The organism is Paraburkholderia sp. RL17-381-BIF-C (assembly GCF_046026435.1).
Classification (GTDB): Bacteria; Pseudomonadota; Gammaproteobacteria; order Burkholderiales; family Burkholderiaceae; genus Paraburkholderia.
In genome coordinates this window covers 1-46,004 of record NZ_JARESX010000056.1, presented here as the reverse complement: position 1 = coordinate 46,004, position 46,004 = coordinate 1, and the positions used below count along the sequence as shown (strand labels likewise).

The 46,004-nt window shown below is 63.1% G+C and carries 43 protein-coding genes, 1 tRNA gene, 1 pseudogene and 1 riboswitch; of the genes and pseudogenes, 25 read left to right on the top strand and 20 right to left on the bottom strand.

The window, feature by feature from the left end; genetic code table 11:
* From P0D70_RS27170 to aspT (P0D70_RS27145), 6 genes are all read right to left on the bottom strand, one after another.
* The coding region (locus P0D70_RS27170; protein ID WP_408186730.1) for a hypothetical protein at positions 1-366 on the bottom strand (366 nt) is incomplete at its 3' end.
* Between the two features lie 682 nt (positions 367-1,048).
* The gene (locus tag P0D70_RS27165; RefSeq protein WP_408186729.1) at positions 1,049-1,240 is read right to left on the bottom strand and encodes a hypothetical protein; all 192 of its coding nucleotides are present in this window, start codon (positions 1,238-1,240) and stop codon (positions 1,049-1,051) included.
* A gap of 537 nt (positions 1,241-1,777) precedes the next feature.
* Positions 1,778-3,001, bottom strand: a complete 1,224-nt coding sequence (locus P0D70_RS27160; RefSeq protein ID WP_408186732.1) for a pyridoxal-phosphate-dependent aminotransferase family protein — start codon at positions 2,999-3,001, stop codon at positions 1,778-1,780.
* Positions 3,002-3,153: 152 nt separating this feature from the next.
* Positions 3,154-4,818, bottom strand: a complete 1,665-nt coding sequence (locus P0D70_RS27155; RefSeq protein WP_408186728.1) for a bifunctional aspartate transaminase/aspartate 4-decarboxylase — start codon at positions 4,816-4,818, stop codon at positions 3,154-3,156.
* Positions 4,819-4,909: 91 nt separating this feature from the next.
* On the bottom strand, positions 4,910-6,592 hold the full coding sequence (gene aspT, locus P0D70_RS27150; RefSeq protein WP_091796629.1) for an aspartate-alanine antiporter: 1,683 nt from the start codon (positions 6,590-6,592) through the stop codon (positions 4,910-4,912).
* 141 nt (positions 6,593-6,733) lie between these two features.
* Positions 6,734-8,416, bottom strand: coding sequence for an aspartate-alanine antiporter (gene aspT, locus P0D70_RS27145; protein ID WP_408186727.1), 1,683 nt, complete (start codon positions 8,414-8,416; stop codon positions 6,734-6,736).
* Between the two features lie 442 nt (positions 8,417-8,858).
* On the opposite strand from aspT (P0D70_RS27145), the gene P0D70_RS27140 reads away from it, so the two are divergent.
* The gene (locus tag P0D70_RS27140; protein ID WP_091796631.1) at positions 8,859-9,857 is read left to right on the top strand and encodes a 2-hydroxyacid dehydrogenase; all 999 of its coding nucleotides are present in this window, start codon (positions 8,859-8,861) and stop codon (positions 9,855-9,857) included.
* Between the two features lie 53 nt (positions 9,858-9,910).
* Here P0D70_RS27140 and P0D70_RS27135 read toward each other — a convergent pair whose 3' ends face one another.
* Positions 9,911-10,528 (bottom strand): plasmid fertility inhibition factor family protein, encoded by a 618-nt coding sequence (locus P0D70_RS27135; RefSeq protein ID WP_408186726.1) that lies wholly within the window; start codon positions 10,526-10,528, stop codon positions 9,911-9,913.
* A gap of 87 nt (positions 10,529-10,615) precedes the next feature.
* On the opposite strand from P0D70_RS27135, the gene P0D70_RS27130 reads away from it, so the two are divergent.
* From P0D70_RS27130 to P0D70_RS27120, 3 genes and pseudogenes are all read left to right on the top strand, one after another.
* Positions 10,616-11,440, top strand: coding sequence for a crotonase/enoyl-CoA hydratase family protein (locus tag P0D70_RS27130; protein ID WP_408186725.1), 825 nt, complete (start codon positions 10,616-10,618; stop codon positions 11,438-11,440).
* Positions 11,441-11,632: 192 nt separating this feature from the next.
* Positions 11,633-12,799, top strand: a complete 1,167-nt coding sequence (locus P0D70_RS27125; protein ID WP_091800783.1) for an MFS transporter — start codon at positions 11,633-11,635, stop codon at positions 12,797-12,799.
* A 152-nt stretch (positions 12,800-12,951) separates the two neighbouring features.
* Positions 12,952-14,111 (top strand): annotated as a pseudogene (locus P0D70_RS27120) (MFS transporter).
* Between the two features lie 124 nt (positions 14,112-14,235).
* Here P0D70_RS27120 and fahA read toward each other — a convergent pair.
* The 3 genes from fahA to P0D70_RS27105 are packed head-to-tail and all read right to left on the bottom strand — an operon-like array spanning position 14,236 to position 18,288.
* A complete protein-coding gene (gene fahA, locus P0D70_RS27115) occupies positions 14,236-15,546 on the bottom strand; it encodes a fumarylacetoacetase (RefSeq protein ID WP_408186724.1) in 1,311 nt (436 codons plus the stop codon).
* The gene (hmgA, locus tag P0D70_RS27110; protein ID WP_408186723.1) at positions 15,543-16,889 is read right to left on the bottom strand and encodes a homogentisate 1,2-dioxygenase; all 1,347 of its coding nucleotides are present in this window, start codon (positions 16,887-16,889) and stop codon (positions 15,543-15,545) included. The genes fahA and hmgA overlap by 4 nt, the downstream gene beginning before the upstream one ends.
* Positions 16,890-16,923: 34 nt before the next feature.
* Positions 16,924-18,288 (bottom strand): MFS transporter, encoded by a 1,365-nt coding sequence (locus P0D70_RS27105; RefSeq protein WP_408186722.1) that lies wholly within the window; start codon positions 18,286-18,288, stop codon positions 16,924-16,926.
* A 343-nt stretch (positions 18,289-18,631) separates the two neighbouring features.
* On the opposite strand from P0D70_RS27105, the gene P0D70_RS27100 reads away from it, so the two are divergent.
* A complete protein-coding gene (locus P0D70_RS27100; protein WP_091800785.1) occupies positions 18,632-19,465 on the top strand; it encodes an EAL domain-containing protein in 834 nt (277 codons plus the stop codon).
* Between the two features lie 165 nt (positions 19,466-19,630).
* On the opposite strand, the gene P0D70_RS27095 is transcribed toward P0D70_RS27100, so the two are convergent.
* A complete protein-coding gene (locus P0D70_RS27095) occupies positions 19,631-20,416 on the bottom strand; it encodes an IclR family transcriptional regulator (protein ID WP_408186721.1) in 786 nt (261 codons plus the stop codon).
* A 104-nt stretch (positions 20,417-20,520) separates the two neighbouring features.
* Here P0D70_RS27095 and P0D70_RS27090 point away from each other — a divergent pair, with 104 nt between their 5' ends.
* Positions 20,521-21,711, top strand: coding sequence for an acyl-CoA dehydrogenase (locus P0D70_RS27090; protein ID WP_408186720.1), 1,191 nt, complete (start codon positions 20,521-20,523; stop codon positions 21,709-21,711).
* 137 nt (positions 21,712-21,848) lie between these two features.
* Here P0D70_RS27090 and P0D70_RS27085 read toward each other — a convergent pair whose 3' ends face one another.
* Positions 21,849-22,487: a peroxiredoxin gene (locus tag P0D70_RS27085; RefSeq protein WP_091796640.1), complete on the bottom strand. Its 639-nt coding sequence runs from the start codon at positions 22,485-22,487 to the stop codon at positions 21,849-21,851.
* 341 nt (positions 22,488-22,828) lie between these two features.
* Here P0D70_RS27085 and P0D70_RS27080 point away from each other — a divergent pair, with 341 nt between their 5' ends.
* The 3 genes from P0D70_RS27080 to P0D70_RS27070 all read left to right on the top strand — a co-directional run bounded on the left by P0D70_RS27080 (position 22,829) and on the right by P0D70_RS27070 (position 24,227).
* Entirely contained in the window at positions 22,829-23,131 is a 303-nt protein-coding gene (locus tag P0D70_RS27080; RefSeq protein ID WP_091796641.1) for an ElaB/YgaM/YqjD family protein, read from the top strand.
* A 131-nt stretch (positions 23,132-23,262) separates the two neighbouring features.
* Complete coding sequence (locus tag P0D70_RS27075; protein ID WP_011486908.1) at positions 23,263-23,649, top strand: phage holin family protein; 387 nt, start codon at positions 23,263-23,265, stop codon at positions 23,647-23,649.
* 98 nt (positions 23,650-23,747) lie between these two features.
* Positions 23,748-24,227, top strand: coding sequence for a DUF3318 domain-containing protein (locus P0D70_RS27070; RefSeq protein ID WP_091796642.1), 480 nt, complete (start codon positions 23,748-23,750; stop codon positions 24,225-24,227).
* 32 nt (positions 24,228-24,259) lie between these two features.
* Here the strand turns inward: P0D70_RS27070 and P0D70_RS27065 are convergent, their stop codons facing one another.
* The 7 genes from P0D70_RS27065 to glyA all read right to left on the bottom strand — a co-directional run bounded on the left by P0D70_RS27065 (position 24,260) and on the right by glyA (position 29,085).
* On the bottom strand, positions 24,260-24,712 hold the full coding sequence (locus P0D70_RS27065; RefSeq protein ID WP_408186719.1) for a type IV pilin protein: 453 nt from the start codon (positions 24,710-24,712) through the stop codon (positions 24,260-24,262).
* 11 nt (positions 24,713-24,723) lie between these two features.
* Positions 24,724-25,338, bottom strand: a complete 615-nt coding sequence (locus P0D70_RS27060; RefSeq protein ID WP_408186718.1) for a pilus assembly PilX family protein — start codon at positions 25,336-25,338, stop codon at positions 24,724-24,726.
* Entirely contained in the window at positions 25,335-26,144 is an 810-nt protein-coding gene (locus P0D70_RS27055) for a PilW family protein (RefSeq protein WP_408186717.1), read from the bottom strand. Before P0D70_RS27055 ends, P0D70_RS27060 begins: the two co-directional genes overlap by 4 nt.
* Positions 26,141-26,587, bottom strand: a complete 447-nt coding sequence (locus P0D70_RS27050) for a type IV pilus modification PilV family protein (protein ID WP_408186716.1) — start codon at positions 26,585-26,587, stop codon at positions 26,141-26,143. The genes P0D70_RS27055 and P0D70_RS27050 overlap by 4 nt, the downstream gene beginning before the upstream one ends.
* A complete protein-coding gene (locus P0D70_RS27045; protein ID WP_408186715.1) occupies positions 26,584-27,144 on the bottom strand; it encodes a GspH/FimT family pseudopilin in 561 nt (186 codons plus the stop codon). The genes P0D70_RS27050 and P0D70_RS27045 overlap by 4 nt, the downstream gene beginning before the upstream one ends.
* Positions 27,145-27,348: 204 nt before the next feature.
* Positions 27,349-27,831 (bottom strand): transcriptional regulator NrdR, encoded by a 483-nt coding sequence (gene nrdR, locus P0D70_RS27040; RefSeq protein WP_091796645.1) that lies wholly within the window; start codon positions 27,829-27,831, stop codon positions 27,349-27,351.
* 6 nt (positions 27,832-27,837) lie between these two features.
* Positions 27,838-29,085: a serine hydroxymethyltransferase gene (glyA, locus tag P0D70_RS27035; protein ID WP_408186714.1), complete on the bottom strand. Its 1,248-nt coding sequence runs from the start codon at positions 29,083-29,085 to the stop codon at positions 27,838-27,840.
* A gap of 166 nt (positions 29,086-29,251) precedes the next feature.
* Positions 29,252-29,360: riboswitch (ZMP/ZTP riboswitch) on the bottom strand.
* Positions 29,361-29,601: 241 nt separating this feature from the next.
* On the opposite strand from glyA, the gene ydfG reads away from it, so the two are divergent.
* The 14 genes from ydfG (at position 29,602) to P0D70_RS26965 (ending at position 41,775) form a co-directional block, all read left to right on the top strand.
* Positions 29,602-30,348, top strand: a complete 747-nt coding sequence (gene ydfG / locus P0D70_RS27030; protein WP_408186713.1) for a bifunctional NADP-dependent 3-hydroxy acid dehydrogenase/3-hydroxypropionate dehydrogenase YdfG — start codon at positions 29,602-29,604, stop codon at positions 30,346-30,348.
* A 58-nt stretch (positions 30,349-30,406) separates the two neighbouring features.
* Positions 30,407-30,886 (top strand): tol-pal system-associated acyl-CoA thioesterase, encoded by a 480-nt coding sequence (gene ybgC, locus P0D70_RS27025; protein WP_408186712.1) that lies wholly within the window; start codon positions 30,407-30,409, stop codon positions 30,884-30,886.
* A gap of 155 nt (positions 30,887-31,041) precedes the next feature.
* Entirely contained in the window at positions 31,042-31,719 is a 678-nt protein-coding gene (gene tolQ, locus P0D70_RS27020; protein WP_007179119.1) for a protein TolQ, read from the top strand.
* 10 nt (positions 31,720-31,729) lie between these two features.
* Positions 31,730-32,176, top strand: coding sequence for a protein TolR (tolR, locus tag P0D70_RS27015; RefSeq protein ID WP_007179120.1), 447 nt, complete (start codon positions 31,730-31,732; stop codon positions 32,174-32,176).
* On the top strand, positions 32,173-33,201 hold the full coding sequence (gene tolA / locus P0D70_RS27010; protein ID WP_408186711.1) for a cell envelope integrity protein TolA: 1,029 nt from the start codon (positions 32,173-32,175) through the stop codon (positions 33,199-33,201). The genes tolR and tolA overlap by 4 nt, the downstream gene beginning before the upstream one ends.
* Before the next feature lie 139 nt (positions 33,202-33,340).
* On the top strand, positions 33,341-34,633 hold the full coding sequence (tolB, locus tag P0D70_RS27005) for a Tol-Pal system beta propeller repeat protein TolB (RefSeq protein WP_091796650.1): 1,293 nt from the start codon (positions 33,341-33,343) through the stop codon (positions 34,631-34,633).
* 32 nt (positions 34,634-34,665) lie between these two features.
* Positions 34,666-35,175: a peptidoglycan-associated lipoprotein Pal gene (gene pal / locus P0D70_RS27000; RefSeq protein ID WP_408186710.1), complete on the top strand. Its 510-nt coding sequence runs from the start codon at positions 34,666-34,668 to the stop codon at positions 35,173-35,175.
* A 19-nt stretch (positions 35,176-35,194) separates the two neighbouring features.
* A complete protein-coding gene (gene ybgF, locus P0D70_RS26995; RefSeq protein WP_408186731.1) occupies positions 35,195-35,944 on the top strand; it encodes a tol-pal system protein YbgF in 750 nt (249 codons plus the stop codon).
* Between the two features lie 164 nt (positions 35,945-36,108).
* Positions 36,109-36,184: transfer RNA gene (locus P0D70_RS26990), tRNA-Lys, on the top strand.
* Between the two features lie 355 nt (positions 36,185-36,539).
* Positions 36,540-37,703 carry an HPP family protein gene (locus P0D70_RS26985; RefSeq protein ID WP_408186709.1) on the top strand — a complete coding sequence of 388 codons (1,164 nt, stop codon included), beginning with the start codon at positions 36,540-36,542 and terminating at the stop codon, positions 37,701-37,703.
* Positions 37,704-37,788: 85 nt separating this feature from the next.
* On the top strand, positions 37,789-38,202 hold the full coding sequence (locus P0D70_RS26980) for a MarR family winged helix-turn-helix transcriptional regulator (protein ID WP_091796653.1): 414 nt from the start codon (positions 37,789-37,791) through the stop codon (positions 38,200-38,202).
* Between the two features lie 48 nt (positions 38,203-38,250).
* Complete coding sequence (locus P0D70_RS26975) at positions 38,251-40,041, top strand: chloride channel protein (protein ID WP_408186708.1); 1,791 nt, start codon at positions 38,251-38,253, stop codon at positions 40,039-40,041.
* Positions 40,042-40,353: 312 nt separating this feature from the next.
* A complete protein-coding gene (locus P0D70_RS26970; RefSeq protein ID WP_408186707.1) occupies positions 40,354-40,728 on the top strand; it encodes a hypothetical protein in 375 nt (124 codons plus the stop codon).
* Positions 40,729-40,962: 234 nt separating this feature from the next.
* Entirely contained in the window at positions 40,963-41,775 is an 813-nt protein-coding gene (locus P0D70_RS26965; RefSeq protein ID WP_091796656.1) for a mechanosensitive ion channel family protein, read from the top strand.
* A gap of 161 nt (positions 41,776-41,936) precedes the next feature.
* Here the strand turns inward: P0D70_RS26965 and P0D70_RS26960 are convergent, their stop codons facing one another.
* Positions 41,937-42,608, bottom strand: a complete 672-nt coding sequence (locus P0D70_RS26960) for a DedA family protein (RefSeq protein ID WP_091796657.1) — start codon at positions 42,606-42,608, stop codon at positions 41,937-41,939.
* A gap of 206 nt (positions 42,609-42,814) precedes the next feature.
* Between P0D70_RS26960 and mutL the strand changes: the two genes are divergently transcribed.
* Positions 42,815-44,875 (top strand): DNA mismatch repair endonuclease MutL, encoded by a 2,061-nt coding sequence (gene mutL / locus P0D70_RS26955; RefSeq protein ID WP_408186706.1) that lies wholly within the window; start codon positions 42,815-42,817, stop codon positions 44,873-44,875.
* A 34-nt stretch (positions 44,876-44,909) separates the two neighbouring features.
* Positions 44,910-45,857, top strand: a complete 948-nt coding sequence (gene miaA / locus P0D70_RS26950) for a tRNA (adenosine(37)-N6)-dimethylallyltransferase MiaA (RefSeq protein WP_091796659.1) — start codon at positions 44,910-44,912, stop codon at positions 45,855-45,857.
* Positions 45,858-46,004 lie beyond the last annotated feature (147 nt).

Below are 46,004 nucleotides of genomic sequence, written 5' to 3'. Positions count from 1 at the left end.
GGTTTCGGATGCCCTCCGCGTCGCTTTTGCAAGAACTTTCGCTGCATGGCGCGCTGTGATCCGGCTTTGCACCACTCCACTCGCGTCCAGCGCAATGACCTGATATAGCTCACGGTCAGTCTCGACTTCGTATTGGTAGTCCTCAACGATGTCGAGCAACAGTTCAAGCAACCGTCGCTGGCGATGTCTCTCCTCCCTTGTCACAGCCGGACTCCTAACTATCGAGGCCACAAGCGTCGCCAATTTGTCTAATTGGCTTAATTGCCGTTCGATCAATCCGAATGCGGACAGCGCCAGTTTCTCGTATTGAACCGCGTCAACGGGCGGCCGCGTTGTGGTCCGTGAACGTTTGACAGATTTACTCATGGCGCGATCTCCCTAAACTTGTCTGGATCGCTCACCTCGCGCTTGTACGGTGGTGAGCGGGCACATTGACGGGATTCGCAGACCGGCACACAGAACCAAGAACCGGCGAGCCGTAGGGCTCCCCCGCCAAGGCCCGCCCATTGTGATCAGGCGTGCAAAGGCAGCCGCGCACTTGCTAGTGCAAGCATGCGAGTTCTGCGTGAGGCAGGCTGCGAAACCTGTTGTCGTGAAGTACACGACAAAACGAGTTTAAACATATCGCGTTGCGAGCGATCACCCGAACGAGCTAAAACGCGTACGCGGCAACCAATTCCGAAATTGCCCAATGATCTGCCAGAGTAAAGGACTACGACGCAGAAGAAACTTCCGCAAAAACCGCAGCGAATGATTCGCAAAGCGTGCGCCCAATCCGATTAGCGAGATGCATGATCAATTCATGCGTGACGACATTTTTGGGCGGCGAGATGTGTCCAGTTGCCTTCAAAAATCAGCGACCATTCATGGACCGACGTTGCTCTGCTGAAGAGCGAGTCACGTTTGGTGCGGGGAGCACATTGAGCCTTACCGTCCGCGCGATCTTCGCGGGTCGAAGCCAGCGGCCTGCGGCGTACATAAATTGACATGGGCCAACCCCGTTGTGCTGGAATGAGAGGCGCGTTTGGCGCGCGGGGCGCTTTGAAACTTATGGGCCGAGCGCCACCGCCGAGACGAAGCCGACGGCCCGGTCGCGCACAAATTGATGATGGGCCGCCACGATCTTGGTGGGATGCAAGAGGCGTTTGGCGCGCGGATCGCCTTGAACTGACAGGCCGAGCGGCACCGCCGAGGCAAAGCCGACGGCCCGACCGCGCACAAATTGATGATGGGCCGCCACGGTCCTGGTGGAATGCAAGAGGCGTTTGGCGCGCGGGGCGCATTGAACTCACAGGCCGAGCGCCAACGCCGAGGCAAAGCCGACGGCCCCCACCGCGCACAAATTGATTATGCGCCGCCGCGGTCCTGCTGGAATGCAAGGGGCGTTTGGCGCGCGGATCGCATTGAACTCACAGGCATAGCGGCATCGCCGAGGCGAAGCCAACGGCCCCAGCGGGCCCAACTAAAACCACTGGTTTTGAAAAGCCCTTCCGGCGAGCGCGGAGCGCGAGGCGGGAAGTATGACGCCCTTGTCACTGCGGCCGAATGTGCGAGGACACAGATTCCAGATGCGCCACTACCGTGACTGTGCGGGGGACCCGCTTATGATCTGGCGGTTCAAAGCGGCTTTCTTTGCCTACTTTCTTTGCCGCGGCAAAGAAAGTAGGTGCCGCCCCGCACAGGGGCAACGCTAATAGACCACAAACAAATCAAGGAAAGGCCAACACCAAAAACCACCACCAACAAACAACCTCCGCCGAGCAGGCAAAAAACCCGATCACCTCCCCCCCGACAACCCTCTCTCCAAAGCCGCAACCCCCGCCGGCAAATCCACCTTAACCCCAAGATCAACCATAGTCCGCCCCAGCGCATGCACAGTCCGAAAAAGATTATGTTCCCGACACTGCTCCCCCATCTGCCCAACGCGAACAATGGGCAACCCAAACGACCCCGAAATCTCCACCTGATGCATCCGCGAAATATGCGCACAAACATCCGCAGGACTAAACCGATCAGGCACCTCGATCCCCACAACCGAATTCAACCGACAAGCCTCCGGCGCATACAACCGAAGCCCCATCGCCACCACCCCATCCTGCAACGCCAGCGAACACCTCAAATGCCGCGCAAACCGCTTCTCGAGCGTCTCGGCACACACCAACCGCAAAGCCTCATGCAAAGCCAGAACCCCAGAAACAGGCGCCGTATAGTGATACCCAGCGTTATGCCAAAAATTCTCAGCAAGCCTCGCATCCAGACACCAATGCGCGTTCGGCGCCGTGCGCCCCTTAACCCTCTCCCACGCCGCATCTGAAAACGCAATCAACGACACGCCCGGAATCGACGACAACCCCTTCTGCCCACCCGTAATCACCGCATCGATCCCCCAGGCATCCATTTCCAACGGCATCGTGCTCAACGTGCAAACCGCATCGACGATCACCAGCGCGCCGGCCGCTTTCGCCAACGCGGCAATTTCCTTCAGCCGATAATTCCACACCGTATTGGACGTCTCGCCCTGCACCACCGTCACGATCTCAGGCCGCTCGCGCCGGATCGCCTCGGCAATCTCTTCGAGGCTCGCCACCGTCCGGTCGGCAACATCGAGCGTGCTCACCCGCGCGCCGACGCGCCGGCCCATCTCCGCCATCCGTTCGCTGAAAAAACCGTTCTTGATGGACAGCACCCGCGTGCCTTCCCACGCCAGGTTCGAAATCGCCATCTCCATCGCGGCCGAGCCGGGTCCGGCCACACCCAGCACCCATTTCGAATTCGTCTGGAACACATAGCGCGCCATCGACTTCACCTGCCCAATCACCTTCACCATCGTTGCGCCCAGGTGATTGATCACGATCGCATTGGCCTTCGCCACGGCCGCGGGAATCGGCACGGGGCCGGCGCCCATCATCAGAAGCGGCTCTTCGGGAAGAATGGCGTCGAGCGACTCGACAACCGGACAGGGCACAGCAAAAGAGGCGGATGTGAATGATGAAGTCGGCATGATGATCGGTACGTGAATGTCAGGGCGCGAAAGAGCAAACGGCCCCGCCAGCATGGACGCTGGCGAGGCCGCCGGTTCGATCATTCACCGATCCGCGCAGTTGCGCAAGTTTTTTGACTATGCCTGACCCCACGACACCGTCGACAAAGCCGTCATTTCACCGTGGTCTTGTCGAGTTTCTTGCCGGTCGCCGCGTTGAAACGCTCGACATACTCCTCGATCAGCTTGCGCAACGCGCGCCCGATCTGCCGGTAGTCGGCTTCGTTCAGGTTCGCCAACGACACGCGCCCCGACGGATGCTGCGTGCCGAAGCCAAGCCCCGGCAGCAGCACGACCCGCGCCTCGCGCGCGAGGCGGAACAGCATTTCGGATGGCTGCGTGTTCTTCAGCAGCCAATCGACGAACTCACGCCCGAACATCCGCTCGCCGAGGAATTCGACGTCGAGAATCGTGTAGTAGTCGACCTGATTCGGATCGTCGTCCTCGAAGGAAATGCCGACCTCTTCGTAAAGCGCCTGCTTGCGCTTGCGAATCAAACGCTTCAACGCGTTCTTGTAGGCGTCCGGCGTGTCCATCAACGAGAACAGCGAAAACAGCACCATCTGCACCTGCTGCGGCGTCGACAGACCCGCGGTGTGATTCAGCGCGACCGTGCGGCTGTCGGCCACCAGCCGGTCGATGAACTTGAGCTTGTCCGGCTCCGTCGTGATCGATTCGTAGCGCTCGTGCAACTGCTTCTTCGTGTCTTTCGGCAACTCGGCGATCAGCTTGTCGAGCACGTTGTCGCGATGCGTCGCGATCGTGCCGAGGCGCCAGCCGGTCGCGCCGAAATATTTCGAGTACGAATACACGAGAATGGTGTTCTTCGGCGCGAGCGCGAACAGCGACACGAAGTCGTCGGCAAAGGTGCCGTACACGTCGTCGGTCAGCAGGATCAGATCGGGCCGTTCCTTGACGATCTCGGCAATGTATTGAAGGCTTTCGTCATTGATCTTCACCGAAGGCGGATTGCTCGGGTTCACGAGAAAGAACGCCTTCACCTTCGGATCGCGCAGCTTGTCGAGTTCCTTCTTCGAATACTGCCAGCCATTGGCCACGTCGGCTTCGAGATTGACGACGTTCAACCGGTAGTCGTTCAAGCGCGGAATCTCGATGTACGGCGTGAAGATCGGCATGCCGAGCGCGATCGTGTCGCCCGCCTTGATCAGGTGATTCTCGCGCAGCGTGTTGAAGATATACGTCATCGCGGCCGTACCGCCTTCCACCGCGAATATGTCGAATTCGCCGACAAAAGGATGGTCGCCGATCATCTCCTTGCGCAGATACTGCCCGACGATCAGTTCGGACAGCTTCAGCATGCGGTCCGGCACCGGGTAGTTGGAAGCGAGAATGCCCTCGCACATTTCGTAGAGAAAGTCGCCGGCGGAGTAACCCAGCTGATCGCGCACGTACGACACCGCACCGCGCAGAAAGTCGATGCCGGCCACGCCCTTGTTCTCGCGCAGGAATAAATCGAAGCGTTCCTCGAGGCCGTCGTGCCGCGGAAAGCCGCCCACGCCCTCAGGCATGTAGGCAAACGAGCGCTCCGATTCGCGCATCGCAAAGAGACCGAGTTGCCAGAAGCCGTGGCGCGGAATCGTCGCGAGAAAATTCGGGTTGCCGCGCCCGGCGTTGAGCATCGACGCATTGGCGGGTCGTTCCACGGCGCTGCCGCCGGCGGCCTTGATCAGTTCGTCCTTCAACTCGAACGGGCTGAGTGCCGACATGCCCGGTTGCGCCATATCCGCACGTTTCTTGTCGCCCTTCTCTTTTGCCATGATGCGTTCTCCAATGAGCCTGGTGAAAGATGCCGGCGCGGCGAACGATCGCCCGGTTAGCGCCGGCGTAACAGAGATCGATAGACGTGCGCTACACGAGCCCGACCACGAGCGGGCCGAGCAGTGTCAACGCGACGTTCGCGATCGCGTACGTGATCGCGAACGGCACGGTCGGCACGGAGCTTTCCGCCTTGTCGAGCACGCCGCCGAAGGCGGGATTCGCACTGCGCGAGCCGGTCAGCGCCCCCGCGAGAATGGCCGCGTTGTTGTACTTCAGCACGTAGCGGCCGAACAGCATGGTGAGCAACAACGGAAACAACGTGACGAACACGCCGAGCAGGAAGATCGTCAAGCCGCTCTGTTTGACGGTGACTACCGCCTGCAGGCCGGAGTTCAAACCGACCACCGCCACGAAGGCCGCGAGGCCGAAGTCCTTCAGCAGTTGCGAGGCCGCCGTCGGCATCACGCCATACATCGGATACTTGCCGCGCATCCAGCCGAACAGCAACCCGGCCAGCAGGCAGCCGCCGCCCGAGCCGAGCGTGAGCGGAATGCCGGCGACATCGACGACGATCAGCCCGATCAGCAGACCGAGCACGAGGCCGACGCCCATGTAGATGAAGTCGGTCTTGTTGGTGTACGGCAGCTCGTAGCCGGCCGCTTCGACGGCGCGCTTGGTGTCTTTCGGCGAACCGTAGAAAGTGATGACGTCGCCGTGCTCCAGGATGGTTTCCGGCAGTACCGGCAGTGGCTGACCGGCACGCGAAATACTCTGGATGTAGACGCCGTGCCGCATATCGCGATCCACCACTTGCCGCGCGGCGGCGATCGTCGTGTGGTTCATGCCCTTGCGCGTGAACACGCCTTCGCGTGTCTGCATGACGACGCCGACATCTTCGACGGCGGCAACCTCGCCGCCGGCCGCGCCGAATTCGACCACGGCCTCGCGGCGCCCCACCACGAGCACCACGTCGTTGGGTTTCAGCACCAGATCGGGCGCCGGGTCGAGCGGCTGGCCGTCACGCTTGATCCGCTCGATCGTCAACAGGTCTCGATGCTGCGTCTCGACGGCTTTCACCGTTTTCCCTGCGCTGACATCGATCGTGTACGCGCGGCCGACCATCTCGGGCAGCGCGGAGAGTTGCCCCGGCCCGGTGGCCGTCGCACCCGCGGTCAGTTCGCGTTCCACTTCGAGCGAGGCATCGCGCAAACTTTGGCCCATGAATTTGGGCAGGATATTCACGCACACGATGATCGCGCCCAACGAGCCGAACACATAGGTCACCGCGTAGGCGATCGCCACGTCCGATTGCAGCGACTTGACCTGATCGGCGGGCAGGCCGAGACGCGCAATCGCGTCGCCCGCCGTGCCGATAATCGCCGATTGCGTCAGCGCGCCGCCCGCGAGTCCGGCGGCGAGCCCCTTGTTCAGGTGGAACAGCTTCGCGCACACCACCACGGTGATCAGCGCGGTGACTGCCAGAAACACGGCCATGGCAATCTCACGCAGCGTCTTGCGGTTCAGCGAGTTGAAGAAGCCCGGGCCGGAGTCGTAGCCGACCGCGTAGATGAAGACGGCGAACATGACCGACTTCACGCCGTTGTCGATCGTCACGCCCGCCTGACTGATCACCACCGCAGCCAGCAGCGAGCCGCCCACGCCGCCCAGCTGAAACTTGCCGAAGTTGATCTGTCCGATGAAGTACCCGGCCGCGAGCGACAGAAACAGCGCCATCTCCGGTGATTTCTGAAAAATATGATGTAGCCAGTCCATCGTGCCCTCGCTGGATAGTTTGCGATACTGAGTACTGGTTGCTGCCCGCGCAGGCGAGGCGCAATCGTGTCGCGCCGCGCGTGCCGTCTGCTGCATCGGCCAAACGTGGCATGGCTTGCCACGCCCGGCACATCTGGCCGCCTAGTGGAATTTCCCGGCGAGGCCGACGACCACCGGCCCCATGAGCGGCAACAGAATGTTCGAGAGTGCATACGTGATCGTGTAGCCGATCACCGGAGTGGAGTTGCCGGTAACGCCCACCAGTGCGCTGATCGCAGGCGTGCTGCATTGCTGGCCTGCAATCGCGCCGAGCAGCATGGGCGCCTCCAGCTTGAGAAACATGCGGCCGATCCAGAGCGACAGCAGACCGGGCACGAGCACCATCAGAATCCCGGCCACCGGCAATGCGAGTCCGTACTCGCGCACCAGCTTGATGGCGTCCGGTCCCGCCGACAAACCCACCGCGGCGATGAAAGTGGCGAGGCCGAAGTCCTTGAGGATTTGCGCCGCCGCCGAAGGCAGCGAGCCGATCACCGGATAACGCGAACGGATCCAGCCGAACAGCAGCCCCGACAGCAGACAGCCACCGCCCGTGCCGAGCGCGATCGACACGCCGCCGACCCGCCCGCCGAGATGACCGATCGCCATGCCGACCAGCACGCCGAGCCCCAGATAAACGAAGTCGGTCTTCTGCGTGGCCGCGACCACGTAGCCCAGACGCTTCGCGCCGCGCAGGACATCCGCCTTGCCGCCCACCAGCGTGAGCACGTCGCCGCGATTGAGTTCGGTGCCGGGCAGCGCGGGCACTGTGGTCTCGAGTCGCGTGACCGCCGCGATGTAGACGCCGCGGCCGTTTTCGGGCGCCGCCTGCTCGCGCACCTGCGCGACCGTCAGGCCGTGCAGGTCGCGGCGTGTCAGCACGACGTCGAGCTTCTCGGCCATCACCTGGCCGAAGTCCGCGCCGTCCACTTCGGCACCGAGACCTGCGGCGGCCGCCACGATCGCTTCGCGCCGCCCGCCCACCAGAATGACGTCGCCTCGCGCAAGCGTGAGTTGCGGTTCGGCGGGCACCTCCGCGCCATTGCGCCGGACCCGCTCGACCGTCAGGTTGAAGCCGTACTGCTGTTCGAATGCCCGGATCGTCGTGCCGGCCGCCGCGCCGACTTCGAACGCGCGGCCCACGAGCGCCGGCGCGGCAGCGCGCTGACCCTCGCCATACGCGCCGTCGCCACCGAGCTTGCGCCACACGCGCTCGGCTTCGTCGCGCAGATTGACGCGCAACAGCAGCGGCGCGAACTGGCTCGTGAAGAGCACGATGGTGATCAGGCCGAACAGGTAGCTCACGCTGTACGCCGTCACGATGTTGGCCTGCAAGCGCAGCGTTTCGGAATCGCTGAAGCCGAGCTTGGAAATCGCCTCGGACGCCGTGCCGATCACGGCCGACTCCGTCGCCGCGCCGGCCAGTAGACCGGCCGCCGTGCCGGCGTCGAGCCGCATGACGACCACGGCGATCATGATCAGCGCCAGCACGGAAACGATCTCGACCACCGACAGCAGACCGTAGCGCCAGCCGCGCCCGACATTGGCGAAGAACTGCGGTCCGCCGGTGAAGCCCAGCGCGAAGATGAACAACGCGAACGCGATGTTCTTCAGATCGGGAGCGAGGCGTGCGCCTGTCTGGCCCAATAGCAACGCGACGATCAACGTGCCGCACACGCCGCCCAGCTGAATGGGTCCGATGCGGAACGAGCCAATGAAATATCCGATTGCAAGGCTTGCGAACAGCGCGATCTCGGGTTGAGATCTCAGCAATTCACCGATCATGTTGGCTCGCCGATTTTTGGGTTGATTGGCAGGATGCCGAAAGATTCATTCCCCAAATACCAATGAATTCATTTTCACCCAGTATGTCGCGCCACATTACTCAACCGGCATAGCGACTGAGTGAAAACACAATTTATGGCAATTGAATGACGCGAATCGCGTCTAAGGGGAGATGCCGCATTGCAACGGCGTCCGTGGCGGTGGAACGGATTTTCGATAGCTCGACAGTCACTCTTTCCTCGCGAAGTAGCCCAACGCCGTGAAAAAGACTTAGTCTGCTGATGGCCAATTATTACAGCATGAGTGAACATGCTTTCTTAAGACTGCTTTTTTAATAAATATTGTAGTTCGGCGAAGCTGTCAATATTATTTTCAACTCCTGGCCAATTCATCTTCGCAAAAAATGATCTTTAGCATTGGCACGCCATCTTCGGAGTCCGACATGCGCATGATTCTTTTCAGCAGCCGCCAGTACGACAGCGACACGTTCAGCGAAGCCAATGCGTCACACTGCTATGAGCTGCATTTCCAGGAATCGCACCTCGACAGCGAGACCGCCGTCCTCGCCCAAGGCTATGAAGTGGTGTGCCCGTTCGTCAACGACAGCGTCGATGCGGCGGTACTGGAGCGGCTCCATGCCGGCGGCACGCGCATGATCGCGCTGCGCTCGGCGGGCTTCAATCACGTCGATCTGGCCGCGGCCGAACGCCTCGGCATCACCGTCGCGCGGGTGCCCGCCTACTCGCCGCACGCCGTGGCCGAGCATGCGGTCGGCTTGATCCTGGCGCTGAACCGGCGTTTGCCGCGCGCCGCCGCACGCACGCGCGAAGGCGACTTTTCACTGCATGGACTGCTCGGCTTCGATCTTCACGGCAAGACCGTGGGCGTGATCGGCACCGGCATGATCGGTCGTGTGTTCGGCCGCATCATGGCGGGCTTCGGCATGCAGGTGCTGGCGCACGATCCCGGCACGCCCGCCGACGACCTGCTCGCGCTCGGCGCCCGCTATGTGCCGCTCGACACGCTGCTCGCCGAGTCCGACGTCGTCAGCCTGCATTGCCCGCTGGTGACGGGCACGTACCACCTGATCGACGCCGCCGCGCTCGCGAAGATGAAGCGCGGCGCGATGCTGATCAACACGGGCCGCGGCGGTCTCGTCGAAAGCAATGCATTGATCGGCGCGTTGAAGGACGGCCAGCTCGGCCACCTCGGGCTCGACGTCTATGAAGAAGAAGGCGGCCTGTTCTTCGAGGACCACTCGAACCTGCCCTTGCAGGATGATGTGCTGGCGCGCCTGCTGATGTTCCCGAACGTGATCGTCACCGCGCACCAGGCGTTCTTCACCCGCGAGGCGATGAGCGAGATCGCCCAGACCACGCTCGCGAACGTCGCGGCGTGGCAAGCCGGCACGCCGCGCAACGTGGTGCGCGCGGCGGTTTAGATTCCACTGCTGGTGTTTTGCGGTGTCGCCTGGATCGCCATGCGCACGCCCGCTTAAACTCCGCCGCTGCCGTTCAGCGGCGTCGCGCGGACCGCCGTGCGCGCGTCGTCCGCCGCGCCGCAAAGCTCACGCAGCAACATCGCTTCGCGCTCATGCACTTCCACCGGAAACCAGCGCGCGCCCGCGTCGGCCAGATAGCGCGCGCGATGCTGGCCATTGCGGAAGGCCACCACGCCCTCGCGCTCCAGGCCGAACCAGCCGAGCAGACCCGGCCCCCGACGCGTCGAGATCGTCACGTACGGCATCTGCGGAATGCGCGGGTTCTCCGGATCGAGAAACTCGCGAATGCCGCGCACCTTGCCGGAATGCCATTCGGCGACCGGCTTCAAGACATAATCGGTGTTGTCGCGATCGGCGCACATGAGCAGCTTGCGCACGTCGACGAGCACGACCTGATGGCGCGTGCCATCCGTGACGAAGACGCGTTTCAGGCGCACATGGTCGTACCATGAATGCTCTTGCAGCGGCACGGTCCAGACCGTCTCGGCACAAGCCGGCGCGGCGGTTGACGATGAATTGGACAAGGGCAAAGGCAGGCTCGATAAGCCGGCGAAATATCGCCAGCGCGTTAGGAGAGCGCTAAAGCTACGAGCCGATTGTGAAAGAAGCATGACAGGCCACGGTATTAACTACGCTGCATGAACACACCGCGCGAGAACCCGAATGAGCAGGTAACGCGGATCGATACGGAGACAACGATGGTAACCACGCATAATTTCAATGACCACGTGCGCATCGAAGCTAATGAGGATATCGGCGTCGCCACGATCGTTCTTGAGCGGCCCGCGCGTCGCAATGCCGTCGACCGTCCTGTCGCGCAAGCGCTCAGCGCCGCGTTCGCCCGCTTCGAAGCGGAGCCGGCCTGGCGCGCGGCGGTGCTGTTCGGCGCGGGCGGCACCTTCTGCGCCGGCGCGGACCTGAGCGCTCTCGCCGACGACACCCGCCGCAACGAGCTGCACGCCGACGGTCGCGGCCCCGGCCCGATGGGACCGACGCGCACGAGCTTCAGCAAGCCGGTCGTCGCCGCGATTGCCGGCTATGCGGTCGCGGGCGGTCTGGAACTGGCCGCGATGTGCGATCTGAGAGTGGTCGAAGACGACGCCGTACTCGGCGTGTTCTGCCGTCGTGTCGGAATTCCGCTGATCGACGGCGGCACGATCCGCCTGCCGCGTCTGATCGGGCTGTCACGCGCGCTGGACCTGATTCTGACCGGCCGCGCGGTGAGCGCGCAGGAAGCGCTCAGCTCCGGCCTCGCCAACCGCGTCGTAGCCAAAGGCACGGCGCGCGCGGCAGCCGAACAGTTGGCGGCGGAGCTCGCCGCGTTGCCGCAGGCGGCGTTGCTCGCCGATCGCCGCTCGGTGCTGGAAAACAGCATGCTGGATGATTTCGCGGAAGCACTGCGTCGCGAAGGCGCGGGCGGCTATCAGGCCGTCTTCGAAGAAGGCGTGGCCGGCGCGGCGCGTTTCGCCGGAGGCGCAGGCCGCCACGGCAACATCTTCGATACCGGCGACGGCCCACGTTAGCCAAAAAGCGAGTTCGAGCCGCCGCGGTTTTCAGCGAAAAACAACAACGGCCCTGACGCTCAGCAAGGCTGTTTTGACTTAGGTAGAATCCCCTACTGCTTTACCCCCTTGTCCGGCGCACGCGTTCTCGCCCCGAAAACGCGCGCCGGCCGCGCGACGTTCCCCCGTCGCGCCGATTCACGCTCCTTCATCATGCCTTTGCCTCTGCTCGCCCTTGCCGTTGCCGCTTTTGGAATCGGTACCACCGAATTCGTGATCATGGGGCTGCTGCCCGATGTCGCGCGCGACCTGGCCGTCTCGATCCCGGCGGCCGGCATGCTGGTGTCGGCGTATGCGCTCGGTGTCACCATCGGCGCGCCGATCGTCGCGATCGCGGTTGCCAACATGCCGCGCAAGAAGGCGCTGATGAGTCTGATCGGCGTGTTCATCGTCGGCAATCTGCTGTGCGCGGTTGCGCCGGGTTACGCGGTGCTGATGGCCGCGCGCATCGTCACGGCGTTCTGCCATGGCGCGTTCTTCGGCATCGGTTCGGTGGTGGCTGCCGGCCTCGTCGCGCCGAACCGCCGTGCGCAAGCCATCGCGTTGATGTTCACGGGCCTCACGCTCGCCAACGTGCTGGGCGTGCCGCTCGGCACCGCGCTCGGCCAGGCGGTGGGCTGGCGCGCCACCTTCTGGGCGGTGACGGGCATCGGCCTCGTCGCGGCAGCCGCGCTCGCCGTGTGCCTGCCGGCGAAGATCGAAATGCAGAAGGCGAGCCTCGTCCGCGAATTCAGCGTGTTGAAGAACCCGCAAGTGCTGATGGTGCTCGGCATCAGCGTGCTCGCATCGGCGAGTCTCTTTTCCACCTTCACGTACATCACGCCGATTCTCGAAGACGTGACCGGCTTTACGCCGCATGCCGTGACCCTCGTGTTGCTCCTGTTCGGTCTCGGCCTGACGGTGGGCAGCACACTGGGCGGCAAGCTCGCCGACTGGCGGCTGATGCCTTCGCTGGTGGCGTTTCTGCTCGCCATCGTCGTCATCCTGACCATCTTTGCCGGCACCATGCATGCCGAAATTCCGGCGATGATCACGATTTTCGCCTGGGGCGTTCTGGCTTTCGCCATCGTGCCGCCGCTGCAAATGCTGATCGTCGACCGCGCGAGCCATGCGCCGAATCTGGCTTCGACCTTGAACCAGGGCGCCTTCAACCTCGGCAATGCGACGGGCGCGTGGCTCGGCGGCATGGCGATCGGCGCGGGCGCGCCACTCACGACGCTGCCGTGGGTCGGTGTGGCGACCTCGATTGGCGCACTCGTGCTGACGCTGTGGTCGGTGTCGATCGACCGGCGCGCGCAACGGGTCGCCGTGGCGGGCTGATTGGCCTGATCGGCGCTCTTATCGGCGCTTATCCGTACCCTGCGCGACGACTCACCGCCACACTCGTGCCGGCCAGCCGGCGCAGCAACGGCTCGCATCGCAACCTCGATCCAGACTGCGCATGACTCGCGGCCGTAGTAGCATCTCGGCCGATGAAAGTCATCCTCACTCGCGATTTCCTCGCTTTGATCCTCAGTGTCGCCGTTGTCGGACTCGGCAGCGGCGCGACACTTCCCCTCACGGCCCTCGCGCTCACGCAAGCCGGCTATGGCACCGACGTGGTCGGTCTGCTGACGGCCGCGCAAGCGGGCGGCGGGCTCGTCATCGTGCCGCTCGCCGGCTGGATCGCGGCGCGCTTCGGCGGCCGCCAGGTGATCGTCGGTGCCGTGCTGGTGGTGGCGCTCGCCACCGCGCTGATGCAACTCACCGCGAACCTGTGGCTCTGGGCCGTGTTGCGCGTGCTGTGCGGCGCAGCGCTGATGCTCCTCTTCACGATCGGCGAAGCCTGGGTCAACCAGTTGGCCGACGACGCCTCGCGCGGCCGCGTCGTCGCCATCTACGCCACCAACTTCACGCTGTTCCAGATGGCGGGGCCGGTGCTGGTGAGTCAGATCGCGGGCTTCGCGCACTGGCGCTTCCTGCTGTGCGGCGCGATCTTCCTGCTGGCGCTGCCGATGCTCGCCGCGATCCGCACGACACCCCAAGCCTCCGACGACGAGCACGCGGCGCACGGCAGCTGGCGTCATGTCTTACCGCAGATGCCGGCGCTCGTGATCGGCACTGGCTTCTTCGCGTTGTTCGACACGATCGCGCTCTCTTGCTGCCGCTCTTCGCGATGTCGCACGGCATCACGAGCGAGGTGGCCGTGCTGTTCGCCTCGGCTCTGCTCCTTGGCGATACGACAATGCAGTTTCCGATCGGCTGGCTCGCCGACCGGCTCGGCCGCGAGCGGGTGCATATCGGTTGCGGTGTGGTCGTCGTAGCGTTACTGCCGTTTCTGCCTTGGGCGGTCACTTCACCGTGGCTTTGCTGGCCGCTGCTCTATGTGCTCGGCGCGGCGGCAGGCGCGATCTACACGCTCTCGCTGGTGGCCTGCGGTGAACGCTTTCGCGGTGTCGCGCTGGTGTCGGCCAGCTCGCTTGTGGGCGCCTCGTGGAGCGCGGCCAGTTTCGGCGGCCCGCTAGTGGCCGGTGCGCTGATGAAGCGTGTGGGTAACGACGCGATGGTCGGCGTGCTGCTCGCTGCGGCGTTGGCGTTTCTCGGCGCGGTCTGGTGGGAGAAGCGGCATGCGCCGGTGGGGAGCGTCGGCTGATAGCAGACTTTGACGCGGTGTCGCCGCGTGATGATGCGCGAATAGCAAAACGGGGAAGCCATTCATCCTGGCTTCCCCGTTTTCCGTCATGCGGCTTGCGTGCTGCTCGCGCGGTCTTTCAGCGTCACTTCAACGCCGGCAAAATCTCCCCGGCGCACACACCGAAGCCCACTCGAAAACCCTCGCCCTGGCACCAACCCGCGAGCGTCAACTCGTCGCCGTCTTCGATAAAACTGCGCGTGCCGCCTTCCTGCAACTCCAGCGGCTTCTTGCCGTTCCATGTCAGTTCGAGCAGGCTGCCGAACGAATCTTCCGTCGGCCCGCTGATCGTGCCCGAGCCCATCAGGTCGCCCACGCGCGTATTGCAGCCCGATACCGTGTGATGCGCGAGCTGCTGCGCCATCGTCCAGTACATGTGCTTGAAGTTGGTCCGCGTGATCGTGCTCGCCCGCTCTGCCTGCTTTGGGCGCAGCGTCACTTCCAGCGTGATGTCGAAAGCATGCTCGCCGTCGTGGCGCAGGTAGTCGAGCGGCTGCGGTTCTTGCGCCGGCTGTGCGACGCGAAACGGTTCGAGCGCGTCGAGCGTCACGATCCACGGCGAGATCGTGGTCGCGAAAGTCTTCGCGTTGAACGGCCCGAGCGGCACGTATTCCCATTGCTGGATATCGCGCGCGCTCCAGTCGTTCAGCAGCACCATGCCGAAGATATGCGCTTCGGCATCCGCGCACGCAACCGGCTCGCCCAGGGCGTTGCCAGCGCCGATCACGAAGCCCGTTTCGAGCTCGATATCCAGCTTGCGGCACGCGCCGAACACCGGACGCTCCTGATCCGGCAGCTTCAACTGTCCGTTAGGACGACGCACCGGCGTGCCGCTCACCACCACCGACGACGCGCGTCCGTTGTAGCCGATCGGCATCTCCGACCAGTTCGGCAGCAGCGCATTCTTCGGATCGCGGAACATGGAGCCGACATTCGTCGCATGCTCCTTCGACGAATAGAAATCGGTGTAGCCAGGAATCTGCACCGGCAGATGCAATTGCGCGTCGGCCTGGCGAATCAGCGCACGGCTGCGCAGCTCGGCGTCGTCGCGCAACGTCGCGTCATTGCGCGACAGCAGCTTGCTCAACTGAACGCGCACGCTGCGCCATGCGTCGCGTCCCAGCGCGATGAAATCGTTCAACGTGTCGCGTACGAACACGCTCTCGCCCGCGCCCGACGAAGGCACGCTCAGCAGACCCGCGCTTTCGAGCGCGGCCAGATCGACGATGCTGTCGCCGATCGCCACGCCCACGCGGCGCGTCGCATTCAGAGCGTCGCTGAAAATGCCGAACGGCAGATTCTGAATCGAGAAATCGTTGCTCGGCTCGTTGGCCGACTCGACCCAGCTTTTGCGCGACGGATCGAGCGTCGCCTGAAGATCGCTCAATGCGTTCATCGTTGCTCCGGATTGAAGTGTTTCTTGAGACCTTGCCAGCACTCGTAGTAATGCGCCTGCAATTGCGCGGTTTCGAGCGCGAAGCGGGTCGGCTTGAGCAGCGTGCGCGTCTCGAACATGAACGCCATCGTGTCGCCGACTTTCATCGGCTTCGACGTGTCGCCATGCGAGGCTTTTTCGAACGTGTCCGCGTCCGGGCCGTGACCCGTCATACAGTTATGCAGACTCCCGCCGCCCGGCAAGAAACCCTCGGCCTTCGCGTCGTACACGCCGTGCACGAGACCCATGAACTCGCTCGCGACGTTGCGATGGAACCAGGGCGGGCGGAACGTATCTTCGGCGGCCAGCCAGCGCGGCGGGAAGATCACGAAGTCGATCGCATCGACGCCCGGCGTGTCGCTTTGCGATTGCAGCACCAGAAAGATCGACGGGTCCGGATGGTCGAAGCTGATCGAGCCGATCGTGTTGAAGCGGCGCAGATCGTACTTGTACGGTGCGTAGTTGCCGTGCCACGCCACCACGTCGAGCGGCGAATGGCCAATGTCCGCTCGCCACAGGTTGCCGTTCAGCTTGGCGACGAGTTCGAACTTGCCTTCACGATCCTCGTAGGCCGCATGCGGCGTGAGGAAATCGCGCGGATTGGCGAGGCCGTTCGAGCCGATCGGGCCAAGATCCGGCAAACGCAGCAATGCCCCGAAGTTCTCGCAGATATAGCCGCGCGCCGTACCATCCGGCAGGCTCACCGCGAAGCGCACGCCGCGCGGTATCACCACGATCTCGAACGGCTCGACGTCGAGCCGGCCCATTTCGGTGGCGATATGGAGGCGCCCTTGCTGCGGCACGATCAGCAATTCGCCGTCGGCGCTGTAGAAGAAGCGGTCCTGCATCGAGCGGTTCGCCGCGTACAGATGAATCGCGCAACCGCTCATCGATTCCGCCGCGCCGTTGCCGGCCATCGTCACCCAGCCGTCGACGAAGTCGGTCGGCTCGGCGGGCATCGGCAGCGGGTCCCAACGCAACTGGTTCGGCGGTGTCGGTGGCACCTCGGCGAAGTTGGCGACGAGGCGCTCCGACGGCAGCGGCGTGAACGGCTTATGCACGGCCGCCGGACGAATCCGGTACAGCCACGAGCGGCGATTGTGACCGCGCGGCGCAGTGAACGCCGTGCCCGACACCTGTTCGGCGTACAGACCATAGGGCGCGCGTTGCGGCGAGTTGCGGCCTTCGGGCAACGCGCCCGGCAGAGCTTCCGTCGCGAATTCGTTCGCGAAGCCCGACTGATAGCCCGGCTCGATTTCAAGCCGCGAACTGGCGGTGTTAGGCGTACGTGTTTGGGTATCCATGCAAGGTTCTCCGTTGATACTCGATCTCGTCATCTCACGCGGTCTGCGCCTCGGACGGGCGGCCGCGTTGGCGCGTCGCCGCGGCCAGCGCGATCACCAGCAGCGCGGAACACAGCACCGGCACGGCCGCCGCATGAAACAACGACGCGTTCGACCAGTTGAGCGCAATCAGTTGACCGCCGATTAGCGGCCCGATCACCGAACCGATCCGGCCAATGCCGAGGCTCCAGCCGATCCCAGTCGAGCGCAGCGTGGTCGGATAAAAATGGCCCGCCAGCGCGTTGACCGCCGGCTGTCCGCCGACCACGCAGAAGCCGCCCGCGAACACGACAATCAACAGCCACGGCAACGCATGCGCTACCGTGCCGATCGTGCCGACCGCCAGCGCCGCGCCCACGAAACAGACGAACAGCACGCGCACGAAACCGAAGCGTTCGATAAACCAGCCGAGCAGCAAGGTGCCGACCACGCCGCCCGTTTGCAGCACCGTCCCGACGATCACCGCCGTGCTCGGCGAATAGCCGGCGTCGCGCATCACGGTGGGCAGCCAGTTCGACAGGAAATACAGATCGATCAGGTTCATGAAGCTGATCGCCCACAGAATCAAGGTCACCGGGCGACGGCCGGCGCGGAATAGTTCAGCGACCGGCGCGCCGTCGTTGCCCTTCTCACGCACGACGAGACGCGTGTTCGCATCGATCGTCAGCGCAGGGTTGAACTTCGCGAGCCAGCGCAAGGCGCGCTCGCTGCGGCCCTTGAGCACCAGGAATTGCAGCGACTCCGGCAGCGCGGCAAGCATGGCCAGCGCGAGCAGCAACGGCACTGCGCCGCCAACCCAGAAGACCGCGCGCCAACCGTAGGCCGGAATCAGCGCGGCGCTGATGAAGCCGCCGAGCGCCGCACCCAGCGTGAAGCCGCACGACACCAGCATCATGCGCTTGACGCGATGCGCGGGTGTCGAGAATTCGCCGACCAGCGCCATCGCGTTCGGCATGATGCAGCCGAGTCCGAGCCCGGTGATGAAGCGCAGTGCGATCAAGGCAGGGATCGTCGTGACAAAAGGCGTGGCGAGCATCGACAGCGCGAAGAAAAACGTCGAGCCGATCAGCACCGGACGGCGGCCGACGCGGTCAGCCAGCACCGACAGCCCGAGCGCGCCGAGCAGCATGCCGAACAGGCTGGCGCTGAACACCGGACCGAGCGCCGCTTTCGACACATGCCATTCGCCGATCACGCTCGGCGCGACGTAGCCCATGGCCTGCGCGTCGAAACCGTCGATCACGAGGCACAGCCCGCATAAAACGAGCAGCATCAACTGGAATGCCGGGTGATGCGTTTCGCCGAGCACGCGCTCGACTTCGACGACGTTCGCGGCGGCCGCCGCCGGTTTAGCGCTCATTGGGTCGTCTCCCCTCTTGCTCATTGGGTGGTTAGGCGGCGGTGCGGCCGAACCGGCCCAAAAGCGCGCGTGTCCGGTACATGCAGGCCACGCGGCACAAATATTCCCGCCATCGCAGGCGCGCTACGATTTACGTATAGTAAAACGAATTACGGATAGTGAAATTAACGTATACCCTGAAAAACCGCTGCGCAAACGCGCCGCGGCCCGTGGATGCAAGCGTTCGGCGGATAACGTTATGAGCAATTTGTTCATGTGAGCGCGGTGCGGACTGCTACCATCAATGGATGCGGCAACCGGATTGCGTTGCCGCGCGCCTCTCCATCGCCATTCATACGTCTACATGATTCCGCCGACCATCCCCGCTCTCATTGCCCGCGCCGCCGATCATCCGTTTCTCGGCGCGCATCTGGCGATGGGGCAAGGCCTGCATCACGACGTCGCGCTGGCGCGGTTCGAAGAGCTGGAACTCGCCAGCGCCTACGAGCCGATCTTCGATATCAGCGTGCATGCGTTGGCGCAGTCGCTTTCGTCCGGGGCCGAGGGGGTTGACCGGTTCGGCGACGAACTCGGCTTTCAGGCTGTCACGCACCTGCTCGACGCTGCGCCGTCCGACGTGTTCGATCCGTTCGACCGGATCGCCGACGATCGGGATCTCGTCGAACTCGACCGCATGTCACGCGCGCTGCACGCCATCAATTTCTTCGGCGCGCAGAGGCATGGGCTGCTCTTTCTTCGGGTACACGAGCGGCTGCTCAAGAGTGTGAAGTACGACCACGGGCGGCATTTTTCGACCGTGCTGGTGTCGTTCGGATTGAACCCGTCGCGGGTGGTGATCGAGTTGCCGGCTGCGGCGGTCGCGCACAAGACTTTTCTCGGCTATCTGACCAAGAGCTATCAGCACTATGGCTTCAAGGTGGCGGGCAATCTGTCCAACGCGGGGCAGATTCTGTCGGTGTCGGAGACCGCGCGGCTCGACTTCCTCAAGATGGATGCGGGCACCGCTTTGCGCGATGCGACGGTTAAACCGTTAGTGGGTTATGCCGGCCGCTTGCGGATTCCGCTGATCTTCAATCGTGTGGTGGATGAAGCGCAGTTCGATGCTTTGCAGCAATACGACGTGCGCTTCGTGCAAGGGCCGTTGTTCAATGCGCATTATCACGACCGGGCGGTTTGAGTTGGTTGGGCGGTTGGGCGGTTGGGCGGTTGGGCGGTTGGGCGGTTGAGCGGTTGAGCCGTTGAGCCGTTGAGCCGTTGAGCCGTTTGGCGGTTGAACTGGTTGATCTCGTCGAGCCCGGTCGAGCAGACGTGAGCCAAGTCACGTAGCCGCACCCGCGCCGCTTCAGCCCGTATCGCCCAAACGCCGCGCGAGCGCCTTCAGCCGCGGCGCGACATTGTCACGAAACACCTCCTCTCCCATCGACGAAGCCGGCCCGCTGCAACTCAGCACCAGCCAGCGGCCTTCGCGCGGCTCGCGAAACGGCACCGCGACCGCATTGACATCGTCGTGCCACGCGCGGAACGAATAGCAGCAGCGGTGCGCGGCGAAGGCAGCGATTTCTTTCTCCGCATCGGCGACCAGTTCGTCGCCTTCCTTGCCCGCCGCCTTCCGCAGTTCGGCCAGCAGCGCGGCGCGCACGTCGAGCGGTTGCACGGCGAGATAGGCGCGCCCCATCGAACTCGTCAACATGGATAGTTTCGAGCCGGAAGCGAGTCCGAGCGTCAACGCGGTTTCACTGCGAATCGTCTCCAGATAAATCATGTCGAGCCCATCGCGGCAACCGAGCGAAACCGCCGCGCCCACCTCGCGCGCGAACGTGCGCATGTGCGGGCGAGCGAGTTCGAGCGTGTCCGTGCCCGAGAGCAGCGCGAAACCGAGCGACAGCACTCCGGCGTCGAGCGCATATTTGCCTAGGGTTTCGTCGAGCCGCAGATAGCCGAGCACCGTCAGCGTGTAGGCGAGCCGGTTGACGGTCGCCTTCGGCAAGCCGGTGCGTTCGACGAAATCGCGGTTGCCGAGCATTGTTTCTCCCGGCTTGAACGCGCGCAGCAAATCCAGCCCACGTGCGAGGGCGACGACGAATTTGCGCTCGTCGAGCGGTTCGGAGGGAGTGGATGCAGGCGTCATGGGATGATACACTCGGACGTGGTTTGCAAAACATTGTTTCGCATAGCGGAACTTAAGTCAAGCTTCACGCACGTTTAGTCAAGCAAGGAATCAGGAGATAAGCCATGGCCGAGGCCGCGCAGTTTCACTGGGAAGACCCGTTGCTGCTGGATCAGCAGCTGACCGAAGACGAACGCATGGTGCGCGACGCCGCTGCGGCTTATGCGCAGGACAAGCTGCAGCCGCGCGTGCTCGAAGCGTTCCGGCACGAGAAGACCGACATCGAGATCTTTCGCGAGATGGGCGAACTCGGCCTGCTCGGCCCGACGATTCCCGAACAATACGGCGGCCCCGGCCTGAACTACGTCGCGTATGGCTTGATTGCGCGCGAGGTGGAGCGCGTCGATTCCGGCTACCGGTCGATGATGTCGGTGCAATCGTCGCTGGTCATGGTGCCGATCCACGCGTTCGGCTCGGAAGCGCAGAAGCAGAAATACCTGCCGAAGCTCGCCACCGGTGAATGGATCGGCTGCTTCGGCCTGACCGAACCGAATCACGGCTCCGATCCGGGCAGCATGGTGACGCGAGCCAAGAAGGTTGACGGCGGCTATTCGCTGTCGGGCTCGAAGATGTGGATTACCAATTCGCCGATCGCCGACGTGTTCGTGGTATGGGCGAAGCTCGAAGAAGAAGGCAAGGACGCGATTCGCGGCTTCATTCTCGAGAAAGGCTGGAAGGGCCTGTCGGCGCCGACCATCCACAGCAAGGTGGGCCTGCGTGCGTCGATTACCGGCGAGATCGTGCTCGACGAGGTGTTCGTGCCGGAAGAGAACCGCTTCCCGGAAGTCAGCGGTTTGCGCGGTCCGTTCACCTGTCTGAACTCGGCGCGCTATGGCATTGCCTGGGGCGCGCTCGGCGCGGCCGAAGCATGCTGGCATACCGCGCGTCAGTACGTGCTGGATCGCAAACAGTTCGGCCGGCCGCTCGCCGCGAACCAGTTGATCCAGAAGAAGCTCGCCGACATGCAGACCGAAATCACGCTCGGACTGCAAGGCGTGCTGCGTCTTGGCCGCATGAAGGACGAAGGCACCGCGGCCGTCGAGATCACCTCGATCATGAAGCGCAATTCATGCGGCAAGGCGCTGGACATTGCGCGGCTCGCACGTGACATGCTCGGCGGCAACGGCATCTCGGACGAGTTCGGCGTGGCGCGGCATCTGGTGAATCTGGAAGTCGTGAACACGTATGAAGGCACGCACGACATTCACGCGCTGATTCTTGGCCGCGCGCAAACGGGCATTCAGGCTTTCTTCTGAAACCTGCGGTGCGCTGATGCCGCCGGCCGTGGGGGCGTTTGCGCAAGACGATAAAAAAGCCAGTTCATATGAACTGGCTTTTTTTGTTCGACGCAGCACGCCGCAGTGCATGGCGCGCTTTGTCACTCACCCGCCGCTTACTTGTTCGGCTGCGGCGTCATGCGCAGATACGGGCGCAGCGCCTTGTAGCCCTTCGGGAATTTCTGTTTGATGACTTCCTCGTCCTTCAGCGACGGGACGATCACCACGTCATCACCCTGCTTCCAGTTACCCGGTGTCGCGACCGAGTGATTGTCGGTGAGTTGCAGCGAATCGATCACACGCAGCACTTCGTCGAAGTTGCGGCCCGTGCTGGCCGGATAGGTGATGATGAGCCGCACCTTCTTCTTCGGGTCGATCACGAACAGCGAGCGGACGGTCAGCGTTTCGTTCGCATTCGGATGGATCATGTCGTACAGCTCGGAAACCTTCCGGTCGCCATCAGCGAGAATCGGGAAGCCGACATTGGCGGCTTGAGTCTCGTTAATGTCTTTAATCCACTCCTTGTGAGACTCGGCGCTGTCGACCGACAACGCGATGGTCTTCACATTGCGCTTCTCGAATTCATCAGCCAGCTTCGCCGTCAAGCCCAGTTCGGTCGTGCAGACCGGCGTGAAGTCAGCCGGATGCGAAAACAGCACGCCCCAGCTATCGCCCAGCCATTCATGGAATTTGATCGGGCCGACACTCGACTGCTGTTCGAAATCCGGCGCGATATCGCCAAGACGTAGACTCATCATGCATCTCCTAGAGGTTTGGACATTGCCGCGACAGCATTCACCGACGGCGCCCCGCAAAGATAAAGCATACGGGAGCGACGGTGTGTGACGAACGAACATCGCGTCACTACTTTATGCGTTTTTGTAATTTTCACTGATTTAGTGGAAACTTTGCGGGACAGATCAACTCCATTCTAGGCAAACTTTGCCGCATATTGTGCTGCCGGCGGGGGTTTTGTCGTTATGCTTCAACCGGGAACGGTTCGTGCGAAGTTGTGAACCAACCGAGCCCTGCGCTCGCCAGCGGACGTTTCTTTGGTTACGATTCACGCGTGGCGTGAGACGAAGGGGAGCTGTCAATGTCGGAAGTCAACAAGGAGAGATTGATGTCGGATATCAAAACCGTCCTCGCGGACGCTGAAGATCTGCTGAAACAAGCCGCGAGCGCCACCGGCGAGCGCGCTTCGGAACTTCGTGAAACGGCGCTGACGCGCCTGAAGCAGGCCAGGGAAAAAGCGGCTGACGTTCAGGTCGTAGTGGTCGAAAAAGGCAAGAAAGCGGCCCGCGCCACCGACGACTACGTGCATGAGCACCCGTGGGCATCCATCGGCATCGCCGCGGGCGCCGGCGTGCTGCTTGGGCTGTTGATCAACCGCAAGTAACACTGGCGACGGCGTCGGACCTAACCGTCCGGCGCATCAGCGAATCGAGTTGACCGGCGCAAGCCTGGCCGGTCCGCTTTTTCTGGCGCGCGTGCGCGCCGGTTAGGCCTTCACGCGCAACGCCCACAGCCATGACGATCGACACACAATCGCAGCGCGGAGAACATAGTCCTTTGCGCCGCATAATCGGTTCCGTGTTTGCCATTTTGCAAACGCGGCTGGAACTGGTCGGCATCGAACTCGCCGAAGAAAAGGACCGTCTGCTCGGCGTGCTGTTTCTCGGCCTCGCCGCCATGATGCTCGCCACAATGGCACTGATCGCGCTCACGGCGCTGATCGCCATCGCATTCTGGGACACCTACCGCTGGCAAGCGCTCGCCGGCATCACCGCGGTCTATGCGATTGCGGGATTAGCCTGTGCGCTGAAAGCGCGCAGCGGATTGCGCAATGCCCCGATGGTGTTCGAGGCGACCATTGCCGAGTTCGAAAAAGACCGCGACGTATTCCGCAAACCGTGACCCGGAAGACGCAACGGCGTGCCCTGCGTCTTCCTTAAGAATTTCGCGCGATTTGCAGCGCCGTTCTACCGCCCCACCTTCACTGCCGCCGACACGCCATGAGCCAGATCCATTCCGATACCGCCTTCCGTAACAAGCGCCACCAGGCCAAAGATCTGAGCGCACCTCATTTGCGCGCGCTGCGCAAGGAACTGCTGCTCGTGCGCGCGGATGTCGAGCGCATGGAACTCGCTCAGGCGACTATCGAATTGCGGCAGGCAGTGACGCACTTCAGTTGGCTCAAGTTCATCCTGCCGGGCTTCGGTGGCATGCGTGTGGGCCAAGGCTCGAAGGCGAGCTTTCTTAACGCGGGAAGCATTGGCGCCCTCCTCAAACAGTATCCGCTCATCAGTTCGATCGCTTCGATCCTCCTCGCCAAGCCACTGCGCGCAACGGTCGCAGCGGGCGCCAAGCCTGTGCTCAAATGGGGCAGCCTCGCCCTTGCCGGATGGGAAGCCTATCGGATCTGGCAACAGATGAAGCAGGATTCCGCTGCGTCGTCTGGCGACAGGGCCGACTCGACGAATAGCGGTTATTGACGCTTGACGCTGATTGCCGTCTTGCCGGTTCGCTAGCTTGTATTCCAGCAATCGGCGCTAGCAGTTGTCGAACCGTTTGTTCCGCTGTTTGAACCGCCGGTTGTGCCACTCTTGTTGCTACGTAATCCTGTCGCATCGAGCGTGAAAATGCCGCAGGTGTCGTCGTGCATCGGACCTGATTCGCTCGGCGCCGCCTCTATCGCGTAGCCACCGTTCGCATCGTCGGCGGGCAGAACATGCAGGCGATAAACGGGTGTGCCGAATTGCGGCGCCTGATCGAGACCTGGGGGCAATGCCGCCAAGTTGTCGCTCGACGCTCCCTCGACGAATTGGGCTGCGCGATACAGCGCGGCCGCCGCATCGATTCGATGAGTTCGCGCGACATGGCTGCGGTACGAAGGCACGGCAAACACCGCCAGCGCGGCGACAATCGCCAGCGTGATCATCAATTCGAGCAGCGTGAAGGCGGATGTATGCGGCTTCATGACACCTCCAATCAGAAAGGCCGCGCGGCGACGCGGCGCCAATGACGTTCAATCTTCTCTCCATCGATTACCAGTTCCACCTGCAACCACACCTGCGACGCATTCGTCCGGCCGAAGCCGCGCGAAGTCAATAAGTACGCTCGAGCATCAGTGCGAGTTGCCAGACGCCAGGCCTCGACCAGACATTGCGGCGCTCGTAGCGATCCGGGCCATTGCGCTACGGGCGTAACGGCGCCGGCTTCGAACGCGGCTTCGAGTTTCCATTGAATCGGTTCGCCGGATACGGTCGGCAGCGGCGCCGCGCTTTGGGTGGTTGCCCTCGCGATCACACTGCGGGTACACAAAGTCAACGCCGAATCCGCAGCATGGAAAGCCTGCAGGTATTCGCGAACATTGGTGGCGCCACGCGCTGCCGCAATCGATGTCTCGAACCAGGCCGCGGAAGTGGCCAACATCATCGCTGAAATCAGCAGGACGATCGGTAAGACTGCACCGAGTTGCCGAATGCGTGAACGGTTTTCGCGGGGCACTCGACTGAAGCACGAAAAGTCTTCCACTTGATCGTGACGCCTAACGCATCGCCTGACTGCCAGGTGCTGTTGCTGTTCGATTCGCCGTTTCGTCACGCCCCATCCTCCGCGTGATTGCGTATCGCAACGCGCCGCGAGAACGCCTGGCGCGGACGCGAATCGCTAGCCAGAGCGCCGACGCCGTCACAATCGACATAGCGCGAACGCTGTCCTCGTGGCGCACCACGCACGAGCACGCAGAGATCGACGGCGACGACCTTCGCCCATTGATCGGCCGTCACGGCTGACGCGTCGCTTGCAGCCAGCGCACCGGCCAACCAGTACTTGACGCGCACGCGCTCGACACCTTCGACCAGCGGCTGCGCGGACCCCGTCTTGCCGTTGCCCTCGCAATAAAGCTCCGGCTCCCCGGTCGAAGCACTGACTCTGGCGAAGTACCGGTTGACGACCAGCACACCCTTGTCGCCGAGCGCTGCGCTGGCGCCGGTCACGGCCTGCCCGAGGCAGTCGGTTGTTTGCCCGCTGGAGGACGGCCATGTGGACACGTTGTCACCGACATAGCTGACCGCGACGCCGTCTGAATGACTAGGCAAGGTCTCGCAGGCAAGGCTATCGTCAGCGCCGGTCGGACGGCCACCCGAGCATCCGAACAACGGTGCGGGACTGTTGTACCGCGCGACGTCCGCGGGTACGAAGCCGGCCATTTGCAATTGCTGGCCGATCAGCGTCAGTGCAATGAGGCCGGATTCGCGGATCCGCATCGCATCGCTCGCGTGTTCGAATGCACTACGCTGGGCCGTATATAGCGAGACAGCACCCGCGGTCACCAGCAGCCCCAGCGCCATGGCAATCGCGAATTCGATCAGCGTGTGGCCGCGAGCGGGATTCGATCGCCGCATCATTGTGCAAACGCCAGCGCTACGCATGACGACCCCACGGGAAGATCCGCTCCGCCGCAGGGCACGGGCTTGTCGATCACATCGTCGGAATGCGGCATGTCGCGCAGCGCTGCCCACGTAACACGCGCAAAGGACACACCGCCGTTGTCACGCACCGAGGCTTCGCCATGCGGCAAAACTACCGCTGCCCGCGCGCTCCATTGCCTGATTGCCGCGTCGCCCGCGGAAGACGCGTACGTCGCCTCCACAACGGAGTCGGCTATCCAGGCGGCGTGTTCGCGCATCGACATCGCGCGGGCTTCACGCACGGTCCACAATTGCCCGGCGATCAAGCCCAGCGCCGTGACCGCCATTAACGCGACAGCCAGCATGACCTCGATCAATGAGCTGCCACCACACGCCGACCCGCAACAGCGCGAGTAACGGTTCTGCGGGTATCGGTTCATGACGCCGCTCCGCAAGCGCCTTCGGCGATCCGCGCGCGACCACCCGCTGCAATACGAATGCAACGCCGCCACGTGGCCCCTTGCGTGGCCTTGGACGGCGCACGCGGCGCGATATCAAAACTGCGGAAGGTGCCGATCAATTGCCCCGCTGGCGGCGTGAACGTGAGATTCGTCTGCGTGCCGGTGATACTCACGGCTGCAAAGAGAGGCTGCGCGCGCAATAGCGATGACGATCCGCCTCGTTCAGCGAGGACCGCCCAGCCGCAGGACCAGTCAGCCACACCATTGCCGCACGGCTGCCCCGCCGCAAGACAATGCCGGGCCGCATCGGTCCGGCAGACGGTGACTCGCGCGCCCTGGCGCAACGCTTCGCTACGCGCATAGGCAAGCGTCGAGGCAAGCGCCTTCGCACGGGCGTCGACCTGATCGCGCACGTACCACGCGACGAACGAGGGCGTACCCAGTACGGCGATCACGGCAAGCAGCGCGACCACGGCCAGCGTTTCGACAAGCGTGAAGCCGCGGCGTCGCGGCGGACAGACTGCATTCCATTTCATCTGCATCCCTGATCGATTCGAAGAATGCAGCCAATCTAGCGATTTGCAAATCGCTCAACAATCGGCCGAATGGCCAGGTGGCACTCAGACGCTATCCCGCGCAAAAATGCACGCGACGAACCATAACGGCAACGGGAGATGCGGATGCGCGAAACGACGCAGGGAAAAACGGCTACTCAGACGCAACGCGAGATGCGACTGCGTTCAGCGTTTGCGGGGAGGCTTGGGAGGAGAAGAGGCGCGGCGAAATTCTTCGATCACGTCTTCGAATTCGGAGACGTCCTCGAAGCGCCGGTAGACAGACGCAAAACGAACGTAGGCAATGGTGTCGAGCGCACGCAACTCGTTCATCACGAGTTCGCCGAGGCGCTCGCTGCGCACCTCGCGCTCGCCGCTGCCGAGCAGTTGATACTCGATGCGGGCAACCGCCGCGTCGATCGCGTCTGCGGCCACCGGGCGCTTGCGCAGCGCCAGTTGCATGCTCGCGACGATCTTGCGGCGGTCGAATTCCGTGCGGCTGCCATCCTTCTTGACGACCGACGGCAACGCCAGCTCGACCCGCTCATACGTCGTAAAACGTTTGTCGCAGGCCGGGCAGCGGCGGCGCCGGCGAATCGTTGCGCCGTCTTCGGATACGCGCGAGTCGACAACCTGCGTATCGGCGTGACGGCAGAAGGGGCAGTGCATGGCGGCTTAGCGGTAAACCGGGAAACGCTGGGTCAGCTCGGCGACTTGCGCGCGCACGCGTTCGATCGTGGCGGCGTCTTCCGGGTTGTCCAGCACGTCGGCGATCAGGTTACCTACCTGCTCGGCTTCCTTGACGCCGAAACCGCGCGTGGTCATGGCCGGAGAGCCGAGTCGCACGCCGCTCGTCACGAACGGCTTTTCCGGATCGTTCGGAATCGCGTTCTTGTTGACCGTGATGTGAGCAGCACCCAACGCGGCTTCCGCAGCCTTGCCGGTAATCTTCTTTGCGCGCAGGTCGACGAGCATCACGTGGCTTTCGGTGCGGCCCGACACGATGCGCAGACCGCGCTTGACCAGCGTTTCCGCCAGCACGCGCGCGTTTTCGACGACTTGCTGCTGGTACGCCTTGAACTCGGGCGACAGCGCTTCCTTGAACGCGACGGCCTTGCCGGCGATCACGTGCATCAGCGGTCCACCTTGAATGCCCGGGAAGATGGCCGAGTTGATCTGCTTTTCGAACTCGGCCTTCATCAGGATCACGCCGCCGCGCGGGCCGCGCAGGCTCTTGTGCGTCGTGGTGGTAACGAAATCGGCGTGCGGAACCGGGTTCGGATAGACGCCCGCGGCGATCAGGCCGGCGTAATGCGCCATGTCGACCATGAAGTACGCGCCGACCGACTTGGCGATCTTCGCGAGGCGTTCGAAATCGATACGCAGCGCAAACGCGGAGGCGCCCGCCACGATCAGCTTCGGCTTGTGTTCCTGAGCGAGCTTTTCTGCGGCATCGTAGTCGATGTCTTCGGCTTCGTTCAGGCCGTAGCTCACCACGTTGAACCACTTGCCCGACATGTTGACCGGCGAACCGTGCGTAAGGTGGCCACCGTGCGCGAGGCTCATGCCCATGATCGTGTCGCCCGGCTTGAGCATGGCGAAGAACACGCCCTGGTTGGCCTGCGAGCCGGAGTTCGGCTGCACGTTGGCGGCTTCGGCACCGAACAGTTGCTTCACGCGATCGATCGCCAACTGCTCGGCAATATCGACGTACTCGCAGCCGCCGTAGTAGCGCTTGCCCGGATACCCTTCTGCGTACTTGTTCGTGAGTTGCGAGCCTTGCGCAGCCATGACAGCCGGGCTCGTGTAGTTTTCCGACGCGATCAGTTCGATGTGCTCTTCCTGACGGCGGTTTTCCTGCTCGATGACCTTCCAGAGTTCAGGATCGACGTTGGCGATGGTGCTTTGGGCTCTGTCAAACATACGGATTCCGTTGAATGTGTTCAGGTTGACCGGATCGTGCGCCGAATCTTGCGTAGAGGGTACGCAGCGCTGCTGGCGGCTGGGCCAGCCCTGACGTGGCGGATGGAGAGTCGCCGCACACGCGAGGCAGGACAGCCACCGCCAGCGCAGATCAATGCGCGCGGATCACGGCTGCCCAGGCGAACGGCAAAACGGCACCCTGCGCTTCACGGTGGGTTGCTCCACCTTGAATCCGATTGCTTGAACCGGTTCTATCGCCAGTCACGCAGGGATGAGCGCGTTAGTTTATTGGAAGAGGATCGAATAGGCAACCGGCTTCCGGCCGCTGCCGCAGGTGCCGGCCGGACGGCCCTCAGCACCGCCTTGTGCAGCGCGCAAACGTCTGACGGAACAGCGCCGGCGAGCCGCGGCGCGTCCCTTCCAAAGCCTCTCGTACGGCTGGTTTACCCTTGCCGCAGCGCGGCAATGGAAGTAGGCTTGGGGCCTTTCTCTCCTACCAGCCAGGGAATCACAGCAATGATCGTGTTCGTCACCGGAGCGTCCGCGGGATTCGGCGCCGCTATCGCTCGCGCCTTCGTCAAGGGCGGCCATCGTGTGGTCGCCACAGCTCGCCGCAAGGACCGTCTGCAGGCACTCGCCGATGAACTCGGCGACGCGCTTCTGCCGTTTGAACTCGACGTACGCGACCGCGCCGCCGTCGAGGCCGTTCCTGCCTCGCTGCCGGCGGAATTCGCCGCAATCGACGTGCTGGTCAACAACGCCGGCCTCGCACTCGGCATCGAACCGGCGCAGAAAGCGAGTCTCGACGAGTGGAACACCATGATCGAGACCAATTGCACGGGTCTTGTTCAAGTCACGCACGCCCTCCTGCCCGGCATGGTCGAGCGCAACCGCGGCCACATTTTCAATCTGGGCTCGGCAGCCGGCAGCTGGCCGTACGCGGGCGGCAACGTCTACGGGGCCACCAAAGCGTTCGTGCATCAGTTCAGCCTGAATCTGCGCGCCGATGTGGCCGGCACTGCGCTGCGGGTGACGAACGTCGAACCTGGCCTGTGCGGCGGCACCGAGTTCTCGAACGTCCGGTTTCGCGGCGACGACAACAAAGCCGCCAAAATGTACGAAAACGTGCAACCGCTCACACCCGAAGACATCGCGGACTCGATCTACTGGATCGCCACGCGCCCGGCGCACGTCAATATCAACACGATCGAGCTGATGCCGGTGGCGCAATCGTTCTCCGCGTTGTCCGTTCATCGCGGCTAACGCCCGCCAGACGGGGCGCACATCTTGAAACAGACCTTGGGGTGTGCGTTCCGGTAAAATGCGCCGCATGAATATGTCGACCAGCCAGCCCGGCACGGAAATCGGCTATACGTGGCCCATCCGCGTGTACTACGAAGATACCGACGCCGGCGGCATCGTGTTTTACGCGAACTACCTGAAATTTTTCGAACGGGCGCGCACCGAATGGCTGCGCGCGTGCGGCGTCGACCAGAATCGGCTCGCGGAAGAGTCGGGGGCAATTTTCATCGTCCGCAGCACCGCGGTCGATTACCGGGCGCCGGCCCGGCTCGACGATGTCGTCAACGTAGTCAGCCGGATCGAGCGTCTCGGCCGCGCTTCGGTCGATTTCGCGCAGGAAGCGTGGCGCGACGGCACGCTGCTTGCTACCGGTTCCATCCGGGTCGGCTGCGTGGACCGCATCGCGCTGCGGCCGGCCGCGATTCCTCCGCCGGTTCTCGCCGCCTTGCGGCGCGGTCCGGGCGTGAGCGACAGCGGCGTGTCAACGGACAATGACTGAACCCCGTTGTTACGGGGCCAGTGAACTCGTAACGATCAAGCAACACAAAGCATGGTTCGGCTTGCAATATCGCCGATGCTTCCGTTTTGCTCACGGCAAGCTTCGAGCGGCCTTGCAGCCGGACGCCCCCTTCCGGGACGTTAAAACGAACCTTTATGAACACTACACAAGATCTGTCGATCGTTTCCCTCGTACTCAATGCGAGCCTGCTGGCGCAGGCCGTCATGGCCCTGTTGCTGCTGTTGTCGCTGTTGTCGTGGACCTTCATCTTCCGCAAGTGGTTTGCGATCCGTCGGGCGCGCGCGCAGACTGAACGTTTCGAACGCGATTTCTGGTCGGGTGGCGACCTGCAGGCGCTTTATCAAAGTGCCGCGAACAACCGCCACACGATCGGCGCCCTGGAGCGGATTTTCGAGTCCGGCATGCGCGAATTCCTGAAGGGCAAGGAAAAGCGTCTGAACGATCCGGGCGCGATTCTCGACGGCGCGCGGCGTGCCATGCGTGCCGCGTTCCAGCGTGAAATGGACGTGCTCGAAGCCAATCTCGCGTTTCTCGCGTCGGTCGGCTCGGTCAGCCCGTATATCGGTCTGTTCGGCACGGTGTGGGGGATCATGAACGCGTTCCGCGGCCTCGCCAACGTGCAGCAGGCCACCCTGGCGAATGTCGCGCCGGGCATCGCCGAAGCGCTGACGGCTACCGCAATTGGCCTGTTCGCTGCGATTCCGGCCGTGGTTGCCTACAATCGCTACGCGCACGACATCGACCGTCTGGCGATCCGCTTCGAGACCTTTATCGAAGAATTCTCGAACATCCTGCAGCGTCAGGCACAGTAAGGAGTCCACGATGGCAGGCTCTCGCTCCTCCAGCATGCGCGGCAGCCGCTCGCGCCGCGCGATGGCCGACATCAACGTCGTGCCGTATATCGACGTAATGCTCGTGCTGCTCGTGATCTTCATGGTGACCGCGCCGCTCGTCGCGCCGTCGATCGTCAATCTGCCGACAGTCGGTGGCGCGGCGCCGCAGCAGCAAACGCCGCCCGTCATCGTGAACATTCGCGCGGACGGCAACATGAGCGTCAAATACAAGGACGATTCGGGTGCGCAGCAGCAGGAAGACATGACCAAGGCCGATCTGAACGGCTTTATCGCCGAGCGCGCGCAATCGCACCCGGATCAGCCGGTCGTCATCGCCGCCGACAAGACCGTGAAGTACGAAGTCGTGATGAACGTGATGTCCGAGCTCAAGGCTCGCGGCGTCAAGCGCGTTGGATTGCTCGTCAAATCGCAATGATCCGCAAGAACTCCGAATACCCGCTCCAGCCACCGCGTGAACGCGGCACCGGGCGAGCCTTTGCGTTCGCGCTGGTGATGCACGCGCTGCTCGGATTCTTCCTGTATCACGGCATTCAGTGGCAAAACAGTACGCCTGAGGGCGCTGAAGCGGAACTGTGGACCGAAGTGCCCGACGCGGTGATCCCGCGTCCCGTCCCGCCACCGCCCGCGCCCGTGCCGGTCGCCCCTGCCCCGCCGGTGCGCGACGAGCAGGCCGACATCGCGCTGCAGGAAAAGAAGCGCCAGCAACAGGAGGCGGCTCGCCAGGCTCAGTTGGCCGAGCAGCAACGTCAGCAGAAGCTGCAGGCCCAGCAGGAAGCTGAAGCGAAGCGACAGCAGCAACTGGCGGCCGAACAGACAGCGCAACTCGCGGCACAAAAGGCTGCCGCAGCGAAACAGAAACAACAGCAGCAACAGCAGGAGGCCAACAAGCTGAAGCAACAGCAATTGGCCGAGCAGCAAAAGCAACAGCAGTTGAAGGAACAGCAGCAGGAACAGCAAAAGCAAGCCGAGGCTGAAGCGCAGAAGAAGGCCGACGCGCAGAAAGCCGCGAAGGCCAAAGCGCAAGCCGACGCGGCGGCGCAAGCGAAGAAACTGGATGCGGAACGTCGCGCACGCCTCGCGCAGATGCAAGGCCTCGCGACCGGCGGCACCGGCTCGACCACCAGCGATGGCCTCGGAAAGAACGGCACGGGCAGCGGCTCGGGTGGCACGGCGACCTCGCCGGGCTACTCGGACAAGGTGCGTCGCGCAGTGCGCCCGAACATCACGTGGGGCGGTGAGACCAGCGGCCTGGAGACGGTCGTCTCCGTGCGCTGCTCGCCGACGGGCACCTTGCTTGGCGCAACGATTTCACGCAGCAGCGGCAACGCAGCGTGGGACGACGCGGCGCTGCGGGCCGTCCAGCGCACTGATCCGATGCCTCAGGACATCAATGGCAAGACACCGACCAGCTTCCTGATTACGTTGCGCCCGGCCGGTTGATTGCAGCAGTTCGACAGTCAGTCGACAGCAAACGCAGCGCCCCGCCCATCGGGGCGCGCTCGGGAACGAATTAGTTGTTTTCGGGTCTGTCTGCTGTCTTGAAGCGTTAGTAAAACCGTTTTTGGGGAATCCATACAGCATGAGTTTGATGACCAAGCTAGGCCTGCGGACACTTGTAGCGTCGTGCCTGATCGCCGTCGGTGGCGCCGCCAACGCACAACTCAACGTCCTCGTCACGGGCGTCGGGTCCACCCAGTTTCCGATCGCAACGGCGAATTTCGCCAATGAAGCGAACTCGCCGCAGCAGGTCAGCACGATCGTGCGTCAGGATCTGCAGCGCAGCGGCAAATTCACTAACATCGACGCGGGCTCCACCCCGGTCGCCGAAACGGATTCCGTCGACCTCGGCAGCTGGAAGGCCAAGGGCGCCAACGCGTTCGTGTCGGGCAGCGTGAACCGCCTGCCGAACGGTCAATATGAAGTGCGCTTCAAGCTATACGACACCGTCAAGGGCGAAAGCCTCGGCGGCCTCGTGCTGGTGAGCCCGGAAAGCGGCTTGCGCATGAGCGCGCACAAGGTTGCGGACTACATCTACGCGAAGCTCATGGGCGGCCGCGGCGTGTTCGCCACGCGCCTGTCGTACGTCATCAAGACGGGCGGCCGTTATCAGTTGCAGATCTCCGATTCGGACGGCCAGGACGCGCACATCGCGCTGTCGAGCCCCGAGCCGATCATCTCGCCGGCATGGTCGCCTGACGGCACCAAGGTCGCTTACGTTTCGTTCGAAAAGAAAAAGCCGATCGTCTACATTCACGATCTGCCCACGGGCCGCCGCATCGTGGTGTCGGACCAGAAGGGCAATAACAGTGCGCCGGCGTGGTCGCCGGACGGGCGTACGCTGGCGGTCGCGCTCTCGCGCACCGGCAACACGCAGATTTTCGCCGTCAATGCAGACGGCAGCGGCCTGCGCCGTCTCACGCAAGGCAGCTCGATCGACACCGAACCGTGCTTCTCGCCTGACGGCCAGTCGATCTATTTCACCAGCGACCGTGGCGGCCAGCCGCAGATCTACAAGATGTCGGCCCAAGGCGAAAACGCCGGCGCCGCACAGCGCGTCACGTTCACGGGCAGCTACAACACCAGCCCGCGCGTGAGCCCGGACGGCAAACAGCTCGCTTATATCTCGCGCGTCGGCGGCGGCTTCAAGCTTTATATCCAGGACCTGCAAGGCAACACCGCCACAGGCCTGACGGACACGACACATGACGAATCGCCGAGCTTCGCGGCGAACGGTCAGTACATTCTTTACGCCACACAGGTGAACGGCCGTGGCGTGTTGGCCGCAGTATCGACCGACGGTCGCACTCGGCAGGTCCTGTCCGTTCAGGGTGGCAGCGTCCGCGAGCCGTCCTGGGGCCCGTTTATGCAATAACGTTTATGCAATAACACAAGGAGAGTAACCAAATGATGTCAAAACTTCGCTTCGCTTTTGCTGTATTGATGGTCGGTGCGCTGGCCGCATGTCACTCGGGCGTCAAGCTCGACGAAAACGCTAACAAGGGTGGCACGTCCTCGGCACAGCCGAACCCGAACGATGTCGCGACGGTCAACGTCGACCCGCTGAACGATCCGAATAGCCCGCTCGCCAAGCGCAGCATCTACTTCGACTTCGACAGCTACTCGGTGAAGGACGACTACCAATCGCTGCTGCAACAACACGCGCAATACCTGAAGAGCCATCCGCAACGCCACGTGCTGATCCAGGGCAACACCGACGAACGCGGCACCAGCGAGTACAACCTGGCACTCGGCCAGAAGCGTGCTGAAGCTGTGCGCCGTTCGCTGTCGCTGATGGGCGTGACGGACTCGCAAATGGAAGCCGTGAGCCTCGGCAAGGAAAAGCCGCAAGCTACGGGTCATGACGAATCGTCGTGGGCACAAAACCGCCGCGCCGACCTCGTATACCAACAGTAAGTAACGGGTGATGAGCCGAATGACGCATCGTTTCTCCTGGCTGCGGTTTGCCGCAGCGGCCTGCGTCGCAGGCACGGCCTTCACGGCTGTGCCCGCGCATGCGGGCATCTTCGACGACGATCAGGCCCGTCAGGCCATTCTCGATCTGCGCTCGAAGACCGATAGCCTGTCGAGTCAGTTGTCGGCCGCGCAACGCACGATCCTCGATCAGTCCAATCGTCTCGACCAGCTCAATCAGCAGGTCGCGACGTTGCGTGGACAGAACGAGGACATGGGCAATCAGCTCGTCACGCTGCAAAAGCAGCAAAAGGACTACTACACCGATCTGGATACGCGCCTGAAGAAATTCGAGCCGCAGCAGCAAACGGTGGACGGCGTCCAGGGCGAGGTGCAGCCGGGTGAGACCGAGTCGTTCAACGCGGCTTCGCAGCAATTCCGCAACGGCGACTTCAAGAATGCGGCGGCGTCGTTCCGCACCTTCATCTCCAAGTTTCCGAACAGCCCTTACCAGCCGACCGCGCAGTACTGGCTGGGCAACGCGTTGTATGCGTTGCGCGACTACAAGGGCTCGACGGCGACCTGGCAAGGTGTGGTGCAGAAATATCCGCAGCATCCGCGTGCGCCTGAAGCATTGTTGGCGATTGCGAACAATCAGCTCGAGCAGGGTCAGAAGGCCGCGGCCAAGAAGACGCTGGAGCAGATCGTCGCGCAGTACGGCGGCTCGGACGTCGCGCAATCGGCCCAGAGCAAGCTCTCGCAGATCAAATAGCTGGCAGTAACGCGCAGTGTCCGAAGTCATAGCCACGCGCGCCTCTCGCTGAAAAGCCCGGGTAGTGATACCTGGGCTTTTCACTATCTGAAGTGGTGATTGCTTACGTAGGCTCGATGGGTTGACAGCTCACCGGGGCTATCGCTATAATTTCGCTCTCTTTTGGGTCGTTAGCTCAGCTGGTAGAGCAGCGGACTTTTAATCCGTTGGTCACAGGTTCGAATCCCGTACGGCCTACCAAAAGATTCAAGGGCTTGCACGCGTCAGCGTGCGAGCCCTTTTCTTTTTGCGGCACGGTTTCTTTACGCTATGCGTCCCCGCGTTGCGCCGCGGTCGGCATTTAGGGTTTCCGCACCGCCCCCCTTCTGCCCCTCCCCCGTCTTTCCGACCATCACTTCCGGTCTCAGCCCCATGACGCGAAACCCGCCGCGCCCCGGCCTGTGATGACCAGTCACTTACACTGCCCGTCAATCCACACAACTACCCTCGCGCCAATTTATATCACAATCACATATAATCTCACCCACCGCAGCCCCGCTGCCCATCCACTGAAACCCTCGCGCCAGCCCACAAACCTCACCCAACGCAACCGACCTTGCCCCGCCCTACCCTCAACCGCTGGCTCGCCCGCCTCGCACCGCCGCCCGTCGCTCTCGCGTGGAGGGAGCGTTTGCGTTCGTGCGTCGGTGCATTGATAGGCATTGCGTTCACCGCCGCCATCACGCATCTGCTGCTGGGTTCGGGCGGCAATATCCCGTTGCTGGTGGCGCCCATGGGCGCATCGGCCGTGCTGCTGTTCGCGGTGCCGGCGAGTCCGCTTGCGCAACCGTGGTCCATCATCGGCGGCAACCTTGTTTCGGCGACTGTCGGCGTTGCCTGTGCAAGCTGGATCGGCGATCCGCTGCACGCGGCTCCCGTCGCCGTCGCCGCCGCGATCTGCGCCATGTTCGTGCTGCGCTGCGTGCATCCGCCATCCGGAGCGGTCGCGCTCACGGCCGTGCTGGGCGGACCGGCCGTGCATGCGCTCGGCTACCGCTTCGTGCTCGAGCCGATCGCGCTTCAGTCCGCGGCGCTCCTCGGCGCCGCAATCGTGTATCACGCGATCACTGGCCACCGTTATCCCCATTCGGCACGGCCAGGCGCTAGCAAATCAGATCCGGACGCTCAGCCGCGGCCCGGCTTCACGCGTGCGGATCTCGACGCCGTGCTCAGGCGGCAAAGCGAACTGCTCGACATCGCACCTGACGATCTGGAATCCCTGCTGCGCGCCTTGCAGTTGCAAACCTACGCGCGCAGCTTCGACGAGATCACCTGCGCGAACATCATGTCGCGCAACGTGATCGCCGTGTCGGCGCAGACGCGCGCAACGACTGCGTGGAGCATCCTGCAACGTCACGGCATCAAGGCGCTGCCGGTCACGAACGAAGAGCGGCACGTGATCGGTATCGTCACGCGGGCCGATCTTGGCAGCGGCCGGCAAACGGGCGTTTTCACACGGCTTCGACACCGGTTGTTCGGCCGGCGCCGCGCGAAAGAACCGACCGTCGGCACGCTGATGACAACTCCCGTCCGCACGGTCGACACCACCACGCCCATCGCGGACCTGGTGCCGCTATTCGCTGACTTTGGACACCACCACATTCCAGTGCTGGACAGCCAGACAAGAGAACTCGCGGGGATGGTGACTCAGGCAAATCTGATCTCCGGTTTATACCGCCAGCCTCGCATGCCACAGCAAGCGTCGCAGCGCGCGGCCTGACAGCCCGTCTCGACTTGCGCCATCGTCACGCCCAAATACATCACGTTGTGATATAAATGGCATTTCCCGATAAAGCCACGCTTCAATGAAAACCCCACGCCGCGAACTGGAAAAGTCCGATTTCGAGCAGTTGTCCGAGTTCCGCTATCAAATGCGCAGATTCGAACGCTTCTCCGAACAGGCCGCCCAAACCGAAGGCATCACGCCTTTGCAATATCTGCTGCTTCTACACATCAAAGGCTATCCGCAGCGGGACTGGGCGACCATCGGCGAATTGGCCGAACGGCTGCAAGCCCAGCATCACGGTGTCGTGGCACTGGTATCGCGATGCGAAGCGCTCGGCCTCGTCAAACGCAAGGTCAGCGAGACCGATCGCCGCCAGGTGGAAGTCCACCTGCAAAAGCCCGGCGAAAAGACCCTGGCCAAACTGGCCGCGCTGCACCGTGCCGAATTGAAGTCGCTCGAAGGCGCGTTCAACGTGCCGCAAATCGATCTTTAGTCCGCGGCACGCCGCTCACTGCCCACTCACCTCAATCTCGCCCCGATCATGACAGCCGACACCCACAAGCGCGACTTCGCCGAAAACCGCCGCCTGCCCGGCATCGCCTTGCTGGCGGCGTGCATCGGCGTGATCAGTACGGCGGCGGCTTTCGTACTGCTGAATCTGATCCACCTGTTCACGAACCTGTTTTTCTTCGGCACGCTTTCCTTCGCGGATCGATCGCCAGCGCACAACACGTTAGGCATCTGGGTCGTGCTGGTGCCGGTGGCGGGCGGCCTGATCGTCGGCCTGATGGCGCGCTACGGCTCGGAGAAGATTCGCGGCCACGGCATTCCGGAAGCCATCGAAGCGATCCTGTTCGGCAAGAGCCGTATGTCGCCGAAGGTGGCGATCCTCAAGCCGCTGTCATCCGGCATCGTGATCGGCAGCGGCGGGCCGTTCGGCGCGGAAGGTCCCATCATCATGACGGGCGGCGCTTTGGGTTCGTTGATCGCGCAGTGCGTGCGCGTGAGCGCGGCGGAGCGTAAAACGCTGCTGGTCGCCGGCGCCGCAGCCGGCATGACCGCGGTGTTCGGCACGCCGGTCGCGGCAGTGCTGCTCGCGGTCGAGTTGCTGTTGTTCGAATGGCGGCCACGCAGTTTCTTGCCGGTCGCACTCGCCTGCGCGGTGGCAGGCTTCGCGCGCGGCGCACTGTTCGGCGCGGGGCCGCTGTTTCCGCTCGAAACGGCGCCGCCCGGCGCGTTGTCGCTGTTCACCTGCGTGATCGCCGGCTTACTGTCAGGCGCGCTGGCAACGGGCCTCTCCGCCGCGCTCTACAAGACCGAAGATCTGTTCGGCAAACTCAATATCCATTGGATGTGGTGGCCCGCGCTCGGCGGACTCGTCGTCGGAATTGGCGGCTTTATCGAGCCGCGCGCGCTGGGTGTCGGCTACGACGTCATCGGCGACCTGCTGCATCTGCATCTGGCGCTTCAGGTTGCGCTCGCGCTACTGCTCGTGAAGGCCGTCATGTGGGTCGTCGCGCTCGGCTCGGGCACCTCGGGCGGGGTGCTTGCGCCGCTGCTGATGCTGGGCGCCGGTCTCGGCGTAGTGTTGAGCCATCTGATGCCGGGCAACGACCCGGCGCTGTGGCCGCTCGTGTGCATGGCAGCCACGCTCGGCGCGACCTTGGGCGCTCCGCTCACCGCAATCGTGTTCGCGTTCGGCCTGACCCATGACAGCAACGCGCTATTGCCGCTACTCGCCGCCACGCTGGTCGCGCACGGCTTTGCCACAGTCGTGATGCGCCGCTCGATCATGACGGAAAAAATCGCGCGTCGTGGATATCACATCTACCGCGAATATGGTGTCGATCCGTTGGAGCGCCACTACGTCGACGAGGTCATGACGCGTGACGTCGAAACGATCGACGCACACGCGACTATCGACGAAACGCTTGCACGACACTTCGGCCCGGCGCAAAAGCATCGAGCCTATCCGGTGATTCGGGACGGCGCGGTTACTGGGGTTATCGACCGCGCGACCCTTGAGCGCATGAGTGCCGCTCGCGACATCAAGCACGCCGCGGCAACGCTGCTTGAACTGATGGGAACGCACACACCCGTGGTCGCATTGCCGGGCGAAACCTGCCGCCTCGTCGCAACACGGCTCGCCGTTCACGGTCTGGAGCGCATGCCCGTCGTGGACGACGTCAACACGCGGCGACTCATCGGCATCGTATCGCGCAGCGATCTGGTGAAACCGTCGCTTGCCCACTTCGAAGAAGAGCATAAGAAGGAGCGCTTCCGGCGTCTGGGTACGCGTGCCGCGAAGCGACGCCTTTCGCCGCTTCGCTGAGCCGGTTAGCGTGGCTTGCGAAGCGCGTGTCGATCGAGAGAGACTGCAATGAGGCGAGGCAATGTCTAACTACGCGGGAACACGTGATCAAAGGATATTTCCGACAGCCTTTGCCGCCATTTCGCGCGACTCCACCGGCATTTTCCGTAGCCAATTTCTCGACTCAGCCAGGAAACAACGGACTCCGAACCTGAACATTTATTGAGACATAAAGACGTGCAATGATCGCCGCCGGTCCAGCAAGACACGCTGTGACTCTGCGTAAGCAGACGCTTTGGCAACACCGCAGCCCCGCGCTTTCATTCCACCCATATGACCAATTTTCTGTTCGATCTCCTCTCGAACCTGGCTCTGCTGGCTTTCGTGCTGGCCGCCTGTCATCTGTGCAACCGCCGCATACCTGGCGCGTCGCTCGATGGTTCACACATTTTCGGCGCGTTGGCGTGTGTCGCGTTCCTGCTCGATGCCGCGCTGACCTTCCTGGTGTTCGCCGACTCGCAGAGCCGCTATGGCCACCTCAGCACATCGATAGCGTTCTTCGAGCGCGCCTGCGCATACTGGCTCGCGATCATCGTCGCGCTCGCCTGGCGCCATGTGGCACACCGCTCGCACTTCGCGAAAGTCAGTACAGGCGCACCCCTTGTCATTCAAACGTCGCCGTATTCGAAATCGCATCTGCCGATGTAGCGCGCACCAATCACAATCGCTGCGAACGCGTCCGCCAAAGCGGCCGACTTCTCCCGCCAGACAAGCCCGGACGAGCCATCAGGGAACTGGAACGGTCCTTGCGGATGCGCGCGCCGTCGCCTATAACTTCCGAACACCGAGTGTTACCGTTTGCGCCCGTCGCCGGGCATTTGCCGCTGTATTGCACCACCGCTGTTCAATCAGTCGAAGGCAACTTACCCAACGAGGAACATCTTGGATCTCGAAACCGTTCGCGTCTTCATCATGACCCGGGGCATCGACCTCGGCACCAAGGTCGTCGGGGCGATCGTCCTGTGGATCGTCGGCCGTTGGCTCATCGGCCTGATCATTGGCCTGCTGCGCAAGGTGCTGGCGCGCAATGGACGGGTCGATCCCACGCTGGCGCATTATCTCGGCTCGATTCTCGGCGCACTGCTGAATCTGCTGCTGATCCTCGCGATCCTTCAGGTATTCGGTGTACAGACCACTTCGTTCGCCGCGCTGCTCGCCGGCCTCGGCCTTGCGATTGGCACCGCTTGGGGCGGCCTGCTTGCCCACTTCGCCGCGGGCGTATTCATGCAGGTGCTGCGGCCGTTCAAGGTCGGCGATTTCGTCACCGCGGGCGGCGTGACCGGCACGGTCTCGGAGTTGGGTCTGTTCGGCACCACCATCGTGACGCCGGACAATGTGACGACTATCGTCGGCAATAACAAGATATTTTCCGACACGATCTCGAACTACAGCCTCTTGCCCGTGCGCCGCGTCGAGCTGACAGCGAAGATCGCCAATGGCGTCGATCCGACGGATGCGATGAACCGGCTGAAGGCGGCTGTCACGCAAATTCCGAACGTGGCCGAGAGTCCCGCGCCGGACATCGAAGTGCTGGGCTTCACGCCGGAAGGCCCCCTGCTCTGCGTGCGGCCCTACACGCACAATGAGAGCTATTGGCAGGTCTACTTCGACACCAACCGCGCGATCATCCAGACGTTCAAGGAAGCCGGCTACCCGACGCCGGAAACGCCACTGGCGCCGCGTGCAGTGAGCTGAGTGTTGCCGCGCGACGAGAATCGCCACCGGCTGACACGGCGCAATTAATCGCATTGCCAATTGTTAATTGTCAATTCCGTGCGATTCAGAAAGACCAAACAAAAACGGCGTCGCGAGATTCGCGACGCCGTTTTTTATCGGGCTAGCCCTGCGGCAAAACCTCAGCGGCTTCCCGCATTCGATGCGTTCTTGCGCATCATCTTCCACAACGCGCCGAGCACGACCGGTACAACCGCAGCACCGATACCCACCAGCACGATCACATTCAGATACTGACGGATAAACGGAATGTTGCCGAAAAAATAACCGAGCAACGTCAACAGCAATACCCAGAAAAAAGCGCCGGCAAAATTGAACAACTGAAAACGGCTCACCGTCATTTCAGATGCACCCGCAACGAACGGCGCGAAGGTGCGCACCACCGGAATGAAACGCGCCAGCACGATAGTCTTGCCGCCATGCTTCTCGTAGAAGTTGTGCGTCTTTTGCAGCGCGCTGCGATCGAGAAAGCGCTCGAGAAAAGGAATGTGCGAATTGAACACCCGCGGCCCAATGGCCCGCCCGATCATGTAGTTGACGGTATTGCCGCTGATGGCCGCTACGAGCAGCAACACGATCAGCAAGCCAATGTTCATTTCTCCCGTCGCACAGAAAGCCCCGCCGATGAACAGCAGCGAATCGCCCGGCAGAAACGGCAGAATCACGAGCCCGGTTTCGCAGAACACGATCAGAAACAGCACCGCGTAGACCCAGGCGCCGTACACGTGAATAAAGTCTCCGAGGAACTTGTCGATGTGCAAGACAAGGTTGACGAAATGTAGCAACGTGTCCAAAGAGAATCCTTTATTAAGCGAATGTGACGGTGGCGGAAATGGCCGTATGAGCAGACCAGCTGGCGATGGCGGCAAACGCTCACTCGCCGCGGCAAATTGACCGCGTCATGATACAGAAAGTGCCCGGCGGCGATTAAAAATCTCCCGCGCTTCGGTGCGCTCGAGCGCACCGCGAGCCTGCCGCGCCGAATCGCTATAATTTCGCCATGTCCGAATTCTCCGAAACGCCTGCCGGCCTCGACGCCGCGACCGCGGTTTCCGCCGCCGCGCCCGCACCACGCCCGTTGCGCGCGATCCAGCCCCTTCCCGATCAGCTGATCAGTCAGATTGCCGCCGGCGAAGTGGTCGAGCGACCGGCGTCGGTCGTCAAGGAACTGCTGGAAAACGCGCTCGACGCGGGCGCGCAGTCGCTGCGCATTCTGCTCGACGAAGGCGGCGTGAAGCGCATCTCGATCACCGACGACGGCTGCGGCATCCCCGAGAACGAACTCGCTCTTGCGTTGATGCGCCACGCGACCAGCAAAATCCGCTCGCTTGCCGAACTGGAAGCCGTCGCGACGCTGGGGTTCCGCGGCGAGGCGCTGGCCTCGATCGCATCTGTCGCGCAGATGACCATCACGAGCCGCACGGCCGACGCGTCGCACGCGGTGCGCGTGGATGCGCAAACCGGCGTGCTGAGCCCCGCGGCGGGCACGCAAGGCACCACGATCGAAGTCCGCGAGTTGTACTTCAACACGCCAGCGCGCCGCAAATTTCTGAAAAGCGAGCAGACCGAACTCGGTCATTGCCTCGAACAGATCCGCCGCGCGGCGCTGGCACGGCCGGATGTCGCGATTTCGGTGCTGCATAACGGCAAGGCCGTCGAACACTGGAACGCCAGCGAGCCGCCCGTGCGGGTCGCGAAGATTCTCGGCGACACGTTTGCCACGGCGCATCTGCCGCTCGACGAATCCGCCGGCCCGCTGGCGGTCTACGGTTGCGCAGGCCTGCCGACCGCGAGCCGCGGGCGCGCCGATCAGCAGTACTTCTTCGTCAATGGCCGCTTTGTGCGCGACAAGCTACTCACGCACGCCGTTCGCGCCGCCTATGAAGACGTGCTGCACGGCGAGCGCTATCCGTCCTATGTGCTGTTTCTCGATCTGCCGCCTGAAGCGGTCGATGTGAACGTGCATCCGTCGAAAATCGAAGTACGGTTTCGCGATTCGCGCTCGATCCACCAGTTCGTGTTCCACGCCGTGCAGCGCGCATTGGCGCGGCACGCGGGCGCGTCGCCGGAAACGACAGCGGGCGGGCATGCGGCGCATCTGGCGCCATCCGCTGGCGGGCCGGCTTCGTTCGGCGCGACGCCGCTCGGCGGTGCGGGCATCGGCGGAGGCAGCCCCGGTGCGGGTGCAGGCGGCTTCGGTAGCGGTTTCGGTGGTGGATCAAGCGGTACATCAGGCGGCTTCGGATCGTCGCCACAGTCCGGCAATACCTGGATGCGCCAGGCCCGCATGACGCAAGGCACGCTGCCAGTTGCCCAACCGCTCGCGTTCTACGACGCGCTCTTCGGCCGCAAAGACACGCATGCCGGCACAGCGGAAGGCGCCACGCTTTTCGAGGTCCGCGATTCGGCCGGCGATACGCCGTCGCCGTACAACGCGTCTGCGCCCTACTCCACGCCCGCTTTCCACGCCGCCGACGAGCAACCGCTCGGCTTCGCGCTCGGCCAGATCCACGGCATCTACGTGCTGGCGCAGAACGCGCACGGTCTGGTGATCGTCGACATGCACGCCGCGCACGAGCGCATTCTGTACGAGCAGTTCAAAAACGCGTTGGCGGACCGCACGATTGCCGTGCAACCGCTACTGATCCCGCTGTCGATGCAGGCCGACCCGATCGAAATCGGCACCGTGGAAGAAGAGCGCGACACGCTCGACGCACTCGGTTTCGACCTCGCCGTGCTGTCACCGACCACGCTCGCGATCCGCGCCGTGCCGGCGTTGCTAAAAGACGCGGATTTGCAGGCGCTGGCGCGCGCGGTCCTCTCCGACCTGCATGCATTTGGCGGCTCGCGCGTGTTGACCGAACGTCAGCACGAACTGCTCGGCACGCTCGCGTGCCATCACGCGGTGCGTGCGAACCGGCGCCTCACGCTCGATGAAATGAACGCGCTGCTGCGTCAGATGGAGGCGACCGAGCGTGCCGATCAATGCAATCACGGACGTCCTACGTGGTATCAGTTGACGCTGTCCGATCTCGATCGGCTGTTCATGCGTGGTCAGTGACGTGACGCTGCCGCGACACGCGACCGCCTAGCCTATGACTTCACGCACACCTACGACCGTCCCGTGCCTGCTCGGGCCGACCGCGTCCGGCAAGACCGCCGCCGCGCTGGCGCTGGCCGCGCGGCGTCCGGTGGAAATCATCAGTGTCGATTCGGCGCTGGTCTATCGCGAGATGGATATCGGCACCGCCAAGCCAACCGCTGAAGAGCGCGCGGTGGCGCCGCATCATCTGATCGATATCGTCGATCCGACCGACGCCTACTCCGCCGCGCAATTTCGCGCCGACACCTTGCGGCTGACCAGTGAGATCCACGCTCGCGGGCGTTTGCCGGTGCTGGTCGGCGGAACCATGCTGTACTACAAGGCGCTCACCCAGGGGCTCAACGATCTGCCTGCCGCCGACGCCGACCTGCGTGCCACGCTCGATGCCGACGCCGCACGCGAGGGTTGGCCGGCCATGCACGCCCGGCTTGCCGCGATCGATCCCGTGACGGCCGCGCGCCTCGCACCGAACGATTCACAGCGCATTCAGCGGGCGCTGGAAGTTTACATGCTGACCGGGCAGGCCATGTCCGCCTTGCTGGCCGCGCCGGCCCGAGTGGATGACGCCGCCGCCGCATGGCGCTTCGTGCCGATCGCGCTGGAGCCGTCGGATCGTGGTGTGCTGCATGCGCGGATCGAGAAGCGCTTCGATGCGATGCTGGCCAGCGGTTTCGTCGATGAAGTCGTAAAGTTGCGCGAGCGCGGCGACTTATTGCCCGAGATGCCGTCCATGCGTTGCGTGGGCTATCGGCAGGTCTGGGAATATCTGGATGGCGCGGTCGATTATTCGACCATGCGCGACAAGGGGGTCTTCGCAACGCGGCAATTGTGCAAGCGGCAGCTCACATGGCTGCGCAGCATGACGGAACGAGTGGTGGTGGATTGCTGCGATCCACACGCGACAGCGCGGGTGCTTGAGGCGATTGAAGCGTTGATGTGAAGGGTGGCTGTGAAGCGGAGCTGTAAGACGGGGCTGCAAAGCGGGGCTGTGAAGCTGGGCTGTGAAGCGTTGCATCTGAGGCATTGAGCCTTGCAGCGTCGGACCCGCGCGGCGCACTCTCAAAGCGCGCCCCCCCCCCCACCAAGC

Coding starts and splice junctions, on each gene's coding strand:
- P0D70_RS27160 (WP_408186732.1), bottom strand. CDS start 3,001: ATGCCGACTTCATCATTCACATCCGCCTCTTTTGCTGTGCCCTGTCCG.
- P0D70_RS27155 (WP_408186728.1), bottom strand. CDS start 4,818: ATGGCAAAAGAGAAGGGCGACAAGAAACGTGCGGATATGGCGCAACCG.
- aspT (WP_091796629.1), bottom strand. CDS start 6,592: ATGGACTGGCTACATCATATTTTTCAGAAATCACCGGAGATGGCGCTG.
- aspT (WP_408186727.1), bottom strand. CDS start 8,416: ATGATCGGTGAATTGCTGAGATCTCAACCCGAGATCGCGCTGTTCGCA.
- P0D70_RS27140 (WP_091796631.1), top strand. CDS start 8,859: ATGCGCATGATTCTTTTCAGCAGCCGCCAGTACGACAGCGACACGTTC.
- P0D70_RS27135 (WP_408186726.1), bottom strand. CDS start 10,528: ATGCTTCTTTCACAATCGGCTCGTAGCTTTAGCGCTCTCCTAACGCGC.
- P0D70_RS27130 (WP_408186725.1), top strand. CDS start 10,616: ATGGTAACCACGCATAATTTCAATGACCACGTGCGCATCGAAGCTAAT.
- P0D70_RS27125 (WP_091800783.1), top strand. CDS start 11,633: ATGCCTTTGCCTCTGCTCGCCCTTGCCGTTGCCGCTTTTGGAATCGGT.
- fahA (WP_408186724.1), bottom strand. CDS start 15,546: ATGAACGCATTGAGCGATCTTCAGGCGACGCTCGATCCGTCGCGCAAA.
- hmgA (WP_408186723.1), bottom strand. CDS start 16,889: ATGGATACCCAAACACGTACGCCTAACACCGCCAGTTCGCGGCTTGAA.
- P0D70_RS27105 (WP_408186722.1), bottom strand. CDS start 18,288: ATGAGCGCTAAACCGGCGGCGGCCGCCGCGAACGTCGTCGAAGTCGAG.
- P0D70_RS27100 (WP_091800785.1), top strand. CDS start 18,632: ATGATTCCGCCGACCATCCCCGCTCTCATTGCCCGCGCCGCCGATCAT.
- P0D70_RS27095 (WP_408186721.1), bottom strand. CDS start 20,416: ATGACGCCTGCATCCACTCCCTCCGAACCGCTCGACGAGCGCAAATTC.
- P0D70_RS27090 (WP_408186720.1), top strand. CDS start 20,521: ATGGCCGAGGCCGCGCAGTTTCACTGGGAAGACCCGTTGCTGCTGGAT.
- P0D70_RS27085 (WP_091796640.1), bottom strand. CDS start 22,487: ATGAGTCTACGTCTTGGCGATATCGCGCCGGATTTCGAACAGCAGTCG.
- P0D70_RS27080 (WP_091796641.1), top strand. CDS start 22,829: ATGTCGGAAGTCAACAAGGAGAGATTGATGTCGGATATCAAAACCGTC.
- P0D70_RS27075 (WP_011486908.1), top strand. CDS start 23,263: ATGACGATCGACACACAATCGCAGCGCGGAGAACATAGTCCTTTGCGC.
- P0D70_RS27070 (WP_091796642.1), top strand. CDS start 23,748: ATGAGCCAGATCCATTCCGATACCGCCTTCCGTAACAAGCGCCACCAG.
- P0D70_RS27065 (WP_408186719.1), bottom strand. CDS start 24,712: ATGAAGCCGCATACATCCGCCTTCACGCTGCTCGAATTGATGATCACG.
- P0D70_RS27055 (WP_408186717.1), bottom strand. CDS start 26,144: ATGATGCGGCGATCGAATCCCGCTCGCGGCCACACGCTGATCGAATTC.
- P0D70_RS27050 (WP_408186716.1), bottom strand. CDS start 26,587: ATGAACCGATACCCGCAGAACCGTTACTCGCGCTGTTGCGGGTCGGCG.
- P0D70_RS27045 (WP_408186715.1), bottom strand. CDS start 27,144: ATGAAATGGAATGCAGTCTGTCCGCCGCGACGCCGCGGCTTCACGCTT.
- nrdR (WP_091796645.1), bottom strand. CDS start 27,831: ATGCACTGCCCCTTCTGCCGTCACGCCGATACGCAGGTTGTCGACTCG.
- glyA (WP_408186714.1), bottom strand. CDS start 29,085: ATGTTTGACAGAGCCCAAAGCACCATCGCCAACGTCGATCCTGAACTC.
- ydfG (WP_408186713.1), top strand. CDS start 29,602: ATGATCGTGTTCGTCACCGGAGCGTCCGCGGGATTCGGCGCCGCTATC.
- ybgC (WP_408186712.1), top strand. CDS start 30,407: ATGCGCCGCATGAATATGTCGACCAGCCAGCCCGGCACGGAAATCGGC.
- tolQ (WP_007179119.1), top strand. CDS start 31,042: ATGAACACTACACAAGATCTGTCGATCGTTTCCCTCGTACTCAATGCG.
- tolR (WP_007179120.1), top strand. CDS start 31,730: ATGGCAGGCTCTCGCTCCTCCAGCATGCGCGGCAGCCGCTCGCGCCGC.
- tolA (WP_408186711.1), top strand. CDS start 32,173: ATGATCCGCAAGAACTCCGAATACCCGCTCCAGCCACCGCGTGAACGC.
- tolB (WP_091796650.1), top strand. CDS start 33,341: ATGAGTTTGATGACCAAGCTAGGCCTGCGGACACTTGTAGCGTCGTGC.
- pal (WP_408186710.1), top strand. CDS start 34,666: ATGATGTCAAAACTTCGCTTCGCTTTTGCTGTATTGATGGTCGGTGCG.
- ybgF (WP_408186731.1), top strand. CDS start 35,195: ATGACGCATCGTTTCTCCTGGCTGCGGTTTGCCGCAGCGGCCTGCGTC.
- P0D70_RS26980 (WP_091796653.1), top strand. CDS start 37,789: ATGAAAACCCCACGCCGCGAACTGGAAAAGTCCGATTTCGAGCAGTTG.
- P0D70_RS26975 (WP_408186708.1), top strand. CDS start 38,251: ATGACAGCCGACACCCACAAGCGCGACTTCGCCGAAAACCGCCGCCTG.
- P0D70_RS26970 (WP_408186707.1), top strand. CDS start 40,354: ATGACCAATTTTCTGTTCGATCTCCTCTCGAACCTGGCTCTGCTGGCT.
- mutL (WP_408186706.1), top strand. CDS start 42,815: ATGTCCGAATTCTCCGAAACGCCTGCCGGCCTCGACGCCGCGACCGCG.
- miaA (WP_091796659.1), top strand. CDS start 44,910: ATGACTTCACGCACACCTACGACCGTCCCGTGCCTGCTCGGGCCGACC.